Origin of the sequence: Agromyces sp. Leaf222, assembly GCF_001421565.1 — a bacterium.
GTDB lineage: Bacteria > Actinomycetota > Actinomycetes > Actinomycetales > Microbacteriaceae > Agromyces.
This window is the reverse complement of the sequence record NZ_LMKQ01000002.1, coordinates 455692-512111: the sequence shown is the minus strand read 5'-3', so window position 1 is coordinate 512111 and position 56420 is coordinate 455692. Positions and strand designations below refer to the sequence as shown.

The window sequence follows — 56420 nt, the reverse complement described above, 5'->3', positions numbered from 1 at the left end:
GCACGTCGATCGTCCACCGGTTCTGCGGGGTCGGAAGCACGCACACGTAGTGGTCCGAGAACGCGCAGGGCGGCAGGTACGCGCGGTTCAGGTCGACGACGAGGGTTGCGTCGGCGGCCGGCGCCGGCATTCGGAGGAATCGGAACGGGTAGCCCTCCTGACGGCCGGTGCCGTCGCTGAACGCGGCGAAGAGCCCCTCCTCGATGCGGCCGTCGGCGGCGCGGGTGTCGTCGGTGCGGGCCACGTCGAGCGCGAGGGGCCTCCCGTCGAGCTCGAGGTGCACGCGGCCGGCGAACTCGGCGTCGGCGCGATGGTCGTCGACCGAGACCGTCTCGGACCTGAGCCCACCGTCTGCCTCGAACCGCCCGACCACCCTGAGACTCGGATCGTACGGATGGCGCTCGATCCCGGAGATCCCGCGTCGCGCGGGCGCCGCCCGGTCGTAGACGCGGAGCGCGAGCGACCCGTCGCGTTCGAATCCGCGCAGCAGCACGCCCTCGAGTCCGAACTCCTCGTCAGGGGCCAGAACGACACGGCCCTCGCCCGAGATGTCCGTGCCGATGACGCGGCCGCCTTCGGCATGCCAGCGACCCGGCAGCCCGTCGACTTCGCCGGGCTCGGCGCCGAGCCAGTTCGTGGCGGCGAGGGTCGCGAGCCCGAAGCCCGACCACACGGCGTGGTCGCGTGCGTCGTTCCAGGCGTCGTGGTTCGTGGTCGCACCAGCTGCTCCGGTCATTCCGGCTCCTCCGTCGTGATCTTGTTGACATATTGTTACTTGATGGAAATCGGAGAATCTATAGCATCTCCCTATGGATGAAGTCGAATTCGCCGCAGTCGATTCCCTGACCCGCGCACTCGACCTGCATTCGCTGCGAATCCTCGTGGCCATCGACCGCACCGGCTCCATCAGCGCCGCGGCCCGGATGCTCGGGTACACGCAGCCCACCATCACCCAGCACGTGCAGCGCCTCGAGTCGAGACTCGGCGCCTCGCTCGTCGCCCGCACCGCGAGATCGGCCAGGCTCACGCCCGTCGGCGCGCTGCTCGCGGAGCACGCGCCGCGCATCGACGCGAGCCTCACGGCGGCCGCCTCCGACCTCGCGCGCATGCTCGGCCGTCGCGCGGGCGCGGTGCGCATCGTCGCCGACGCGGAGGCGATCGCCTCGACCGTCGCCCCCGCCCTCCGCACGCTCGCGGCCTCCACGCCCGGCGTCGAGGTCTCGCTCATCGAGGCCGAAGACGCTGCGGCCCTCGACATGGTCCGCGACGGTCGGGCAGACATCGCCGTCACCACGCGACTCGCCTCCCCGGTGCCGAGCATCGCGAAGGCCCGTCGCGACGGACTGCGCACCACGTTCCTCTTCAGCGAGGAGGTGCTCGCGATCCTCGGCCCATCCGACGTGGAGCCCTCGCCCCGCATCGCGCCCGGGTCGCTCGCCGACCTCCCGTGGATCCGCGGGGCCGGCACCTGCGCCGACGCCGTCGCCGCCCGCATCGGCCGCGACGCGAACCGGGCCGACCTCGCCGTATCGCGAGCCGACGCCGCCATCGCCCTCGTCATGAGCGGGTTCGGTGCGACCTTCGTCGCCGAGAGCGCATTCGCCGCCGTCCCGCAGCCCGGCGGCGTCCGTGCGGCCGGCCTGTCACCCGCGATGAGCCGCAGCACGATCGCGACCACGCTCGTCGAGGCCGCCGGGATCCCCGCCGTCGCCGCCGCGCTGCGTGCGCTCACCGCCCATCGGCCGCCGACGACCGGCGTCGACGCCGTCGACGAGGCCCGCCGACGCAGCCACGGGCACCGCGCGCGGTTCGTCCTGACTCCCGGATCCACGATCCGGTACACCCCATCCACAGAGGAGGCATCCCCCATGTCCAGTACAACGCTGACCCGCACCGCGCGGGCGAGCGCGGCGGCCGCAGGTGTGCTGCTGCTCGCCGCATGCGCGGCGGGCGCACCCGACACCTCGGTCGGCGCCGACACCGGCGAGGAGATCGCCGAGATCACCGTCGCCCTGCCCGGTTCGCTCTCGAGCCTGTACATCGGACAGGAGGCCGGCATCCTCAACTACTACATCGCCTCCATCGCGCAGGAGGGCCTCGTCTCCATCGACGCCGAGGGCAAGATCCAGCCCGGACTCGCCGAATCCTGGGAGCAGACCGACGACGTCACGTACGTCTACGAACTGCGGGACGACGCGAAGTTCCAGGACGGCACGCCCGTGACCGCCGACGACGTCGTGTTCAGCCTCGAGCAGGCGCGCGACGAGACGGCCTCTCCCGGGCTGGCGTACTACCTCGGCGGCGTCGACACCATCGAGAAGACCGGGGAGCACGAGGTCACCGTCACCCTCACCGCACCCGACGCCGCATTCGCGGCGAACATGTCCACCGGCGGCGCCGCGTTCATCACCTCGCAGGCGTTCTGGGAGGAGCACGACGGCAAGATCGGCACCGCCTCGTCGCTGCTGCTCGGCTCCGGGCCCTACCAGGTCACCGAGTTCGTGCCCGACTCGCACGTGACCCTCGAACGCGTCGACACCTGGTGGGGCGAGACGCCCAAGGTGAAGAGCATCCAGGTCGAGTTCATCCCCGACGAATCGACCAGGCTGCTCGCCGCGCAGTCGGGCGATGTCGACGTCGCGTTCAACGTGCCCCTCGCGCAGTCCACGCAGTGGGAGCAGCTCGACACCATGCGGGTCGAGTACGTCAACGATCTCTCCTACGTCGGCCTGTACTTCAACACCGGGCTCGCACCCTTCGACGACCCGAAGGTGCGCGAGGCGTTCGCCCACTCGATCGACCGCGAAGCGGTCGTCGAGAAGCTGCTCCGCGGCCACGGTGAGGCGGCAACGGCCATGATGACGCCCGAGTCGCTCGGCAAGGCGTACTCCGCTGAGGAGGCCCGCGAGCGGCTCTCCGGCATCCCGCAATGGGGCTTCGACCTCGACGCCGCGAAGGCGGCCCTCGCCGCATCCGACCACCCCGACGGGTTCGAGACCGAGATCCTCACGCCCTCAACCGGGCCGCAGCTCGGCAGCGCCGCGCAGTCGCTCGCCGAGAACCTCTCGAAGATCGGCATCACCCTGAACGTGCGCGAGGTGCCGATCGAGGAATGGCTCGCGAGCCTCGACGCCTCGTCCAGCTACGGCGTCGGCCTCATGTGGTACTTCTCGACGCTCGGAGACCCGGCCGAGGTGCCGAGCTACCTCCTCGGCGCGGGAAACCCGGCGGCCTACTCCAACCCCGAGATCGACGACCTCATCGCCCAGGCGGGCGCCGAGTCCGACCCGGCGGCCCGCATCGACCTGCTCATCCAGGCCGAGACCCTGCAAGCCGAGGACGCCGTGAACGTGCCGCTGTGGTGGGGCCAGTCGGCCACCGCCTTCGCCAAGGACCTCGGCATCCGCGACTACAGCTCCTTCGCGTTCATCTCCGCCTGGCCGACCCAGCTCTATCGCGCCGAGCAGTGACGAACGATTCCCCGAACCGAGTGCGCGCATCGCGAGCGCGGCCCATGGGCCGCATGCTCGCGGTGCGCGTGCTCGGCACGCTCACCATCCTCTTCGTGTTGTCGATCGTGGTCTTCTCGATGGTGCACCTCGCCCCGGGCGACCTCGTCAAGACGTTGCTCGGAAACCGGCCGGTCTCGCCCGAGGCGGTCGCCGCGATCCGGGCGCAGTACCACCTCGACGATCCACTGCCGGTGCAGTACTTCCGTTGGCTGGGCGGCGTGCTGACGGGAGACCTCGGGGAATCCATCCGCCTGCAGACCTCCGTGGCCGATGCGATCGGATCGCGCCTCGGCCTCACCCTCGCGCTCTGCGGGCTCGCCTTCGCGATCGCGCTCGCCGTCGCGATCCCCCTCGGCATGCGCAGCGCCGTGCACGCGGGCGGCTGGGTCGACCGCACGGCATCGGCGCTCGGCGTCGTCGGCCTCTCCGCCCCGACGTTCGCCGTCGGCCTCCTGCTGCTGTACGTGTTCGCGTACTACCTTCCGATCTTCCCGGTCTACGGCGCCGGGCGCGGCCCGCTCGACACCCTCCACCACCTCGTGCTGCCGGCGGTGACCCTGGCGCTCGGCCTCGGCGCGATCATCCTGAAGCTCACCCGCACCGCCATGCTGCGCGAACTCGACGCCGACTACGTGACCTCGGCGCGGGCGAGGGGCATCCCGGAGCGCCGCGTTCGCACGATCGCGCTCCGCAACGCGGCCATCCCGATCGTGACCGGCGCGAGCCTCGTGCTCACCTTCCTCGTCGGCGGCACCGTGCTCGCCGAGACGACGTACGCGCTGCCCGGCCTCGGCACCCTGCTGCAGGACTCCGTGCTCTTCAAGGACCTCGCCGTCGTGCAGGCGCTGACACTGCTCGTCGCGGCCGCGATCGCCGTCATCGCGCTGCTCGCCGACCTGGCCTACCTGCTGCTCGACCCGCGCGTGCGGGCGAAAGGGGCGACCGCATGAGCGCGTCGATCGGCGCCGTCGGCATCGCCTTCCGCTCCCGCCACCGTGTCCCCGTCACGATCTGGGCGTCCTTCGCCGTGCTCGGGCTCGCCCTCATCGCGGTCGTCTCCGGTCCGCTCCTGTTCCCGGAGGCCACGACGCAGGACATCCTCTCGAGCCTGATGCCGCCCGGGAGCCCCGGGCATCCGCTCGGCACCGACGAGCTCGGCCGGGACATCCTCGCCCTCACCATCGCCGGCGCCGCCTCGGCACTCGTCGGGCCGGTGTGCGTCGCCCTCGGCTCGATGCTCCTCGGCATCCTGCTCGGCACGCTCGCCGGGTACGAGCGCGGCTGGCTCGACTTCGCGATCAGCCGCTGGACCGACCTGCTGCTCGCCCTGCCCGTGCTGCTCGCGGCGATCGTCGTCTCCGGGGTGTTCGGCGGCGGCTACTGGACCACCGTGCTGTTGCTCATCGTGCTCTTCTCCCCCTCCGACATCCGGATCGTGCGCGCCGGCGTGCTCGAACAGGCCGCGCGCCCATACATCGAGGCAGCCCAGATGCTCTCGCTCTCCCGCTGGCGGGTCATGTTCCGGCACATCCTGCCGAACGTGTCTCCGCTCGTCATCACGAACGCGATGCTGAACGTCGCCTTCGCGCTCGTGGCCTTCTCATCCCTCTCGTTCCTCGGCGTCGGCGTGCCGCCGGGCACCGCCGACTGGGGACGCCAGCTCACCGACGCCAGGGCGATCATGTTCGACAACCCTGCGGCCGTCCTCGTGCCGGCGGTACTCATCATCGCGGTCGCCTGCTCGGCGAACCTCGTCGGCGACTGGCTCGGTCAGCGCCTTACGCGGGCGGGAGAGCGGGCATGAACGGGGTCCGCGCGACCGACGTGCAGGTGACCGGCCCCGCCGGGGTGATGGTGCAGCCACTCTCGTTCGAGATCGCCGAAGGGCGCACCCTCGCGCTCATCGGCGAGTCGGGCTCGGGCAAGACGCTCACCGCGAAGAGCCTGATCGGCCTCCTGCCCCCGGGTTTCCGGGCGTCCGGCGATCTCGAGCTTGGCGATCGTTCCCAGTCGCTCGCGGCACCGGATGCCTCGTGGCGGCCGCTTCGAGGCCGGTCGGTGTCACTGCTGCTGCAGGATCCGTTCACGAGCCTCTCACCCGTGCACCGCTGCGGGGTGCAGATCGCCTGGACCGTCGAGGCGGCCGCCGCGGCGACGGGCCGCCGTCTCGGCCGCCGCCAGCTCGACGACGCCGTCACCGCCCGCCTCGCCGAGGTGAAGCTGCCCGAGCGGGCAGCGCGCGCCTTCCCGCACGAGCTCTCGGGCGGCATGCGCCAGCGAGTCGCGATCGCGGCGGCGCTCGCGAACGATCCCGTGCTGCTCATCGCCGACGAGCCGACCACCGCGCTCGACGCCTCGAACCAGGCCGAGATCCTCGACCTGCTGCGCGCGCTCCAGACGGCGCGCGGCATGGCGATGCTCCTGATCTCGCACGACCTCGGACTCGTTCGCGGTCGCACCGACGAGGTCCTCGTGATGCGGCACGGCGAAGTCGTCGAGCGCGGCGCGACCGGGCACGTGCTCAGTGCACCGGAGCATCCGTACACGCGGGCGCTCATCGCAGCCGATCCCGCGTTCACCGCCGAACGGCTCGAACGACTCGAACGGCAGGACGCGAGCGCCACCGACGGCGGGCCGTCGACGGAGACGGCCTCGCGACCGGCACCGCTCCTCGCGGCCTCCGGCCTCGTGAAGCGGTTCGGCGAACGCACCGTGCTCGAAGGCGTCGGACTCGAGATCCGCCCGGGCGAGATCGCCGGGGTCGTCGGTGAATCGGGGTCGGGCAAGTCGACGCTCGCCCGCTGCATCGCCGGCCTCGAACGCGAGGACGGCGGCACGATCGCCTTCGACGGCGTGCCACTCGCACCGGGTCGGGCCTCGCGAACGCCGGGCCAGATGCAGATCGTCTTCCAGGACCCGTACTCGTCCCTCAACCCGATGATGTCGGTCGGATCGATCCTTCGGGAGGCGCTGAACGTCGGCCGGCGGCCCGCGTCGGAGGTCGCGGCGCTGCTCGAGCTCGTCGACCTCCCCGTGGAGTTCGCCGTCAAGCGTCCCGCCGAACTCTCGGGCGGGCAACGTCAGCGGGTCGCCATCGCACGAGCGCTCGCCCCGCGACCAGAGCTGCTCATCTGCGACGAGTCGGTTTCGGCCCTCGACGTCTCGGTGCAGGCCCAGATCCTCGAGCTGATCGGCTCGCTGCGTCGGGACCTCGGCGTCGCGGTGCTCTTCATCTCGCACGACCTCGCCGTCGTCCGGCAGATCGCCGACACGGTCACCGTGCTCTGGGACGGACGCATCGTCGAGCAGGGCCCCAGTGCGCGAGTGCTCGACGACCCCGAGCACGAGTACACGAAGCTCCTCGTCGCCGCGAGCCATCGCGAGAACCCGCGCGGCTGACGCGCACGAAAGGACCTGATCATGACCGGAACCGTCACCTCCGCCGCCCGAGGCGCCGTCATCGACGACACGCTGCGCGCCGCCCTCGGCGGCACGCGCGCCACGGCATGGGAACGCTCGCGCCATCCGTACGAGCCGACCGTGCTCGACCGTCGCGCCGGCGACGTTCCGCTCGCGGCGGTGCTCACCACCCGGCGGCCGTCGACCGCGGCGACCAAGATCGTCGAGCTCTGGACGTCGTCGGATGCCGGCAGCGCCGCCGGTGCCGGCCCCTCCGCGGCCGACCGGGCCGCCGCCGACCTCCTCGACGACGTGATCGCCGCGAGCGAGGGCCGGGGCGATGCCGCCCTCAAGTGGGAACTGCCGGCAGGCGCACCCGTTCCCGAGATCGCGGTGGCACGCGGCTTCGTGCCGCTGCGCGCTCCGCACTCCTCGGCGCCGGGCACGCTCGGCACCGACGGACTGGTGCGCTGGCACCGGCCGCTCGCCCATGCGGAGCCGCCGTACTACGCGCAGACGACGCTCTTCACCTGCGGCGCCGTCGCAGGGCTGCTCGCCGTCGAGGTGAGCGGCGCGGCAGGCCTCGGCGCCGACCGCGAGTCCGATCGGGACCTCGAGCTCGCCTTCTGGCGCCGCGCGAGCAACTTCCCTGCGGTCGAGCCGATCGGGCTCGCGGTCGTGATGCGCGAGAGCCTGACCGACACCGACGCCGTCGAGGTCTGGCTCGACGCCGAAGGCCCCGTGCTCGTCGAGTCGTACTCGGCATTCGAGCACGACTTCAGGACCGAACTGCAGGCGGAATCCCTCCGCAGGGCCGCCGAGCTCGCCGTTCCCGTGCATCGCGAACGCGTGTCTGCCGACGAGATCGCCGCACGGGTCGCGGCCGGCGATCTCGCACTCCTACTCGTCGACGAGGCACCGATGCACGGCGAGACCGGTCCGCACTGGGTGCTCGCGCACGCCGCTGGCGACGGCGTCGTCGTGATCCAGGACCCGTGGATCAGCTCCGACGAGGGCGAGACGTGGGTCGACGCCCATGAGCTGCCGATCGCGACCCCCGACCTGGACCGAATGGTCGCGTGGGGCCCGACCGGCTACCGCGGCGTCGTGTTCGTCAGCCGGCGGTGATGATGCCCCAGATGCCCGACCCGAGCAGGTAGGCGCCGACCGCGCCGACGATGATCCAGATCGCGACGCGGGCGTTCGACGGCCGCTTGGGGTCGGGGTCGGGCTCGAGCTCGCTCTTGGGGAGGTAGTCGTTCATCTGCGGCATCCGCTCGTCGAGGTCATTGCCGGCACGCTCACTTGACCAGCGGGAAGAGGATGGTCTCGCGGATGCCGAGACCGGTGAGCGCCATGAGGAGGCGATCGATGCCCATGCCCATGCCGCCCGAGGGCGGCATGCCGAACTCGAGCGCACGCAGGAACTCCTCGTCGAGGCGCATGGCCTCGGGGTCGCCGTCGGCGGCGAGCTTGGCCTGCTCGACGAAGCGCTCGCGCTGCACGACCGGGTCGACGAGCTCGGAGTAGCCGGTGGCCAGCTCGAAGCCGCGCACGTAGAGGTCCCACTTCTCGACCACGCCTGCGGTGCTGCGGTGCGCGCGCACGAGCGGCGAGGTGTCGAGCGGGAAGTCCATGACGAACGTCGGGCGCACGAGCCCGCCCTTGATGTGGTGCTCCCAGAGCTCTTCGACGTACTTGCCGGGCAGGGGGTGCTCGATCTCGATGCCGGCCTCGTCGGCGAGCTGGCGCAGCCGCTCGATCGGGGTCTCGGCCGTGATCTGCTCGCCGACCGCCTCGGAGAGGGTGCCGTACATCGAGATGCGGTCCCACTCGCCGCCGAGGTCGAACTCGGTGCCGTCGGCCCAGGTGACGACGTGCGAGCCGCTCGTCGCGAGCGCGGCATCTTGGATGAGGCGCTGCGTGAGGTCGGCCATGGTGGTGTAGTCGCCGTAGGCCTCGTAGGCCTCGAGCATCGCGAACTCGGGGCTGTGCGTCGAATCGGCGCCCTCGTTGCGGAAGTTGCGGTTGATCTCGAACACCCGCTCGATGCCGCCGACGACGGCGCGCTTGAGGTAGAGCTCGGGGGCGATGCGCAGGTAGAGCTCGGTGTCGAACGCGTTCGAGTGCGTCACGAACGGACGAGCGGATGCCCCGCCGTGCATGACCTGCAGCATCGGCGTCTCGACCTCGACGAAACCGAGGCCCTCGAAGGTGTGCCGCAGGCTCGCATTCGTCTTCGCCCGGTCGAGCACGTTCTTGCGCGCCTGCTCGCGCGCGATGAGGTCGAGGTACCGGCTGCGCACGCGGGTCTCCTCGTTGAGGTCGTTGTGCAGGTTCGGCAGCGGCAGGATCGCCTTCGCCGCGATCTGCCACGAGCTCACCATGATCGACAGCTCGCCGCGGCGGCTCGTGATGACCTCGCCGGCCACGAACACGTGATCGCCCAGGTCGACGAGCTCCTTCCACGCGGCGAGCGACTCCTCGCCGACCTCGGCGAGCGAGACCATGGCCTGGATACGGCTGCCGTCGCCCGACTGCAGGGTCGCGAAGCACAGCTTGCCCGTGTTGCGCGAGAACACGATGCGGCCTGCGAGGCCGACCTGCTCGCCCGTCGAGACGTCGGCCTCGAGATCGGTGAACTGCGCCCGCACCTGCGGGATCGTCGTGGTGATCGGCAGGCGCACCGGGTAGGCGCCGCCACCGAGGTCGTCGGATGCCGCGATCAGGCGCTCGCGCTTGGCGAGGCGTACCGCCTTCTGCTCGGAGATCTCGGCCGCGGTGGGCTCATCGGCGGGCAGGGCGGAATCCGTCTGGGTCTCGGCCATCGTTCTCTCTCATCGCGGGGCACGTGCCCGTCAAGACTACTCAGCAGATCTGGGCGGATGCTCCGCGCTACCGCCCGGAGGCGCCGACGTCGACGAAGTCGTTGTCGATGAGCCGGGTGGCGCCGACCCGAGCGGCGACGAGCACGAGCGCCCGCCCCCGGTACTCCTCGTCGACGGGGAGGAAGGTGCCGGGGTCGACGACCACGAAGTAGTCGAGGTCGACGCCGTCGTGGTCGCCGAAGGCGGCGACGCCCTCGGCGAGCAGTTCGGAGGCCCCGTCGGCGGCCGACGTGCGGGCGGCGTCGAGCGATTCCGCGAGCACCAGCGCCGCGACGCGGTCGTGCCCGTCGAGGAAGCGGTTGCGGCTCGAGAGCGCGAGCCCGTCGGTCTCGCGCACCGTCGGCACGACCTCGACACGCACGCGCAGGTCGAGGTCGGCGACCATGCGCTCCACGAGGAACACCTGCTGGGCGTCCTTCTGGCCGAACACGGCGACGTCGGGCTGGGCGATCGAGAACAGCTTGGCGACGACCGTGAGCATGCCGTCGAAGTGCCCGGGGCGGTGCGCGCCCTCGTAGCGGGATCCGACGGGTCCGGCGCTCACCGTCGTGCCCTCGGCCGAGCCGTTCGGGTACATCTCGGTCACGTCGGGCGCGAAGACGACGTCGACGCCGAGACCGGCGAGCGCCGCGACATCCGCTTCGAGGGTGCGCGGGTAGCGGTCGAGGTCTTCGGTCGGGCCGAACTGCAAGGGGTTCACGAAGATCGACACGACGACGACGTCGGCGAGTTCGCGGGCGCGGCGCACGAGCGCGAGATGGCCGTCGTGCAGGGCGCCCATCGTGGGCACGAGGGCGACGGATGCCCCGGCACGGCGTCGTTCGTCGAGCAGGCCGCGTACTTCGGCGATGCTGTTCGCCGTGCGGGTGCTCGCCGCGCTGGTGCTCGCCGCGCTGCTCGCCACCGCAGCGCTCGTCGTCACCGTGTTCGGGGCCGTGCTGCTCGCCGCCACCGTGCTCGCCACGTCGGTCACGCGGCACCTCCAAACGGACGCTCGTCTGCGGCCCCGTCGATCGTACTCGCACCGTCGGGCCACGGCCCGGGGTCGTTGCGGGCCAGCGCGTTCTCGACGGCGCTGCGCACCAGCGGAGCGAGCACGGCGCCGGGTCTCGGCATGCCGATGCCCGCGAGGATGCCGCTGGCCTGCTCGACGATCGCGCTCGAGAACGAGACGGCGGTGTCGATGGCCTCGCCGTACGCGGCACGGTCGGCCTCGGCGACGATGAACGGCTCGCCGCCCATCTCGACGACGAGCGCCTGCCCGATCGGCAGCACCGGGGCCGGGGCGGTCACGGCGAACCACGTTCCGGGCAGCCGGGCGAGGTCGATGCTCGTGCCCGTGAACGTCATCGCCGGGTGCACGGCGAGTGGGATCGCTCCGGCGCGCCTGGCCGGATCGAGCACCGCGGTGCCGAGTCGCGCGTTGGTGTGCAGCACGAGCTGCCCCGGCTGCCAGACGCCCGCATCGGCGAGGCCGGCGACGAGCGGCCCGAGCTCGGCCTCCGGCACGGCGAGCAGCACGAGTTCGCTGCGCTCGATGATCTCGGGCACGGTGAGCACCGGAACGTGCGGCAGCATCGCGGCGGCGCGGTCGCGACTCGACTCGGACACCGCCGAGATGCCGGTGAGCGCGTGTCCGACCCCGGCGAGTGCCGACGCGAGCACCGCGCCGACGCGCCCGGCGCCGATCGTGCCGACGCCGAGGCGCCCTGCGCGGTCGCTCATGAGACGGCCTCCGGGATCTGGCCGGTCTCGGCGTCTTCGCGGGCGGCGTGCTCGCGCGCGACGGCCTGCTCGCCCGCGACGGCCTGCTCGCCGGTGGCGCCATGTTCGCGCGCGGCGCCCCAGTGGTGGGACTCATCGGCTCCGGCCCACACCACGGCGTCTGCAGCGAGGTTCTCGAACAGGTCTGCGGCCTCACCGGCGTCGGCGACGGGGAGCTCGACGGTCACCGGCCCGGCGAGCGTGTGCACGCGGACGGACGCGAGCCGTAGCATCCGCCGCACCGGACCCCACCCGAGCGCGACGGACTGCATGCGCGCGAGCGGCATGACGGCGAGCGAGCGCGTGAGCGCCCCACGCCGGAAGAGCACGACACCGCCGAGCGCTACCCAGCCGATGCGCCGCCACGAGAAGGGGCGCAGCCAGGCTGCACGCCGGGGCGTCGTCGAGAATCCGGCGATGGCTCCGCGCCCGGTGAGCCCCGGGCCGAGCACCGGCTCGAGCGCCGGCTCGGCGTCGGGCAGCAGCAGCGCCAGCACGCGCCGCACGTCGTCGGCGCGCCCCACCGGCAGCACCAACGTGCGCTGCTGGGCCTCGCTCGACGCGCTCGCCGACTGGCCCGCGAGGTTCACGCGCACAGACCACCAGCCGAACGGCCGCCAGAGGATCCACTGCGTCGCCTCGACCGCGTGCACGCGCCCCGGCGGGATCGTCTGGTTCGCCGTCGAGAGCAGCCCGTGGCCGATGCGCACGCCGTCGGGCGTGCCGGCGATCGAGTAGCGCAGCGACTTCGTGATGCGCGACCACAGGTAGCCGACGAGGCCGATCACCGCGGGGATGAACGAGAGGATCACCCATTCCTGCCCCGCCGCGACGCCCGCGACGATGATCGCCACGAACACGAGGATCGCGATGGTCGTGCCGCCGAGCAGGGTCGAACCCACGACGCGGGCCACCGACAGGTGCACGACCGACTCGGGCGGCGCGAGGTTCGGATCCAGCTCGGGCGCGAGGAACTCGTCGACCCGGCGTCCGACGACGGCCGACACGCGGGCGGATGCCGGTGGCTGGCCGCCCGCCCCACCCGGCGCCTGCTCGACGAACGCGGCGCCCGCGGCATCCGGAACCGATGGCGCCGCGGGCGCCGCCGCCCGCGACCTCTCGGCACGCGCACCGGACGCGAGGCGCAGGATGTCGGCGCGCAGGCCGTCGGCGAGGGCCGAGCCGAGGTAGGCGAGCTGCACGTTGCCCGACTCGCCCGCGACCGAGACGTCGAGCTTGGCGGTGCCGAACAGGCGGGCGAACACGGGGCGGTTGATGTTGACGCCCTGCACGCGGTCGAGCCTGGCCGATCGGTGCGAGCGGAACAGGATGCCGCTGCGCACCTCGACCGACTCCGGCGTGATGCGGAACGTGTGCATGCGCCACGACAGCCAGAAGCCGACGATGACCCCGATGACGACGACCGCCACGGCGAGCAGCGCCCAGCCGACCTGTCCGTTCGTGACGATCGCGCCGACCGGGTCGTTCGCCCAGTCGTTCTGCCATCCGTCGTAGCGCTCGTCGATCTCGTCGCCCGTCTCGGGCACGAACACGATGACGAACATGTCGAGCAGTCGCTCGCGCATGTTCGCGAGCACGAAGCCGAGCACCGCGATGAACACGAGTCCGCCGCGCAGCAGCGGGCTCGCCGGGTGCAGCCGATGCCACTCGCCGTCGGCGAGTGCCGTGACCGGTGCGACCGGAGCGGTCACAGCCCCGCCCGTCGGGTCTCGGCGAGGGCGACGAGCTCGTCGCGCAGGCGTTCGGCGTCGTCGAGGGGCAGCCCGGGCACGGTGACCGCGGTGGCGGCCGCCGCCGTGACGAACTTCAGGTCGGCGAGGCCGAGCGCGCGCGCGACCGGGCCCCGCGTCACGTCGACCAACTGCATGCGCCCGTATGGCACGGCGACCTGCCGCTGGTACATGATGCCTCGGCGGAAGAGGAGGTCGTCGGCGCGCAGGCGGTACCCGATCGAGCGCACCCGACGCGGCTCGAACGCGATGGTGATGATCGAGACGACACCGATCGCGACGGCCGCCCACACCGCCCACCACCAGTCGAACCAGAAGTACGCGACGAGCAACGCGGCCACGAAGATCACCGTGCCGACCAGGGATCCGACGACCTCGACGACCACGTACTTGGGTGAGACGCGACGCCAGTCCTCGTCGATCGGCACGGGGTGCTCTGGCGCAGCGTGCTCTGGCACGCGGTGCTCTGGCGCGTCGTCCGAAGGTGCAGCCTCGTCGGGAGCCGGCGGCGTGACTGAGCCTGCGGTCGCCGCGGGCTCGGCTCCGGCCGCCGGGTCTGGAGCCGCGCCCTCCTCGGACCTCGCCTCGGGAACCGCCGCAGCCTCGGGTCGTTCAGGCATGTGCGCGCTCCTCGTGCTCGGCGTCGGTGTCGTCGGGGGGCAGGGTGCAGAAGTGCTCGGCGACGAGGCCGCCGACGAGCAGCACCGCCCCGCCGATGGCCGTTGCGAACCCCGGCCAGACCGTGCCGAACGGCGGCATCACGCTGCGGGTGAGCAGGAAGGTCGCGACGCCGAGGCCGAAACCGAGCAGGAGCGCGCCGCTCACGCTGCTCGCCTTGGCCAGGACGGCCGTTCGCATCGCCCGGAACGGGTCGAGGTGCTTGGTCGCACGCGCTTTCACCGCCTTGCGGATCGGCCACGCCAGCACGACGACGATCGCGGCGATGCCGACGAGCGTGATCGCGAGTGAGATGGGCGGCACGATCGCCTTGCCGCCGGCGGAGACGATGAGCAGGTCGATGAGGTAGCCGATCACGACACCGGCCAGCACGGCACCGACGATCGCACTCGGGTGCGTGCGCTTCATCGCCTGGTCACCTCGTCGTGGGCATCGGCGCGCAGGGCGGCGATGCGTCCGCGACCGGGGATGACGGCGTCGGGCTCGAGGTCGAGCCACGGCTGCAGCACGAACGCGCGCTGCCAGGCCCTCGGGTGCGGGAGTTGCAGACCCGTGTCGTCGATGAGGAGCCCGTCGACGTCGATGAGGTCGAGGTCGAGCGTGCGATCGCCCCAGTGCTTCAGCCGCTGACGGCCGTGCGACGCCTCGATCTCGTGCAGCGCGGCGAGCAGGGCGTGCGGCGTGATCGCGGTCTCGACGATGACCACGCCGTTGAGGTAGCCGGGGGCGTCACGATCGACGCCGGTGTCGGTGATCGCCGGGGTCTCGTACACCGGGGAGACTGCCCTGAGCTCGACGCCCGGGACCTCGGCCAGCTCGCGGACGGCGCCCGCGATCGTGGCCTCGCGATCTCCGAGGTTCGCGCCGAACGCGATGACCGCGCGGCTCATGGGCGCACCCGCACGATCGACACCGAGACATCTCCGAAGGGAACGGTGATGGGCGCCTGCGGCTTGTGCACCGTGACCTCGGCCTGCTCGACGCCGGCGAACGACAGCGCGATCGACGCGACGCGTTCGGCGAGGGTCTCGATGAGGTCGACCGGGTCGCGCTCCACCGCGGCCACGACGGCCTCGGCGAGTTCGCCGTAGTGCACGGTGCGCGCGAGGTCGTCGCCGGATGCCGCAGCGCGCAGGTCGACCACGACCGAGACGTCGATGACGAACTCCTGGCCCTGCTCGCGCTCGAACTCGAAGACTCCGTGATGCGCCATGACCCGCAGGCCGGTCAGGGTGATGCGATCGCGAGTGTCAGCCACGTGTTCCACTCTGCCACGCCGCGACGACGTCGAGGGCGCGACGCGTGGCGCGCACGTCGTGCACTCGAACCCCCCAGGCGCCAGCCTGGGCCGAGAGCGCGCTCACGACCGCCGTCGGCAGGTCGCGTTCGGCCATCGCCGCGTCGTCGGGCAGCAGCGAGCCGATGAAGCGCTTGCGCGAGGCGCCGATGAGCACGGGCAGGCCGAGCCCTGCGAGCACGTCGAGCCGGCCGAGCACCTCCCAGTTCTGCGCGCCCGTCTTGGAGAACCCGAGGCCCGGGTCGAGGATGATGCGGTCATCGGCGACGCCCGCGGCGTGCAGCGCCTCGACGCGTTGCGCGAGCTCGTCGCGCACCTCGACGGCGATGTCGTCGTAGGAGTTCAGCACGTCCATGCGGTCGGAGTGGCCGCGCCAGTGCATCGCCACGTAGAGCGCACCGGTGTCGGCCACGGTCGGCACCATCGCGGCGTCGGCGAGGCCGGCCGAGACGTCGTTGATGATCTCGGCACCCGCCTCGACCGCAGCGGCCGCAGTGGCCGCGCGCATCGTGTCGACGCTCACCCGGATGCCCCGACGCGCGAACTCGCGTACGACGGGCACCACCCGGCGCAGCTCCTCGTCGGGTTCGACCCGCGCAGCGCCCGGCCTGGTCGACTCGCCTCCCACGTCGAGGATGTCGGCGCCGTCGGCGACGAGGTCGAGGCCGTGGGCGATCGCGCGATCGGCATCGAACCATTCGCCGCCGTCGCTGAACGAGTCGGGCGTCACGTTGACGACGCCCATGACGAGCGTGCCGTCGCCGTTCACGCTGTGCCGGCCCCGATGAGTGCGATGATCTCGGCGCGAGCTGCGGGCTCGGAGAGCGCACCGCGTGCCGCGATCGTGATGGTCGAGCTGCGCTCCTGCCTGGAGCCGCGGGTGGTCACGCAGCGGTGCTGCGCGTCGAGCACGACGAGCACGCCCCTCGGCCGGAGGCCGGCTTCGAGGGTGTCGGCGATCTCCTCGGCGAGCCGCTCCTGCAGCTGCGGGCGAGCGGCGAGCGTGTCGACGACGGCAGGGATGCGGCCGAGGCCGACGACCGTGTCGCCGGGCAGGTAGGCGACGTGGGCGGTGCCGACGAAGGGCAGCAGGTGGTGCTCGCACACCGACCTGAACGCGAGGTCGCGCAGCACGACGGCATCGGATGTCGCGGGCGCGCCCGACTCGGACGTGCCGACGGGCACGGCGTCGGCCAGGTGGGTCAGCGGGTCGACCGCGAGGCCCCCGAAGAAGTCCGCGTACGCTTCGGCGACCCTCGCCGGGGTGCGGCGAAGCCCGGCGCGCTCGGGGTCCTCGCCGATCGCGAGGAGGATCTCGAGCACGGCGCGTTCGATGCGCTCGGTGTCGACACCGGCCATGTCCACCCTCTCTGGTCGGCGGTGGGCGCCGCGGCGGCTAGGCCGTCGCGGGGCGCGGGTTCTGTCGAGGCGAGCGCTTGGGAGCGGGCTCCTCGAGAGGCGTGTCGCTCGAGTCGATGCCGCCGTCGACGGCACCCGGGTCGATCGGCGCCTTGTCGGTCGGGAACTCGATCGGCGGCACGTCGGAGACGGGTCGCTTGTCGCTCGAGAGCCAGAGCGGTCGCTCGGGCAGCTTTCGCACGTCCTTGAAGATCTCGGCGATCTGGTTGTGGTCGAGCGTCTCGTTCTCGAGCAGCTCGGCCGCGAGCTTGTCGAGGATGTCGCGGTTGTCGTTGAGCACCTGCCAGGCCTCGTCGTGCGCCTGCTCGATCAGAGCGCGCACCTCGGCGTCGACGCGCATGGCGATCTCTTCGGAGTAGTCGCGCTGGTGACCCATGTCGCGGCCGAGGAACACCTCGCCCTGCGCCTGTCCGAGCTTGACCGCTCCGACGGTGGCGCTCATGCCGTACTCGGTGACCATCTTGCGAGCCGTCGACGTGGCCTTCTCGATGTCGTTCGAGGCTCCGGTCGAGGGGTCGTGGAACACGATCTCCTCGGCGACGCGGCCGCCCATGGCGTAGGCGAGCTGGTCGAGCAGCTCGTTGCGGCTGATGGAGTACTTGTCTTCGAGCGGCAGGACCATGGTGTAGCCGAGCGCGCGACCACGCGGCAGGATCGTGATCTTCGTCACGGGGTCGGTGTAGTTCATCGCCGCCGCTGCGAGGGCGTGGCCGCCCTCGTGGTAGGCCGTGATGAGCTTCTCCTTGTCCTTCATGACGCGCGAGCGGCGCTGCGGACCGGCGATCACGCGGTCGACAGCCTCGTCGAGGGCGCGGTTGTCGATGAGCTGCGCGTTGGAGCGCGCCGTGAGCAGTGCGGCCTCGTTGAGCACGTTCGCGAGGTCGGCTCCGGTGAAGCCGGGGGTCTTGCGGGCGAGCACCTCGAGGTCGACGCCCTTGGCGAGCGGCTTGCCCTTCGAGTGCACCTCGAGGATGCGGTGGCGGCCCTTGAGGTCTGGCGCGTCGACGCCGATCTGACGGTCGAAGCGGCCGGGGCGCAGCAGTGCGGGGTCGAGGATGTCGGGGCGGTTCGTCGCCGCGATGAGGATGACGTTCGTCTTGGGGTCGAAGCCGTCCATCTCGACCAGCAGCTGGTTGAGGGTCTGCTCGCGCTCGTCGTGGCCGCCGCCCATGCCGGCGCCGCGGTGACGGCCGACGGCGTCGATCTCGTCGACGAAGATGATGGCCGGCGCGTTCTGCTTGGCCTGGTCGAAGAGGTCGCGCACGCGGCTCGCGCCGACGCCGACGAACATCTCGACGAAGTCGGAGCCCGAGATCGAGTAGAAGGGCACGCCCGCCTCACCAGCGACCGCGCGGGCGAGCAGGGTCTTGCCGGTGCCGGGAGGGCCGTAGAGCAGCACGCCCTTGGGGATGCGGGCGCCGACGGCCTGGAACTTCGCGGGCTCCTTCAGGAAGTCCTTGATCTCCTCGAGCTCCTCGATCGCCTCGTCGCTGCCGGCGACGTCGTCGAAGGTGACCTTCGGGCTCTCCTTCGAGACGAGCTTCGCCTTCGACTTGCCGAACTGCATGACCTTGTTGCCGCCGCCCTGCATGCCCGAGAGCATGATCCAGAAGAAGAGGCCGATGAGCACGAGCGGCAGGAGGATGCCGAGCATCGAGAGGAACCAGTTCGGCTGGGGGACCTCGTCGTTGAAGCCGTCCTTCGGGTTCGCCTCGTCGATCGCGGCGACCACGTCGGCACCGCGGGGCGTGACGTAGTAGAACTGCACCTGCTTGCCGAACTCGTCGTCGGCCTTCGTGAGCGTGAGATCGACGCGGTTCTCGCCGTCGACCATCTTGGCCGACGCGACCTTGCCGTCCTGCAGGAACTCGAGGCCCTGCTGCGTGGACACCTCTTTGAAACCGGAGGCGCTGATCAGGCTCGTCCCGATCCAGACGGCCACGATCGCCAGCAGGATGTAGATGATCGGCCCGCGCAGGATCTTCTTGATGTTCATGGTCTTGCAAGGCTACATCGGCGTTGCCGAGCGTCGGCCGAATGTTCGCTGTGGGCTGGATCAGGCCGCCGGGACGACGTGCTGGGGCTTCCGCGCGCCCACCATGTACGGCAGGCCGCGGCCGACGGCCGAGAAGGTCCGGCCGAGCCGCCCACGCCAGGTCGGCGACCGCATCGCCTCCACCGGATAGTCGAGATCGCCGACGTCGACGAAGAAGGCGCGCACCCGCCCGAACCCCTCGAGGTCGGGTGAGACCTCGCGCACGGAGCCCGGCACCGACCGCTCGCCTGCTCGGTAGAGGTCCTCGGAGAGCAGCACGTACTCGGGGATGTCGACCGGGTTCTTCAGCACGCGGTGAACGAGGATCACGTCGATGCCGACGAGCTTGGTGCGATCGCGGATCTTCTGGGTCGCCACGTCGCCGATGTGCGCGACGAACTTGAGCTTCAGCCCGTCGGGTCCCTTGCAGCCGGTGCACGGGCAGAGGTTGGCCGCGACGTACCGCCGTTCGAGGTGGAACGCCCGGTGCATCGCGGCGGCGGCGCGCAGGATGTCGGCCGTCTCGGCGTCTCCGGCGTCGGCCGCCCCGGCGGGCCGCGAGAGGAAGGCCGCATCGCCCTCGATCTCGATGAGGTCGAATCCGGGTGCGGCGTCGATCATCCGCTCGAGCATGCGCGCGGTGTTGACCTCGGCGTGCGCGAGGCTCATGCGGTGGGAGCTCATGTAGTCGGTGTAGCCACCGATGTCGGCGATCAGCAGGACGGCGCGGCCGGAGGTCATGCCTCACCATCCCACCATGTCGAGATCTCCTCAATACTCCGTTCGGGGGCGCCCGGCCGTGGGGCCACTCGGTCGGCTCGCCCGCGGCTCTGCTGTCACTCGGTCGACTCGTCGGGGGCGTACCGTCCGAGCCGGTCGTCGACGGCCTCGCCGGCCTCCCGGGCGCTGGCCGTGTATCCGAGCACCACGGCCAGGAACCGCTCTGGGCGGAGTGCGCGCAGCTCGAGCGCCGTCCTCGCCGCGACCGTGGCCGTCCGGCGGGTGCGGCGCAGCAGCGCGATCTCGCCGAATCCCTCCCCCGCACCCAGCGTGGCCACGACCCGTCCGTCGCCCAGCACGTCGGCCTCACCGGACTCGACCACGTAGTAGCGGTCTCCGGCATCCCCCTGCCTGAACACCACCGCGCCGGCGACGACCGCGACCGGCTCGAGGCCGCGCGCCAACTGCTCGATCGACGGCAGCGGCAGGGCGCGGAACATCGGCACCTGCCGCAGCAGCGCGACATCCGCATCGAGCGCGTCGACCGTGCCGTCCAAGCTGCGCAGTCGCCGCCAGCAGACGACCGCGAGCACCGGGCACACCAGCCCGATGGCCACGAGCGCCCCCTGCACGCCGAGCCAGGCGATCACGACCGCCGCGACGACCGCCCCGACGCCGATGAACACGGCGACCAGGCTCTCGAGCACCCCGAAGACGCGTGCGAGCACCTCGTCGGGCGCCAGACGCGCGATGAGCGTGAACCCGGCGAGGTCGATCAGGGCGTTGCCGACGCCCACGAAGGCGAGGAACCCGAGGGCCGCCGACTGCTGCGGCACCAGGCCGACGAGCGTGAGCGGCAGCCCCCAGAGGCCCACCCCGACGGCGAACCAGGCGCCGAGCCGCGCCGTGCCGACGAGGAACGAGGCCGCGAGGGATCCGAGCACCGCGCCCACGCCGACCGCGGACATCAGGGCGCCGACGCCGGGTTCGCCGGTGCCGAGCAGCTCGATCGCGACCACGACCGAGAGCACCGTCAGCGCGCCGCGCGTGAGCGCCTGCGCCGCTGCGAGCCCGAGGATGAGGAGCAGGTCGCGGTCGGCCGCCACCGCGCGCACGCCGTCGACGGCCTCGGCGAGGAGACTCGTGCGCCGCTCCGCGGCCGGGCGCGGGGGTGCGTCGTACCGCATGCCGACGAGGAGCGCGGCCGCCACGAACGAGGCGCCCGCTGCGACGGCGAACACGACGTCGACGCCCGTGAACCCGAGCAGCACGGCCGCGAGCAACGGGCCGATCAGGGTGGCCGCCGAGTCGAGCAGTCCGCGCACCATGTTCGCGCTCGCGAGCTCGTGCCCCGTGCTGCAGAGCGACGGCAGCAGGGCCGAGTGCGCCGGCCGGTAGAGGGTCGCGGCGATCGTGGACAGCACGGCCAGCGCGTACACGACGGCCGTCGGCCCGGCCGCGAAGACGACGACGGCGGCGGCGGCGGTCGCGACCCCGCGCACGATCGACACCAGGATGAGCACTCGCTCGCGGCGCCCGCGGTCGGCGATCGGGCTCAGCAGCGGGGCGAGGATCGCCGACGGCACCATGCGCAGCAGTCCGACGAGGCCGACCGCCGCCGCCCCGCCGTCGCGGTACGCGACGATGCCCAGCGCGACGGTGAACGCCCACTCGGCGGTCCACGCGCCGAGGAAGCTCAGCTGGGCGCGGCGCAGGTTCGGGTTGCGCCAATTGCTCGTGAACGCGGCGGCAGCGTCATGCAGTCTGCCGCGGCGCCGATCGCCCATGCGATGACTCTAGGGCCTGCGCGCCGCCGGCGGACGGGAGATCCGGGTGGGCACCGCAGGTCGAGGTCAGGAGTAGACGTGGGGCGCGAGGATCGCCACGTCGCGCAGGTTGCGGTAGCGCTCCGCGTAGTCGAGGCCGTAGCCGACGACGAACTGGTTCGGGATGTCGAAGCCGAGGTACTTGACGTCGATCTCGACCTTGGCCGCGTCGGGCTTGCGCAGCAGTGCGCAGATCTCGATCGAGGCCGCGCCGCGCGACTCCAGGTTCTCGAGCAGCCAGGAGAGCGTGAGGCCGGAGTCGATGATGTCCTCGGCGATGAGCACGTGGCGCCCGGTGAGGTCGGTGTCGAGGTCCTTCTGGATCTTCACGACGCCGGAGGACTTCGTGCCGGCGCCGTAGCTCGAGACCGCCATCCAGTCCATGCTGAGGTGCGTGCGCAGCTCGCGCGCGAGGTCGGCCATGACCATGACCGCGCCCTTCAGCACGCCGACGAGCAGCAGGTCCTCGCCCTCGTAGTCGGCCTCGATGCGACGGGCGAGCTCGGCGAGCTTGGCGTGGATCTCGGCTTCGGTGACGAGCACCTCGGTCAGGTCGGCTTCGATCTCGCTCGCGTACACGGCTGCTCCTTCTGTGCGGTGTGTTGCAGGATCACGTGCGTCAGGGGGTGATCGACGAACGGATGCCACGAGCCTAATCGCACGCACCCGGGAGGGGTCGCCCTGATCGGGGCCCACCTCCCAGTTCACTTCCCACCGACACGTCCGAGCGACCTTTTCAGGCCCACATCGCTCATACGTGCAATATGCAACCATGACCTATGTGGTCCTGAAAAGGTAGCGGCGGCGGCGGGGCCCCAGAGGTTCCAAGTGCATCAGTGATCGTGCGGCAGCACCTCGGTCGACCCGGTCGTCGAGAACACGACGTAGGCGCCGGCGCGGGTGGCGCGCACGCCGCCCGGAAGGTCGAGCGGGCCCTGCCCGTGCCAGTCGGTGACGAGCCTCGCGACCTCGAGCGTCTGCACGCGTGAGAGCGAGATGCCGAACTCGCTGCCGATCACGTGGCGGATGATGCGCTGGCGCAGCGCCGCCGGGTTCGCGGCGAGCACGCCGACCGACACGGCGATGCCGGCCTCGGCGGGCTCGCAGATCTCCTCGATGAGCTCCTCGATCTGGGCCTCGAAGGCTTCGTCGTCTTCGCGCAGCTGCTCGGCCGTGCGCACGAGCGCCTCGGCGATGCCCGGCCCCAGCTCGGCTTCGAGCACGGGCAGCACCCGGTCGCGCACGCGGACGCGCGCATAGGACGGGTCCACGTTGTGCGGGTCGATCCACGGCTCGAGTCCGGCGTCGAGGCAGGCCTCGCGGGTCGTCGCGCGGCGGATGCCGAGCAGCGGCCGAACGTAGCGCCCCGCGCGGGCGGGCATGCCGGCGAGGCTCGCCGCCCCTGATCCACGGGCGAGCCCGAGCAGCACGGTCTCGGCCTGGTCGTCGAGCGTGTGCCCGAGCAGCACGGACGCGGCATCCGTCGACGTCGCGGCCTCGTCGAGCGCGGCATACCGTGCACGGCGGGCGGATGCCTCGGGGCCGCCCTCGCCGCCGACCTCGACGCGGCGCACGAGCACCGGGTCGAGCCCCAGACTGCGGGCCTGCCCCGCAGCGCGCTCGGCGACCTCGGCCGAACCGGCCTGCAGCCCGTGGTCGACGATGACGGCACCCGCGCGAAGGCCCGCCCGCGGCGCCTCGAACGCGGCGGCCGCGGCGAGCGCGAGCGAGTCGGGTCCGCCGGAGAGGGCGACGAGCACGAGCGGCGAGGCGCCATCAGCGCTCGGCAGCACGGCGCGCACCGCCCGTCGGACGTCGGCGATCGACGGGGTCAGGCGCGGGCGACGGCTCGTCGCGGCATCCGTCGACTCATCCGGTTCGGTGGCAGGAGGCATCAAGTAACCTTATTCCGCCGATGGCGACCGGCCCCGGGGCCGGCCACGGCGCACGCTTCCAGACCGTGCTTCCACAATCAAGGAGAACCCACATGGGCGAGTACGCCGCCGTCATCGAGATCCCCAAGGGGAGCCGCAACAAGTTCGAGGTCGACCACGAGACCGGCCGGGTGTTCCTGGACCGCGTGCTCTACACGACCTTCGTGTACCCGACCGACTACGGCTACTTCGAGAACACGCTCGGCCTCGACGGCGACCCCGTCGACGTGCTCGTGCTGCTCGACTACCCGCTCTTCCCGGGCGTCGGCGTCAAGGTGCGCCCCGTCGGCGTGTTCAACATGACCGACGACGGCGGCAGCGACGCCAAGGTCATCGCGGTGCCCGCCGGCGACCCGCGCTGGAACCACATCCAGGACGTCGACTCGATTCCCGAGTTCACGCGCAAGGAGATCGAGCACTTCTTCGAGCACTACAAGGACCTCGAGCCCGGCAAATGGGTCAAGACCGAGGGTTGGGGCGACGCCGCTGAGGCCGAGGCCATCATCCAGGCCGGCATCACGGCGTTCCCGGGTCACTGAGACCGGGTCACTGCGACCTGGTCACTGAGACCGAGCGGATGCCGCGGCATCCGCACCGCCGAAGGGGCGGGCCGAACGGCTCGCCCCTTTCGCGTGCCCACGGCGAATCCGCTCGACCGGGCGGGACCGGCGGGGACGCCCGTTGCGGGTTCGACGCCCCGGAAGCCACCACGAGCGTCCCCGCTGCAGGGTCCGGCAGGGTGTTCGCGGCTCAGCCGGCCGGGCGGGCCGCCGCGGCGGGCGAGCCCCAGATGAAGTAGTCGCGCACGGGCACGCCCTCGCGGGGCGCCTCGAGGATGCGTCCGCCGCCGAGGTAGATCGCCACGTGGTAGTAGTCGCCGCCCCCGCCCCAGAACAGCAGGTCGCCGCGCTGGATGTCCCACAGCGGCACGGCCTGGCCGCGGGCGGCGAGCGTGTAGTACTGGTTCGTCGCCGAATGCGTGCCGATGCCGATGCCCGCAGCGCCGTACGCCGCTTGGGTGAGGCCCGAGCAGTCCCACACGTCGGGCCCCGCTCCGCCGAGCACGTAGGGCTCCCCCAACTGCTGGCTCGCGAACCAGATCGCCGTCTCGACGGCTCCTGCGTTCGGCGGGCCGGGCGCCGGGGCCGGGTCGACCGTTCCGCCCCCGCCGGTGCCACCGCCTCCGCCGCCGTCTCCCCCGCCATCGCCTCCGGAACCGCCGCCGTTCGCGGCCTCCTCGGCTGCCTCCGCCGCTGCCGCCGCTGCCGCCGCCTCCGCTGCGGCACGTGCCGCGGCCGCCGCCTCGGCCGCCTCGCGCGCCTGCCCCTCTGCCCGCTCGCGCTCAAGCTCGGCGGTCGTGCCCTGCAGGCTCGCGAGCTGCGCGTACAGCTCCTGCGACCGCTGCTGCTGCTCGGCGACGGCCGCGTTCGCGGCATCCGCTGCGGCTGCGGCCTCATCGGCCCTGGACTCCGCGAGGGCGGCGAGGCGCTGACGCTCGGCCGCGGCATCCGCTGCCTGGGCGCGGAGCGCATCGGCCGTGTTGCGGTCGGCGGTCGCCTGCTCGTAGAGGTCGTTCGCCTGCTCGCCGATCTTCGAGGCCATGCCCAGCTGCCGCAGGAGCTTGCTCGCATCGTCGCCGGACAGCACGAGCTCGGCCGAGAGGTCGCTGCCCGCGGACTTCGCGAGGTGCGCGGCGAGGAGGCCGGCGCGCATCTTCGAGATCTCGGCGACGGCATCGGCCTCGTCGGCCTGCACGGCGAGCTTCTGCTCGCGATCAGCGGCCCGATCGCGTTCGTCGACGGCGACCCGCCAGGCCTCGTCGGCGCGCATCGACGCCTCGGCCGCGGCATCCGCTGCCGTCTGCAGCCCCGCGAGCAGCGTGCCGACGCGGTCGATCTCGGCCTGCTTGGTGTGCTCGTTCGCCTTGGCCTGCTCGATCTCGCTCCACGACGGGTAGTCGGGGTCGGCGAAGGCCGGGCCTCCCGCTGCGGCGACGGATGCCGCGACCGCGCCGATCGCGACCGTCGAGAACACGGTCGCGGGCTTCACGCGCGACACGGGGCGGGTGCGGTTCTCAACCAAGGCCGACTCCTCGCGCCGCCATGAACGGGACCGGGTCGATGCGGTACCCGTCGGTGTAGACCTCGAAGTGCAGGTGACAGCCGGTCGACGCGCCCGTCGTTCCGCTGGCCGCGATGTTCTGACCCGCCTCGACCCACTGGCCGTAGCCGACGAAGGTGCCGCCGTCGCGGATGTGCGCGTAGCCGGTCCACACGCCGCCGCCGTGGTCGATCTGGATGTAGTTGCCGTACGTGCCCGACCAGCCGGCGAAGCGCACGACGCCGCTGTTCGCCGCGAAGATCGGGGCGTCGCATCCGGTGCCGAGGTCGGTCGCGTAGTGGAAGCTGTTCGAGCAGCCCCCCGAGGTGCAGATCGACGAGCGCGGCCCGTAACTGCCGGTGATGGAACCCCAGGCCGGCAGCGCCCAGCCGGAGCTCGCGATGGTACCGGGCGAGCCGTTGGCGAGCGCCTCCTGCCGTCGCTTCTCCTCGGCCTCGCGGCGCTTGCGCTCCTCCTCCTTGCGGATGCGCTCGCCCTCCTCGTAGGCCGCGGAGGTCTTCGCCTCGGTGTCCTTGAGGAACTTCAGCTGCTGCTCGAGCTCCACCTTCTTCGCCTCGGACTCGGCGAGGGCCGCCTCGGCCGCGGCCTGCGCCTCCTGCGCCGCCACGAGCGCCGCCTCGGCCGCGAGCCTGAGCTTCTCGCGCTCGCCCCTGGCGACCTCGGCCTGGCCGGCGAGCGAGGTCGCGGTGTTGGCCGCCTCGCTCGCTCCGTCGTAGATGGCCGAGGTGCGCTCGACCATCTTCTCCATGCTGCCGAGCTTGCCGAGCAGCGTCTCGGTCGCGACCGCGTCGCCCGCGTCGAGGAACAGGGTGACGCCGACATCCGTCGTGCCCGCCCGGTAGAGCTGCGCGGCGACCTGCCCGGCGTTCGCCTCGGCCTTCGCGGCCTCCTGCGCCGCGGCATCGGCCTGCGCCTGAATCTGGTCGGCCCGCAGCACCGCGTCGTCGTAGGCCTGCTGGGCGACGATGAGCTCGTCGGTGCGCCGCTCGGCCTCGGCGCGCGTTGCGGCCACGTTGTCCTCGAGCTGGGCGATGAGCCCCGTGATCTCGGTGACCGCCGCGGCGCCGGCCTTGGTGTCGGCCTTCGCCTGCTGCAGCTCGTCCCACGTGGGGTAGTCGGCGGCCCATGCGGCCTGGGGCGTCGAGATCGGCTGCACCGTTCCGATGAGCGCTGCGGCGACGACCGCGAGGCCCGCGACGAGGCGGCGGGTTCTGGCGGTCGATGTGCGTGAAGCGGTGCGTTCCATGGGGTGTCGTGCAGGCGTGCGGGGCCTGTCGCTCCTCGCTCTCGGTGCAGGGTGGCAGCCTCACCATAGGCACGCCTCACGCGTGATTCGGGCATTTCGCAGGCGTGTGGCGGATGCCGCGGCGGGGGTCGCGACACGGTCGCCGATGCATCCGCCGCGCTCGTTTTGCCATTCGGCGAATCGACCCGTATGCTTGCTTCTCGGCGGTCATGCCCCAGGCAAGACCTCCGGCCCCATCGTTTAGTGGCCTAGGACACCGCCCTTTCACGGCGGCAGCACGGGTTCGAATCCCGTTGGGGTCACTCACGAAGGTCACGTTCTGAAGGTCAAAAGCACTCAGAACATCACGTACAATTGAATAGCTTCACGTGCGAAAGCACATCGAGGCCCTGTAGCGCAGTTGGTTAGCGTGCCGCCCTGTCACGGCGGAGGTCGCGGGTTCAAGTCCCGTCAGGGTCGCTCAGGCGACAAGCCCTTTCCCTTACGAGAGAAGGGGCTTTTCTCCTTACTCGAGGCGATTCGTCCCTCGAGGCTCTGTAGCTCAGTTGGTAGAGCGCACGACTGAAAATCGTGAGGTCACGGGATCGACGCCCGTCGGAGCCACCACCAGCCCCGCCCGACTCCGGTCGCGCGGGGCTTTCGTGTTTCCGGCTCGACGGCCGCACGTCGTCGAGCGTCACCGCCGGTTCGATCCGAAAGGCGCCCCATGCTCGAGCTCATCCTCCGTGGCGGCGCAGCGGTCGGCGAACTCGTGCTCGGGCTCGTGCTCGACCGTCGGGCGTTGCGCGAACGCGGTCGCCGCGCAGCCGAGCGCGGCGAGACCGGCGAGCGCGGTGATGCGGCCGAGCGCCCCGAGCGCGGCGATACCGCCGACGAACCTCGAGACCAGGAGCGCCCGACCGCGTCGTGAACGCGGTCGCGGCCCGTACCCGCTCGTGCAGGTGCCGGGCCATGGAGCGCTCGCGTGCGCGACGGCCCGCAGCGCTCAAGCGCGCCGCGGGCCCCGCATGGCTCAGGCGGCGGACGGCTGGAGCACCGCGTCGCCGCCGCTGACGGCTTCGGCGAGTCCGCGCTCGATCGCTCGACGCGAGGCGAGCCACATGACGATGCCGACCACCAGCACGATGCCCTCGGAGATCGTCAGCGACCAGATGATGCCGGCCAGCCCGAACCAGAGGTTGCCGAGGATGACGATCGGAATGAAGAGCACGCCCTGAGCCAGGCCCATGACGATCGCCGCACTCGCCCGTCCGGTCGCCTGGAAGAACGACGTGATGAGGCCGGCGAAGCCGTTCGCGACCATCGCCACGAGCTGAGCCGTGAGGATCGTGGCGCCGATCGCGAGCACCGATCGGTCGGCGACGAACATCGAGAACACCTGCTCGCTGAACGCGATCAGCGTCGTCGCCGAGACGAGCACGATGCCGCCGACCGTGATCGCCGAGACCCGCAGCGCCGACCTGAGACGGGCGCGGTCGCCCTTGCCGTACGCGTAGGCGAGCAGCGGCAGCACGCCGAGCGTGACGCCCATGACGAGGAACTCCGGCACCTGCGCGATGCGCACGGCGACGCCCATGGCCGCGAGCGCGGTGTCGCCGTAGGCGACGGCGAGGTTGTTGAGCACGAGCGCGGTGACGATGAGGAAGCCGGACTGCAGCAGCTCGCCGACCCCGACCCCGAAGACCGGCTTCAGCACGGCAGGCGAGAGCGTGAACCACCGGGGCGCGAGGCTCAGGTGGGCGCTGCGGCGGCGCAGCCAGATGGCGAAGTAGGCGACGACGCCGAGGTTCGACAGCCCCATCGCGAGGGCGGCACCCGCCACGCCCCACGGCAGCACGAGGATGAACAGGATGTCGAACACGATGTTCGCGACCGTCGAGGCGATGAGCGCGATCATGACCTGGCGCGCGGCGCCCTCGGCCCTCACGAGCTGCTCGAGGCAGAAGGCCGCGGCGAGCACCGGGACGAACGCGAGCATGACCCCGACGAACGAGCTGGTCGCGGGCACCGCGGCGGCATCCGCACCGAGCAGTGAGACGAGCGGATGCAGGAGCAGCAGCCCGAGACCGCCGAGCACGGCGCCCGTGATGACGGAGCCCCACAGCGCGAACGACGAGACGTGCTTGATCTCGCCGGCCTTCGCGGGGTCGTGCTCCGCAGCGCCGAGCAGGCGGGAGATGAGCGCGCCACCGCCGACGCCGAACACGCCGCCGACGCCCATGACCAGGCCGAGCAGCGGGGCCGCGAACGTGATCGCGGCGAGCAGGGTGGCGTCGTGCAGCGAGCCGATGAAGCCCGCGTTGATGACGTTGTAGACGGCGCCGACGATCATCGCGGCGGCCATCGGCACGCAGAGGTGCACGAGGGCGCGCACGATGGGCGCCGAGGCGAGGTACCAGCGGTCGGTGCCGGCTTCGGGGGTTTCGACGTGGATTTCAGATGATTCGAGGTTCGTGGTGCTCATGGCTGCTCCCTTCCGGGCAGGCTGGAGCGCGCGCCGACGAGCGCCGGCACGGCGAGGAGAAGAGGGAGTGGGTGCGCGGGCGAGCCGGATCGACTCGGGCGCGCTCCCGGTCTAGGACCGGGTGGGTTGCGGCAGGTGCGCGGTGACTTTCTGGAGGAGGGCGATGAGTTCGCCCCGCTCGGTCGCGCTCAGCGGCGCGAGGATCGTGTCGTCGGCGGCGGCCATGGCCGTCTCGAACCCGGCGATGAGCTCGGCGCCGGCCTCGGTGGCGTAGACGCGCTTGCTGCGCTCGTTGCCGGCGTCGGTGCGCCGCTCGACGAGGCCGCGGCGCTCGAGGCCCTGCAGGAGACTCGTGACGCTCGCCGCACTCGTGCGGGTGATCTGCGCGATGTCGCGCTGGATCGCACCGGGGTTCTGCACGAGGTAGCCGAGCACGAAGCTCTGCGCGTGACTGAGTTCGCGCTCGCGGATCCAGTCTTCGCCGGCCTTCATCTGCGCCCAGCCGATCCAACGGACCAGCTCGAGCGCGCTGGCGGGTCGGTTCTCCTGTGCTTCCATATTCAGAACTCTAATCATTAGAACTCTAACTGTCAACTCTCGAACTGATTTCGAGCGGATGTCGCGGCCGTGACGTGACACCCGGATCGCTTGTCGCCCATCCGGGTGTCGGCGAGAATACGTCGATGACCAACGTCACGATCGGCCGCTCCTCCGAGCCAGCCCGCGCCACGGGGCGCCGGGGTCAGCGATCGCGGAGGTCGATCGCCGAGAAGGTCCGCGCGGTCGGGCAGAACCGCATCGGCGCGCTGCTCCTGCTGCTGGCCACGGTCGTTGCGATCGTCTGGGCCAACGTGTCGTTCGGCTCGTACGAGAGCTTCTGGGAGACGCACCTGTCGGTCGGCGTCGGCGACCTCACCCTCGACTTCACGTTGCACGCCGTCGTGAACGACGCGCTGATGGCGATCTTCTTCTTCACCGTGGGGCTCGAGGTGCGCCGCGAGTTCGCGATCGGCGAGCTCACGAGCTGGTCGCGCGCGATCGTGCCGGTGGTCGCGGCGATCGCCGGGCTCGTGGTTCCGGCGGTGCTGTTCGTGCTCATCGCCGCCGGCTCAGGCGAGGAGCACGCCTGGGGCGTCGTGATCTCGACCGACACCGCGTTCCTCGTGGGGGCGCTCGCCCTCATCGGCCCACGGGTACCGGGGCGATTGCGGGTGTTCCTCCTCGCCCTCGCGGTGGTCGACGATATCGGCGCCCTCAGCATCATCGCCCTCGTCTACACCGAGGACTTCAACCCGATGCCGCTCCTGATCGCCGCAGTCGGGCTGGCCGGCGTGTACTTCACGCGCTACCTGCGCGGCGGTCGCGGTCCCGTCTACGCGACGCTGTCGATCATCGTCTGGATGGCGTTCCTGGCGTCGGGCGTGCACCCGACGCTCGCGGGCGTCGCGATCGCCCTGCTCGTGCCCGTGTACCGGCCCAACCGCCGCGACGTCGAGCATGCGCTCGACCTGGCGCGCACGTTCCGGCAGTCGCCGAACACCGAGTACGCCCGGGCCGCGGCGAACAGCCTGCGCGAGTCCATCTCGATCAACGAACGACTCCAGTCCGCGTACGCGCCGTACGTCGCCTACGTGATCCTTCCGTTGTTCGCGCTCGCCAACGCCGGCGTGCAACTCTCCCCCGAGATCCTGGCGGATGCGCTCGGCTCCTCGATCACGTGGGGCATCGTCATCGGCCTGGTGCTCGGCAAGCTCATCGGCGTGTTCGGGTCGACCGCGCTGCTCCGAGTCCTCAAGCTCGGCGAGTTCGGCCCCGGCCTCACCCTCGACCGGATCCTCGGCGGCGCTGCGCTCTGCGGCATCGGATTCACGATCTCGCTCTTCATCGTCGACCTCGCGATCACCGACGAGGCCGCACAGAACGAGGCCAGGGTCGGCGTGCTGGCGGCATCCGTCATCGCCTTCGTGCTCGCGACCGTCATCTTCAGGATCTCGGATGCCGCGCGCCCCGACGAGGACAGCGGCCAGACCCTCGCGCGCCCCATCGACCCCGCCCGCGATCACGTGTTCGGCCTGGCCGACGCGCCCTACACGATCGTCGAGTACGGCGACTTCCAGTGCCCGTTCTGCCTCAAGGCGTCAGGGTCGATCCAGGAGGTCAAGTCCGAGCTCGGCGACCGGCTGCGCTACGTGTGGCGGCACGCACCGCTCGAGCAGGTGCATCCGAACGCACTCGCGGGCGCCGAGGCCTCGGAGGCCGCGTCGCTGCAGGGCAAGTTCTTCGAGTTCGAACGCGGACTCTTCGCCGACCAGGAGAACCAACGGCCCACCGACATCGTGCGACTGGCGGGCGAGCTCGGACTCGACGTCGAGAAGTTCGAGCGCGACCTCACCTCGTCGAAGGTCACCGGGCGGGTGCGCGACGACATGCTCGACGCCGAGGCGATGGGCATCACCTCGGTGCCGACGCTCTTCATCAACGGTCGCCGGCACACCGGGCCGTACGACGCCCAGTCGCTGATCCGCGCGCTCGCCGCCACGGATCAGGTCGAGGCGCCCGCGCCGTAGCGGTCCACGCGACGCGGGATCGCACGGGCCCGCTGCGCGCCCCGGTGCTCGTTGGATGGCGAACGCCGCCGCGTCCGAACCTCCGACGTGCACTCGAAGATCGTTAGGATCATCGGACGGCCGCCGCCGTCTCCGACCCACCCGGAATGGATCGATGCCCGACCTCGAACTCGACCGCGCGACACTCGAACAGCTCGCGCGTCTCATCCGAGACGCAGCAGACCTGCTCGATTCGGTCGACGGCGCGGCCTACCCGGGCGACATCGGCCTCGCCGCGGCATCCGTCGATGAATCGCTCGTGGATGCCGCGTTCCGTCAGGTGCGGCGCAGCGAGGCAATCTCGCGCTCATCAACCTCGACTTCGTCGACGAGGTCGTGTCCGACCGGCTCGTCATCGCTCCCGGCGCACCGACGTCCGCTCCGAACGAACGGCCCGTACTATGACCCGAGCACCTCATCCGCGGAGCTCCCGGCTCGCCAGGGCCGGGTGCGCCGCGGCTGCGACGATGCTCGTCGTCGCGCTCTGCGGCTGCACGACAGGAGAAGGATCGACGATGGACCCGCTGACCGCACGCGATGAGCTCTCGGCGCTCTTCGACCAGACCCAGGACCTCATCGACGGCGACTGGGCGAACGAGGATCAGGTCGTGCCGCTGAGCTGCACGACGCGCGAGGGCGTCGACGGGGTCCAGTTCGAGCTGCAACGCACCGGACCGGGTACCGACGACGCCGACGCCGACGCCGCCCGAGTCGCCGACCTCTGGAAGGCGAACGGCTACGAGATCCTGCGCACCGGCGAGGCCGGCGCCTTCGGATTCGAGGTCGCCGCCGAGAACGCACGCCGGTCGAGCATCGTCTTCACGACGACCGAGGACGCGAGCATCGTGACCGGCGGCTCGGGTTGCGAACCCGGCGACGTCGCGGATCCGACGTATTCGCCGTGGCTCACCGACTCACCGTCGGAGCCGAAGGACTGAACGGGTCACCTCTCGGTGCTCGCGGGGATGTCGGCCGCGGCGAACGTGCCCTCGGGCAGGCCGTAGGCGTCCTTCGTGACCCGGCCGCGGATGAAGAACACGAGCACGAGGCCGGTGAAGATCACCACGACGTTGCCGAACCCGCCGAACGTCGCGAGCGCGCCGCCGGTCGAGTACTCGGTCGAGAGGAAGATCGTGGGGTCGGTCGAGGCGTGCAGCAGGATCGGGGCGACCAGCGTGCCCGTGACCCGCAGCGCGAGGTACATGCAGATGCCGAAGAAGAACGTGTAACCCACCTGGAAGAGGGTGGCTGGCAGCCCCTGCGTCGTCGTGAAGACGTTGCCGAGGTGCATGAGCGCGAAGAGACCCGCCGAGGCCAGCGCCACGAGTATCTCGCGGTGGCCTGCACGACGCATGAGGTTCACGACGAACCCCCGTGTCACGACCTCCTCGGCGAAGCCGATGAACAGCCCGGCCAGCAGCCAGGTGGCGACGACCTCGAAGCCGGCCTTGCCGTAGTCGATCGTCAGCAGGTGCAGGACGTTGAACACCAGGACCACGGCGACGGCGATCCACATCCACCACGATCCGCGGATCGGCTGGCGGCCGAAGAGCTCCTTCAGCCACCCGATCGAGACGGCGAACACCACGAGCACGATGCACGCGAGGAGGATCGGCAGCGCCGTCGTGAAGAAGATGTAGGACGCCGTTCCCTCTTCGCCGAAGTAGTCGCTGAACAGCGGCGCGACGATGAAGTTGCCGAGCGCGAGGTAGACCCCGTAGTAGACGGCGACGAAGAGCAGCGCCTTCCACCAGCCGCCACGATCCCAGAACCGCTTCCATCCCGACTTCGCCACGGCTTCGCCCATGTCTCCGACCCCTCATCTGTGTTCTCGAACTGCACGGCCGCGACGATGCCGCCTCGTTTCGACCTTAGCTGTGGACGTCGGATCAGCGCACGTGCGCTGGGGGCGAACGCCCGCGAGCCGTCGGCGGTGCGCGTGTAGCTTCGAGAGGACCGGCGCCGAACGGCTTCCGGTGTGATCCGGCATCCGGGACCCGGGGCCGCGAGCGAGGGAGCACCGTGAGCGACGACCATCTTCCGCGTCGATTCCAGATCGACCTGCCGTCCGACCGCGCGCAGGGCGTGTTCGCCGACTTCGCGCGCGTCTGGCACACGCCGAACGTGTTCGTGATCGACTACGTCGCCCTCACCCAGCCGCCGTCGACCGTCGAGGACCCCGACGGCACGCGTGCGGTCGCCGTGCCGGGCCAGGTCGTGAGCCGCATCCGGATTCCACCCGAGCAGGTGTTCGAGCTCGCGAAGGCGCTCACCCAGCAGCTCGAGGCATGGGAACAGGAGACCGGGCGCAAGCCGCCCGAGCGGCCGCTCTTCGGCAGCGGGCACTCGGCGCCGTAGCCTCGCCGCCCGGTCGCCCGGCCTGCCATCCGGTCATCCGGTGCACCACGGGCGAGCGGATGCCTCGGCGATCCGCCCGCCGATCGCAAGCCCTTGTGCGCCGTCCGGCCGGGTGATGGACTGGCGCCTGTCGCGCCCGACGTCGGCCGCGGCATCCGTCACGAGAACCAGGGGGCCTCATGCCGTTCGTATCCGTCGGAACCGAGAACTCGGCACCGATCGAGCTCTACTACGAAGACCACGGAGCCGGCTCGCCGGTCGTGCTGATCCACGGGTATCCGCTCGATGGCGCGTCGTGGGAGAAACAGGCGAGGGCGCTGCTCGACGCCGGCCATCGCGTGATCACGTACGACCGCCGCGGGTTCGGGGCCTCGAGCAAGCCGACCACCGGATACGACTACGACACGTTCGCGGCCGACCTGAACACGCTGCTCGAGACGCTCGACCTGCAGGAGGTCACGCTCGTCGGGTTCTCGATGGGCACCGGCGAGGTCGGCCGCTACCTCGGCACCTACGGCAGCGGGCGCATCGCGAGGGCGGCGTTCCTCGGCAGCCTCGAACCGTACCTTCGGCAGACCCCCGACAACCCCGCCGGCGCGGCGCCCGACTTCGACGACCTGAAGGCCGCCGCGACCGGCGACCGGTTCGCCTGGTTCACGGGCTTCTTCGAGAACTTCTACAACCTCGACGAGAACCTCGGCACCCGCATCTCCGAGGACGCGGTGCGCGGCAGCTGGCAGGTCGCCGCCGGCGCGTCGTGGTACGCCGCCTCGGCCTGCGTCGACACGTGGCTCACCGACTTCCGTGGCGACGTCGAGAAGATCGACGTGCCCGCGCTCATCCTGCACGGCACGGCCGACCGGATCCTGCCGATCGACGCGACGGCCCGCGAGTTCGCCAAGCGGCTGCCCGACGCGACGGTCGTCGAGATCGAGGGCGCACCGCACGGCCTGCTGTGGACGCACGCCGACGAGGTCAACGCGGCGCTGCTGGAGTTCGTCGGCGGAGCGTGACGTCGGAGCCGGGCCCGGGCCGGACTGGGCGGTCCGGCCCCGGCCCGAGTTCGGCGTCGGGCCGCGGGTTAGGCGACCCGGCCGCATCCGTCAAGGGGTTGGCCGTCTCGCGCGCCCTTGCGAGCATCGAGTCATGAGCAACCACGAGAACGCCGAGCCGACGCCCGTGACGACGCCCGACACGCAGGACTCCCCCGTTCAGGACGGCAGCCTGACGGACGCCGACGGCGACGACCGCCTCGAGGGGATCATCGAGCAGGTGCGCGGCGACACGCTGCTCGGCCATGTCGACGACCTCCGGCAGATGGTGCGCGACCGGCTCGAGCAGGCGGGACTCGGCGCCACGCCGAACGACGTCGATGCGGTGATCTCGGCGGTGCAGTCGACGCCGTAGCCGCCGAGCCTCCCTGCGCCGAAGCCGCTGAGCCTCCTGCGCCGAACCGGCGACCTCCGGCCGAACAGGGCCGAACAGGGGGGCCGACGCACCCGCCCGCCGCGCTCTACACTCGCATCAGGACCGCGGCAGTGAGGAGTCGACGTTGGCGGAGCACATCGGCATCGTCGGCGGTGGCATCGTCGGCATCGCCCTCGCCCGCGCGCTCTCGGGCCGCGGGCACGAGGTGACCGTGCTCGAGAAGGAGCCGCGGCTCGCCCAGCACCAGACCGGCCACAACTCGGGCGTGGTGCACGCCGGGCTCTACTACAAGCCGGGCTCGCTGAAGGCCCGCCTCTGCGCGAGCGGCCGCGTGCTCACGCGCGACTTCTGCGCCGAGAAGGGGTTGCCGTACCGCGAGGTCGGCAAGCTCGTCGTGGCGGTCGACGAGTCGGAGCTCGCCGCACTCGCCGACATCGAGCGCCGGTCGATCGAGAACGGCGTGCCCGACCTCGCCCGCATCGACGACCCGGGTCGCCTTCGCGAGATCGAGCCGCACGTCGCCGGCATCGCCGCCGTGCACTCGCCGCACACCGCCGTGGTCGACTACGCGAGCATCACCGAGGCGATGGCGCAGGACGTGCGCGCCGCAGGCGGCGGCATCCGCCTCGGGCACGAGGTCACCGGCATCCGCCTCGAGCGCGGCAGGGTGCGCGTGACGACACCCGTCTCCGACGACGTGTTCGACCGGCTCATCGTGTGCGCCGGGCTGCAGTCCGACGTCGTCGCGAGGCTCGTGGGCGCCGACCCCTCGCCGAGGATCCTGCCGTTCCGCGGCGAGTACTGGGAGCTCGCGCCCGAGCGCGCCGACCTCGTGAAGGGCATGGTCTACCCGGTGCCCGACCCCCGGTTCCCGTTCCTCGGGGTGCATTTCACGCGCGGCGTCTACGACACCGTGCACGTCGGCCCGAACGCCGTTCCCGCGCTCGCGCGGGAGGGCTACGGCTGGCTCGCCATCTCGCCCAAGGACACCTGGGGCTCGCTGACCTGGCCCGGCGCCGGAGCGCTCGCGAAGCAGCATTGGCGCATGGGCGTCGACGAGATCAGCGCGTCGCTCATCAAGTCGAGGTACTTCGGCAAGGCCCGTCGGTTCATTCCAGAGCTCAAGATGTCCGACCTGGCGCACAAGGGCGCTGCCGGCGTTCGGGCGCAGGCGTGGGGTCGCGGCGGCGAGCTGCTCGACGACTTCGCGGTCGACCAGGTCGGGCCCGTGACGCTCGTGCGCAACGCGCCGTCGCCGGCGGCGACGAGCTCGATGGCGATCGCGGAGTACCTGCTCGAACACCATCTCACCGCGTCGAGCGCGTGAGCCGATGAGCCGACCGGAGGTCGGGACGGCGAGCGTGCTCTGGCGTTTCGCGCCCATGATCTACGGGCCGACCCTGCTGTTCGGGCTCGCCGAGGGCGCGCTGCTGCCGGTGCTCCCCGTGATCGCCACGCGGCTCGGTGCGACCGTGCCGCAGGCCGCCCTGATCGCCGCGGCGATCGTCGTCGCACGCATGATCGGCAACATCCCCGCCGGATGGCTCGTCGACCGCATCGGCGAGCGCTCGACGATGGCCGTCGCGGCGGGTGCGGCCATGGTGGGCGCCGCCGGCATCCTGCTCGCGCCGAACCTCGTGGTGCTCGGCGTCTCGGTGTTCGGCGTCGGCTTCTGCGCGGCGGCCTTCGGCCTCGCCAGGCACGCGTTCATGACGACACGGGCACCGCTGGCCTACCGCGCACGCGCACTGTCGCTGCTCGGCGGGTCGTTCCGCCTGGGCATGTTCGCCGGCCCGTTCGTCGCGGCGGGCCTGCTGACCCTCTTCGACGATCCGCTGGCGACCGCATGGTTCTTCATCGGATGCCTCGTGGCGCTCGTGCTGCTCGTGCTGCTCGGTCGCGACCCCGAGTCCGAGCTCGACGCGCTCGGCATGCTCCCGCATGCGCAGCCGCACACCGCATCCACCCCCGTGTCGGCCACGACGACGCCCGCCGCGGAACGTGAGGGGGTCTTCGCCACGATGTGGCGGTTCCGCGGCATGCTCGCCCGGCTCGGCCTCGCGGCGGCGACGCTCTCGGGCATCCGTCAGGCGCGGATCTACCTGCTCCCGATCTGGGGCGTGTCGATCGCGCTCGATGCCGAGGCGATCTCGCTCGTGGTGGGGGTGACCGGCGCGCTCGAGTTCGCGCTCTTCTACTCGAGCGGCCAGATCATGGACCGGTGGGGGCGCCTCTGGGCGTCGATGCCGTCGATGCTGCTCATGGGCGCCTCGTTCCTCGCGCTCGCGTTCACCCACGACCTGCCCGACGCGGTGACCTGGTTCCTCGTGGCCGCGATCGGCGTCGGCATCGGCAACGGCCTCTCGAGCGGCGTGCTCATGACGCTCGGTGCGGATGTCGCACCGCGGGCGGATCCGGCCGCGTTCCTCGGCTCGTGGCGGCTGCTGACCGACGCCGGCGCCGCGGCGGCCCCGCTGCTCATCGCCGGGGTCTCGGCGGTCGCGTCGCTCTCGATCGCGACCGGGCTGATCGGCGTCATCGGCCTGCTCGGAGCCGTCGGGTTCCAGCGTTCGGTGCCCCGCTACGTGCCGCATCGCCCACGGCACCGGCCCGCCGGAACCACACCGGCCGATCCCGGACGTCCCGACGAGAACGTGGCCTGATCGAGCGCCTGGTCGAGCGCCGGGACGGGCGGCTGTGCAGAACGCACAACCTGCGATCCCGGTTACCGTATGATGCACTTCGCGGGTAGGGCCTGCGAACGCACCCGGGGGTGGGGTTCGAGAACAGGGCGAACGCCTTCGGCCCTCCCCGATCCCGATGTCGTCCGACGTCGTGATCACCCCTGAACCCACCGGAGGCCCCGTGGGCACGCTCGTCTACAACGGCAATGGCAGCATCCCCATCGACGATCGCCTGCTCGCTCACCTGCAGGTCGTGATCATCGACAAGCTGCGCCGTCAGGAGTCCTTCCCCTTCACGTGGCAGCTGGGCGGTCGCGAGACGACCGTCTGGTTCGGCCCCTCGATCGCGCTCGAGTTCGTCTACTCGGGCGGCCGCGCGCCGTCGCTCAACCGCGCATGGCTGCACCAGCTCGCCGAGGCTGCAGCGTCGAACGCCGGGTTGTCGGCGATTCCCGAACCGCTGACGCCATCGGCCCCGGTGCCGACGCCCGACCTCCCGGTGCCCGCGATGGCCCGCTCGCTCGCCTCCGAAGCGCGTACCCGCACGCCCGCCTGACCGCAGGCGCGACCGAGGCCGTTCCGTCGAGCGGATGCCTCAGCGCACCCGATCTCTCAGCGCGCCGCCGCCCAGTCGAGCAGCTGCTCGGCCGGCCAGGTGTTCACGATCCGCTCGGCCGGCACGCCGTTGGCCTCGGCACGGGCGGCTCCGAGCTCGAGGAACGCGAAGTGGCCCGGGGCATGCGCGTCGCTGTCGATCGAGAAGCGGCATCCGGCCTCGAGCGCGAGCGCGATCAGGTCGTCGGGCGGGTCCTGGCGTTCGGGTCGCGAGTTGATCTCGACGGCGACGTCGTGTTCGGCGCAGGCGTCGAACACGGCGTTCGCGTCGAAGGTGGACTGCGGGCGCGTGCCGCGCGAACCCTCGACGAGCCGGCCCGTGCAGTGCCCGAGCACGTTCGTGCGCGGGTTGCGCACCGCGCGCAGCATCCGCTCGGTCAGTTCCCTCGACTCGGTGCGGAGCTTGGAGTGGATGCTCGCGACGACCACGTCGAGCCGGCCGAGCAGCTCTGGCGACTGGTCGAGCGACCCGTCGAGCAGGATGTCGACCTCGATGCCGGACAGCAGGCGGATGTCGCTGTCGGCGTTCAGCCGGTCGAGCACGTCGAGCTGGTCGAGCAGGCGCTCGGCGCTGAGCCCGTTGGCGATGGTGAGGTTCGGCGAGTGGTCGCTGACGACGAGGTACTCGAGCCCGACGAGCTCGGCCGCGCGCGCCATGGTCGAGATCGGCGTCGTGCCGTCGGACCAGTCGGTGTGGCTGTGCAGGTCGCCCTTCAGCTTCGCGCGGAGGCCCGTGGGCGCCGCGCCGGCGGCGGGCCCGCTCTTCTCGCGGAGCGCGATGAGGTAGGCGGGCACCCGGCCATCGACGGCGTCGGCGATGACGGCGAACGTCGTGTCGCCGATGCCCGGGGTGCGCTTCAGGCGTCCGTCGCGCACCCGTTCGGCGAGCTCGGCGGCCGGGAGGTCGCCGATGATGCCGGCGGCCTTGCGGAACGCCTTCGACTTGAACGCCGAGGCCCGGTCGCGTTCCAGCAGGAACGCGATCTCCTCGAGGGCTGCGATCGGATCCATCCGCCCATTCTGGCGCGGGCGGGGCAGCCGGGCTAGAGCTCGACGACCGTCATGCCCGATCCGGCGGCGCCGGCCGTGCCCATCGCGGCGAGCGCGTCGGGCACCTCGTCGAGGCTGATGCGGCGGCCGACGAGCTCGATCGGGCGGAAGAACTCCTCGGCGACGGCGCCGAGCATCGACGGGTACTCGTGCGCGGCCATGCCGTGGCTGCCGAGGATCTCGAGCTCGCCGGCGATCACCGCGTCCATGGGCATCGCGGCGAGCGCGCTCGAGCCGACCATGAGCCCGATCTGCACGTGCCGTCCCCGCTTCTTCAGGCTCTGCACCGAGGCGAACGCCGTCTCGCTGCTGCCGAACGCGTCGACGGAGACGTCGACGCCGCCTCCGGATGCCGCGAGGATGCGCTCTGCGGCACCCTCGCCGCCGCGCACCGGCACGGCGCCGAGCTTCTCGGCCGCGTCGAGTGCGGCATCCGACACGTCGATGCCGTAGACCGTGACGCCCGCGGCGACGGCGATCATGATGGCCGAGAGGCCGACCCCGCCGCATCCGTGCACCGCGATCTGCTCTCCGGGCGCAAGCCTGCTGCGCGAGATGATCGCGCGGTAGGCGGTCGCGAACCGGCAGCCGAGCGACGCCGCCTCGACGAAGCCGAGGGCGTCGGGCAGGCGGATCAGGTTGAGCTCGGCCTCGTCGACGACGACGTACTCGGCGAAGGAGCCCCACCTCGTGAAGCCGGGCTGGGACTGCGCGTCGCAGACCTGCTCGTTGCCGCCGAGGCATTCGGCGCAGCGGCCGCAGGCGCAGATGAAGGGCGCCGTGACGCGGTCGCCGACGCTCCAGCCCGAGTCGGGGTCGATCTCGCTGCCGAGCTCGGCGATCTCGCCGGCGAACTCGTGGCCCGGCACGTGCGGCAGGGCGATGGTGTCGTCGTGGCCCATCCACCCGTGCCAGTCGCTGCGGCAGACGCCGGTGGCGCGCACCCGGATCACCGCGCCGCGGGGCGGGCATTCGGGTTCGGGCACGTCGGCGAGCTCTGGTCGCTCGCCGAACGCGGTGAAGAGCACGGCACGCACGGGGTCCTCCGTTGGGTCGACGGATGTCGCAGCTCGAGTGGGCCGGCCGCGTCGGGTCGGCGGCGCGCAGGGGGACGCATCCGCCGCGCGGCATCGCTGGCGACAGGATGCGAGCCTACCGGGCTGCGCCGCCTCACCGACGCCGGGACTCGCACGGCACGCCTGCGACGACCGGGAACGGACGGGATTCGGCGGTGCGGCCGCCCGGCGCACAGCCCCGTGTCGTCCTCTCGTATCCGCCCGCCGGGAATTGTGGAACAATCACCGCATGCCCTTCGTCGTCGCCGTGCTCCTCGCGTCCGTGTGCTTCGGCACCACGGGCGCCGCGCAGGCGCTGGGCCCCGACGCCGATCCCGTCTCGATCGGCGCGGCGCGCATCCTCATCGGCGGCGGGGCGCTCGCGCTCGTCGCGGCCGTCATGGCCCTGGTCCGGCGCCGGCGGCGTGCGGATGCCGCGGCGCAGGCGACCCCGGCGGCCAGGACGGGCACGCGTTCGACGCACGCGGCCGCGCCGCGGCATCCGCTCGCCGTCGCCCTCGTCGTCGCCGTCGGAGCCCTCGGCGTGCTCGCCTACCAGCCCGCCTTCTTCGCGGGCACCGCGGCCAACGGGGTGGCCGTCGGCACCGTCGTCGCCCTGGGATCGGCGCCCGTGCTCACCGGCGGGCTCGACTGGGTGCTCCGCCGTCGCTTCCCTGGCCGGCGCTGGCTCGTGGCGACCGCGATCGCGACGATCGGCGTCGCCGTGCTCGCCGCGGCCTCCGATCCCTCGCACGCCACGGCGAGCCCGCTCGGCCTGCTCGCCTCGCTCGGGGCGGGTGCGTCGTACGCGGTCTATACGCTCGCCGCCAAGTGGCTGCTCGACCGGGGGTTCACGCCGACCGGCAGCATGGGGGCGCTCTTCGGCACCGCGGCGGTCGTGAGCCTGCCCGTGCTGCTGATGACGGATGCCTCGTGGCTCGCGACCGGGCCCGGGCTCGCGATGGCGCTGTGGCTCGGGCTCGTCGCGACGACGCTCGCCTACGTGCTCTTCGGCGCCGGACTCGCCGGACTCGCCCCTGCGGTGGTCTCGACGCTGACGCTCGCGGAGCCCCTGACCGCCGGGGTCCTCGGCGTCGTCGTGCTCGGCGAGACGCTGGCCCCCGGATCGGTGCTCGGGCTCGCGATCCTCGCCCTCGGCATCGTCGTGCTCGCGTCGGGCGGGTGTCGGAGGGCGGCCGTAGCGTCGAAGCCATGGACATCATCCTCATCCCCGGCTTCTGGCTCGACGCCTCATCGTGGAACGACGTCGTCCCCCTCATCGAAGAGCAGGGGCACCGCACCCACCCGGTGACGCTGCCCGGGCTCGACTCGGTCGACGCCGACCGCTCGGGCATCGGCCTGCGCGAGCACATCGACGCCGTCGTGCGGTTGGTCGACACCTTCGACGGGCCCGTCGTGCTCGTCGGCCACTCGGGCGGCGGTCCGATCGCGCACGGCGTCGCCGACCGGCGGCCCGACCGCATCGCACGCGTGGTCTACGTCGATGCCGGCCCCCTCGCCGACGGGCAGGCCATCAACGACGCGCTCCCCGTCGTCGACGGCGAGATCCCGCTGCCCGCGTGGGACGAGTTCGACGACGCCGACCTCGTCGACCTCGACGAGGACCTGCGCACGATGTTCCGCTCGCGCGCCGTGCCGCAGCCGGCCCGCGTCGCCGCCGACCCGATCGTCCTCGTCGACGAGCGCCGCTACGAGGTGCCCGTCACGATCATCGCGTCGGAGTTCCCCAGCGCCGCACTGCGCGAGTACTTGGCCGCCGACGCGCCGTTCACGCGCGAGCTCGCCCGGGTGCGCGACGTCGACTACCTCGACGTGCCCACCGGTCACTGGCCTCAGTTCACGAAGCCCGTGCAGCTGGGGCAGGCGATCGCCTCGGCGATCCGCTGAGAACGCGGGCCGGGGCGACGTGCTCGATCGGGCCGCCGGGGCGCGAGTACCAGTGGTCCGCTCCGCGGGTGCACGTGCACGCGAGTTCGACGGTCTCCTGAAGACCTGCTGCCTGGAAGAGTTCGCGGTGCGGCACGGTAGGGGTGCTCTGGTGATGCATTCGGGTGTCCCGTCGCTCACGGCACGCCCGCTGCGTGCCCTCACCTGAGAGACGCGCGAGCCGCACGATCATGACGCGGGTGCTGCGACGAATTCGCAACGACACCGTGACCGAGAACGCCGTGCTCGGCGACGCCCGTGCCCAGCGCGGATGCTCGGAGTCGTGCGACGGGCGCCGAACGGCTCAGAGCTGCGAGCCGTCGATGCCGAACGTGTCGCAGGCGGCCGCGCCCTGCTCGTAGCCGGTCGTGAACCAGCTCTGGCGCTGCTCGCTCGTGCCGTGCGTGAAGGTGTGCGGCGTGACCTGCCCCTGCGCGGCCTCCTGGATGCGGTCGTCGCCCACGGCGGCCGCCGCGCTCAGCGCATCCGCGACCTCGGCCGCGGTCGGCGGCACGAGGAACGAGACGCCCTGGTCGTCGGTCGTGTTCGCCGCGTTCGCGACCCACGCCCCCGCGAAGCAGTCGGCCTGCAGCTCGGTGCGCACGCTGTTCGACGTCGGCCCCGTCTGGCCGTCCTGTGCCGCCTCGAGGGTGCCGGCCAGGTTCTGCACGTGGTGCCCCCACTCGTGCGCCACGACGTACATCTGGGCGAGCGGGCCGCCGCTCGAACCGAAGCGGTTCTCGAGCTCGTCGAAGAACGTGACGTCGACGTAGATCGTCTGGTCGGGCGGGCAGTAGAACGGGCCGGTCGCGCTCGTCGCCGAACCGCAGCCGGTGCTCGTGGCCTGGTCGAACTGCACGAAGTCGTTCGGGGCGGTGTACGAGAGGCCGAGCTCCTGCGGCGCCGCCTGCTCCCAGTACGCCTCGAGCGACGCCGACGCCCCCTTCATGCGGCAGTCCACCCGCTCATTGGCCTGCTGGCCGGTGAGGCACTCCTCGATGCTCGAGTCGGGTGCCGTCTCCTCGCCCCCGCCGCCGAGCAGGCCAGTGAGGTCGACGCCGAGCAGCTGCGAGACGACGACGAGCGCGATCACGCCCAAGCCGCCGGCGACCGCGATGCCGGTGTTGCGACCTCGCTTGGAGGCCTTCCCGCCGCTGATGTCGGCGTTCGGGTTGAAGGTCATCCTTCGAAGCTACTCCACGCGGCGACCGGATCCGTCGCCGTCGGCCTCGTCGTCCGCGTCGGTGTCCTCCGGCGCATCCGTGTCGTCTGCGTCTGCGTCGGCCGCATCGCCGAACGCGTCCTCGTCGACGTCGTCGATGAGATCGTCGTCGGCGAGCTCGCCCCGGTACCGCTCCCCGGCGAACCGGTCGGTCGCGTCGATGAGGGCGTCGAGGATGCCCGGCTCGTCGAACGCATGCCCCGCATCACCGATGATGCGCAATTCCGCCTCGGGCAGCGCCCGGTGCAGGTCCCACGCCGTCATCACGGGCGTGCACATGTCGTACCGCCCCTGCACGATCACCGTCGGGATGCCGGCCAGCCGATGCGCGTCACGGATCAGCTGCCCGTCTTCCCACCATCCGCCGTGCCGGAAGTAGTGGTTCTCGATGCGCGCGAACGCGGTCGCGTACTCGGGCGAGACGAACTTCGAGATCGTCTCGATCTGCGGCAGGAGGGTGATCGTGGTGCCCTCCCAGCGCGACCACGCGATCGCGGCGGACTGGTGCACCTCGGGGTTCGGGTCGGCGAGCAGGCGGCCGTACGCCTCGATCAGGTGCGTGCGCTCGAGCACCGGGATGGGCGCGACGAAGTCCTCCCACAGGTCGGGGAAGATCGCCGAGGCGCCGCCCTCGTAGAACCAGTCGAGCTCCTGGCGGCGCAGGGTGAAGATGCCGCGGAGCACGAGCTCGGTGACGCGTTCGGGGTGGGTCTCGGCGTAGGCGAGTGCGAGGGCGCTCCCCCACGAGCCGCCGAACACCTGCCACCGGTCGACCCCGAGGTGCGCGCGCAGCCGTTCGATGTCGGCCACGAGGTGCCAGGTGGTGTTCGCCGAGAGGTCGGCGGAAGGCTCGCTCGCGTGCGGGATCGACAGGCCGCATCCGCGCTGGTCGAAGAGCACGATCCGGTAGCGCTCGGGGTCGAACATGCGACGATGCGCCGGACTCGTGCCACCCCCGGGTCCGCCGTGCAGGAACACGACGGGCTTGCCCTCCCGGTTGCCCGAGATCTCCCAGTAGATGTGCTGTCCGTCCCCCACGTCGAGCATGCCCGTCTCGAGCGGCTCGATCTCCGGATACAGGTCTCTCATGGCCTCACGGTAGCGGCGCGAGCGACCTCCGGGCCGCTGGCGCACCGTGGTCGCGCGAGACCGGGGGCGGGGTCGGGCGGCGCCGGTCGCACCCCTTCGGCACCCGTCGAAGACGACGGCGGACGGCCCGCCGGACGGACACCCGACGGCCCGCATGATGGCACACGCACACCGTCACCCGTTCGAGGGTAACCCGCATTGGGGGCCGCTGGAATCCACCCGGAAGGGGTAGCTTCACGACCAGTCTCGAGGATCTTTCGGAGGTCGAAACCCAAAGTGATGCGTCACAGCATCGCCTGCGACATCCGCTCGATCCGAGGGTGAACCCGAACATCCGATCTCCGCTGCCCAGGAGTATCCGTGACCACCCATGCCCATTCGCACAGCGCGCCTCCGATTCCCGTCGGCTCGCCGCTCGAGCCGAGGCGCACCCGGGCCGCAGTGCACGGCACGGCACTCGGCACGGTCGGCGGCACCGCGATCCAGCCCCGTCCGCAGAGCGGTGCTCCCTGGGTGAAGCGGCATCGTGTCGGCCTCGTCGTCTCCGACGCGGCCGTCATCATCGGCGCCGTCACCGTCGGGCTGGTCGTTCCCCTCCCGTCCGCGACGGGCGTGCGCGGCCCAGTGCTGTTCGCCGGCGTGACGCTCGCCTCGCTCGTCGCGGCGATCATCCTCATCGGCGGATGGTTCGCGCTGCTCTCGATCCTCCGCTCCCGTGAGAGCCGCGTGCTCGGGATCGGCGCCACCGAGTACAAGCGGGTCGCGAACGCGACCTTCCTCGCCCTCGGCTGGGTGGCCGTCGTGTGCGCACTCGTCAGCATCCCCGCCGCCCGCGGCCTGCTGCTGATCGCGCTGCCGCTCGGACTCGGCGGACTCCTCGCCGAGCGCTGGCTCTGGCGCAAGCGTCTCGGCGCAGCGCAGTCGAACGGGCACTACCTCGCTCGCGCGATCGTCATCGGCAAGCTCGAGGACGTGCAGTACGTCGTCGAGCGCATCAGCGAGTCCGCCGGGCCGCTGTTCTCCATCGAGGGGGCGGTGATCGAAGGCCGCGCGGCCGGCGACTCCTCCATCAGGATCGGCGGACGGATCGTCCCGATCATCGGCGGCCTCGACGACGCGGCGAGCGCGGCAGCGCATGCCGGAGCCGAGGCGGTCATCGTCGCCGGACACCCGGCGGGCGGCAGCGCCTACATCCGCTCGCTCGCGTGGGCGCTCGAGCCGCTCGGCGCCGAGCTGGTGCTCTCGAGCCGGCTCGCCGACGTGGCCGGCCCCCGCATCCACTTCCGGCCCATCGAGGGCCTCCCCCTCATCCATGTCGAGACCCCGCGATTCGAGGGCGGCAAGCACGTGCTCAAGCGCGGCTTCGACGTGACCGCCGCACTCTGCGGGCTGATCATCATCACGCCGCTGCTGATGCTCATCGCGGCGGCCATCAAGATCGACAGCCCCGGCCCCGTGTTCTTCCGGCAGCGCCGGATCGGCCGCAACGGCGAGACGTTCGAGATGCTGAAGTTCCGGTCGATGGTCCCCGACGCGGAGGCCAGGCTCGCCGAGCTCCGCGGCCGGAACGAGGGCGAGGGCCTGCTGTTCAAGCTGAAGGACGACCCCCGGGTCACCCGCCTCGGGCGGTACCTGCGGGCGCACTCCATCGATGAACTCCCCCAGCTCTGGAACGTCGTCCGCGGCGAGATGAGCATGGTCGGACCGCGGCCGCCGCTGCCGACGGAGGTGGCCGCGTACACCTCCGACGTGCACCGCCGGCTCTTCATCAAGCCCGGGCTCACCGGCCTCTGGCAGGTGAGCGGGCGGTCGGACCTCAGCTGGGAGGAGAGCGTGCGCCTCGACCTGTACTACGTCGAGAACTGGTCGCTCGCCGGCGACCTCATGCTCATCTGGCGCACGGCCAAGGTCGTCGCCCGACCGGCGGGCGCCTACTAGCTGCAGGTCACCGCCACCACCGGCCCGCCGGACCCGGCCGCCCGACCCGCACACGCCCCACCCGCCAGACCCCGCACCGATCCCGCACCGATCCCGAGGAAGTCCCGCTCAGATGCGAACTCCGCCGACCCGGACCAGCCCCACCATGATGGAGGCCGTGCCTCCGCCCTCCCCCGACGGGTCGGTCGTCACCCACGAACCCGCGCCGCGGCCCGCGGTCGACATCCCCGCCGATCGGGTCGGTGCCGTGATCGTCCCCGCCCACGACGAGGCGGCCGTGATCGGCCGAACGCTTCGCGCGCTCGCGCCGCTCGCTGCGGTGCCGGGGTTCGAGGTCGTCGTGGTGTGCAACGGATGCTCCGACGACACCGCCGCGCTCGCGCGCGCGTTCGTGGGCGTCCGCGTGGTGGAGATCACCGAGGCGTCGAAACCCGCCGCGCTGAACGCCGGCGACCGGGCCGCATCCGCCTGGCCGCGCCTGTACCTCGACGCCGACATCGAGATCGCGCCCGAGGCCGTGCTCGCGGTCTTCGACGCACTCGAGGAGCCGGGGGTGCTCGCGGCCCGGGCCTTCCACGTCTACGACACGACCGGTGCGACCGCGGGCGTGCGGGCCTACTACCGCGCGCGCAGCCGCATCCCCGCGCCGCCGCTCCGGCTCTGGGGGGCTGGCGGCTACGCCGCCAACGAGGCCGGCCACCACCGCATCCCCGAGTTCCCGAGCGTCACCGCCGACGACTCGTGGTTCGACGCGCGCTTCGAGGACCACGAGAAGCGCGTGGTCGAGACCGAGCCCATGCGCGTGCGAACCCCTCGCGATACCGCAGGCCTGCTCGCGGTGCTCACCAGGCAACGCCGGGGGTACGTCGAACTCGGCATCCCGTCATCCGCCGGATCGCGCGGCGCAGCCCTCATCGGTTCGGTGCGCGGACCGCGGAGCCTCGTCGACCTCGCGTACTACGTCGTGCTCACGACGATCTCGCGGCGACGATCCGACGCGATCCTGCGCCGGGCGAGCGCTCGAACGTGGGAACGCGACGCGTCGAGCCGGGTGCGGGCGGGAGCCGCATCATGAACCGGCCCTCGGCCGAGACCGTCCTCGAGGGCTACGACGTCGCCGTGGTCGGCGCCGGGCCCGTCGGCCTCGCCTTCGCGATGGAATCGGCCAGGCTGGGTCGGCGGGTGCTCCTCGTCGACGCAGGCGACGCACGCTCCGCCAAGCGCGACATCGAGCCGAAATCGGCGGGCCGCTCGCGCATCGTCGACCCCGCGCGGCACGCACCGCTCTCGCAGACCACGCGACGCGGCATCGGCGGCACGTCGTGGCTCTGGGGTGGGCGCTGCGTGCCCTACGAGCCGATCGACTTCGAGGCGCGCGCGTACGTGCCGGACAGCGAGTGGCCGATCGGCGTCGACGAGGTCCGGCCCTGGCAGGCCGCCGCAGCAGAGCACCTCGACTGCGGGACCGACGCGTTCCGCTCTCCGCTGCCCGACTGGGACGGCCTCGGCGAATTCGAGATGTCGAACCTCGAGCGCTGGGCGCGCCGACCCAAGCTCGCCCCTCGACTCGGCGAACGCGTGACGAGCCATCCGCTGGTGACCGTGCTCGAGGGAAGCCCGCTCGTCGACCTCGACCGCGCCGACGACGGGTCCGTGACCGCACTCGTCGTGCAGCGCGGGGGCGAGGCGGTTCGGGTGCGTGCCCACGACTACGTGCTCGCCATGGGCGGCCTCGAGATCACCCGGTTCCTCCTCGGCGTCCAGGCCGGGCAGCCCGGATCGTTCGGCGGCGTCGACGGCCCGCTCGGGCGCTATTACATGGGGCATCTCACGGGGGCCGTGGCGGAGATCGTCTTCGACGACCCGGCACGCGCCGCGGACCTCGACTTCGTGCTCGACGAGCACTCCACCTACCTCCGGCGCCGGTTCACGCTCCAGGAGGCCGCACAGCGGCGCCACGGCGTGCTCAACACGAGCTTCTACCTCGACAACCCGCCCTTCTACGAAGCCGAGCACCGCAACGCGACGCTCTCGGCCGTCTTCCTCGGCCTGACCATTCCGCCCGTCGGGCGCCGGATCCTCGCCGAGGGCATCCGCCTTCGGCACATCGGACCGAAGCCGTACCGGATCGCTCCCCACATCGGCAACATCCTCCGCCGCCCGTGGCGGGCTGCCGGCGACGTGCTCGACATCCTGCGCCGACGCTACCTCTCCCCCGTTCGCAAGCCCGGATTCATCCTCCGCAACGAGGGCGGCCGCTACGCGCTGCACTACCACTCGGAGCAGGTTCCCGATCCCGACAGCCGCCTGACGATGGAGATCGACGAGGCCGGCCGCCCGGAGCTCCGCATCGACTACCGCTACCGGGAGCAGGACGTCGACTCCCTGCTGCGATGCCACGAGCTCCTCGACGAGCAGCTGCGGTCTTCGGGCATCGGCAGGCTCGAGTACCCGGCACCCGACGAGGCAGCAGTGCGCGCGCTCATCTGGGAGCAGGCGACGGACGGATTCCACAGCATCGGCACCACCCGGATGAGCGTCGACCCGGCCGACGGCGTCGTCGACGGCGACTGCCGGGTGCACGGCACGAGCAACCTGCACATCGCCTCGAGCAGCGTGTTCCGCACCGCCGGCGAGGCCAACCCGACGTTCCTGGCGGCCACGCTGGCGGTGCGCCTGGCGCACCATCTCGCGGCGGCGGCCGAACCGGCATCCGACCTCGCGATCGAACCGGCGTCCGCCGTCGCACCGGCCACCGTGGTCGGGGTCGCCCGACCGAGCGAAGAGTCCCCTGAGCAGGGCTCCCCCTCACTGGGGGAGGAGAAGGAGGTGGTGCATCAGTAGCGTTCACACCGAGGCTCAGAACGCGACCGTTCGGCCGGCGAATCCGACGCAGTCGTCGGAACCGAGCCGATCGAGGCGATCGGCATCACCGCGACACGAACGCCGAAGCATCATCACCCGGTCCCCGAAGACCGGACCCTGCGCCATCCGGATGTCCCGACTCCCCAACAGGCCCGCCAACCCGGCAACCCCGCAACCCACCAACCCGACCAACCCGCCACCCGAGCAGTTCGACTCCCCGACACGCCCGCCCCGCCTCCCACCCACCCGAACACCCCGAAGCACCGCCCGGCCGACAGCCCCGGCCGCAGCACGACGAATCCCGACCGGCCCCGACCCCATGGGCCTCCCCGAACCATCCGACTCCCGATGACCACGGCGGTCATCCTGCCCGATCCGGAGTACGCACGAGATGCTCGAACGCCCGTCGACCCGAACTCCCGCCACCGCACGCCTCGAATGCCGACCCGTCTCGCGACGCGAGGAGGTCGGGCCACGATGACGACCGCCCTGGTGCCCGACGAGGCCATCGAACCCGTCGTCCGCGTGGCGACGAGCGCCTCGATCGACCCATCGGCGGCCATCGGCGACGGCACGTCGATCTGGCATCTGAGCCAGGTGCGCGACCACGTGGTCATCGGCGAGGAATGCGTCATCGGCCGCAACGTGTACCTCGGCCCCGGCGTCGTGCTCGGCGACCGCTGCAAGGTGCAGAACAACGCGCTCGTGTACGAGCCGGCCCGACTCGAGGACGGCGTCTTCATCGGCCCGGGCGTGGTGCTCACGAACGACGAGTTCCCACGAGCGGTGAACCCCGACGGCACGATCAAGTCCGCTGAGGACTGGACCGCGGTCGGCGTCACGGTGCGTCGCGGCGCATCCGTCGGCGCGCGCGCGGTGTGCGTGGCCCCCGTCGAGATCGGCGAGTGGTCGCTCATCGCCGCCGGAGCCGTCGTGACGCGGAACGTGCCGGCGTACGCGCTCGTCGTCGGGGTTCCCGCCCGCCGCATCGGCTGGGTCGGCCGCGCCGGTGTGCCCCTCGTCGAGGGACCGCCGGGCGTCTGGGTGTGCCCGAGCACCGGGCAACGCCACCACGAGGTCGACGGGGTCCTGGCCGAGGAGACGGCGTCATGACGCTCATCCGCCGCGACCGTGCGTCGAGCACCCGCCTCGATGCGACGGACGCGATCACCGGAGCAGCCCAGGGCGACCCGACCGCCGCGACGACACCTGCCCCATCTCAGACCGGCACCGGCTCGATCGTCGCCGTCGAGCATGGCACCGCGCCGGTGCGCGTTCGCCTCGGCGGCGTGCCCGTCGACCTCCACGGGCGCGCCGACGCGGTCGAGCAGATCCGACGCCGATCGCTCACCACCGGAGAGCGGCCGCTCGGCGTGGTCTCCGTCAACCTCGACCACCTGCACTACTTCGGCGATCGACGCGTGCTGACCGGGGCCTTCGGCATCCGCGACGGCGCACGCAGCGACATCCGCTGGCTGCACCTCATCGACGGCGCACCCATCGCCGCACAGGCGCGCCGCGCGACGGGCCAGGCGTGGCCGCGGCTCTCGGGGAGCGACCTGATCGGCCCCATCCTCGAGCACGCCGAGGCCGACGGCGTCTCGGTCGGGTTCATCGGCGGAGCCCCCGACATCCGCAATCGACTGCTCGAAGCCCTGCGCGAGCGCTCGCCGAACCTCCGGGTGGCCGGCGTCTGGTCGCCCGCGCGCGCCGAACTGCTCGACATGGACTCGTCGTCGGACCTCGCCGCGGAGATCGCGGCGGCGGGCGTCGACATCCTCGTCGTCTGCCTCGGCAAGCCCCGTCAGGAGCTGTGGATCGACCACTTCGGCGTGATGACCGGGGCGAAGGTGCTGCTCGCGTTCGGCGCGGTGGTCGACTTCCTCGCCGGGCGAGTCTCGCGGGCGCCCGAATGGGTCTCGTCGCACGGCATGGAATGGGCGTGGCGACTCGTGCTCGAGCCCAAGCGCCTCGCCAAGCGATACCTGCTCTACGGGCCCGGCGCCTACCGCATCCTGCGGCGCAGCGGGGCGGGGTCGGCGTAGCCATGGCCTCCCCCGATGCGAGCCCGGCGGTCGCGATCGGCGACGACCCCGCGTCGTCGCGGTCCGGCCGGTTCGCGGGTCCGGATGCCACGGCCGACGTCGCGGTCGTCGTGGTCACCTACGAGAGCGCGAACGACCTCGAGGCCCTGATCGCGTCGCTCCGGGTCGAGGCAGCGGGCCAGCGACTGCGCGTGGTCGTCGCCGACAACGGCTCCTCGGACGGCACCCTCGCCGTCGCCCGCAGCCACTCGGACATCGTCGCCATCGAGACGGGCGGCAACCTCGGCTACGCGGGCGGGATCAACGCCGCGATGCGCGCCGTCGGTGATGCCGGCACCATCCTCATCCTCAATCCCGACCTCGTCGTCGTGCCCGGCGCCATCGCCGCGCTCCGCGAACGCCTGCGGCACTCGGATGTCGGGGTCGTCGTGCCGAGGATCCTCGACGCCGACGGCTCGCCGTTCACCTCGCTCAGGCGAGAGCCGTCGTTGCTCCGCGCGGTCGGCGATGCGGCCTTCGGGAGCCGGTTCGCCTCCCGCCCCGGCGCGTTCGCCGAGGTCGTCCACGACGCCTCGGCATACGAGCACCCGCACCCGGCCGACTGGGCCACGGGCGCCGCGCTGCTGATCGACGCACGGGTCGCACGCGCCGTCGGCCCGTGGGACGAGCGCTTCTTCCTCTACTCGGAGGAGACCGACTTCCTGCGCCGCGTGCGCGACCTGGGTCGCACGGTCTGGTTCGAGCCTGGGGCCGTCGTGCGCCACGCACAGGGCGGCTCGGGCGCCTCGGTCGACCTCGAGCGCCTCATGGCCGTCAACCGCATCCGCTACATGCGCAAGCACCACGGCCCGATCACCGCGGCCGCCTACCGCGGCGCGGTCGTGATGCACGAGGCGGCGCGCGCGTGGATGCCGGCCCATCGCGCGGCACTGCGCACCGTGCTCTCAGAACGCACCTGGGCGGACCTGCCGCGGGCGAGCCGTCACGACGAAACAGGGAGCGCCGCATGAGCCTCGCGATCGTGACGCCGAGCTACGCGCCGGACTACGAGAACTTCGCCCGCCTGCACGAGTCGGTGCTGCGCCATGCCCCCGAGGACGTGACGCACCACGTGCTCGTGCCTCCGCCCGACCTGCGCCTGTTCTCGCAGCTCGCGTCCGATCGTCTGCAGGTGCACTCGCAGTTCGACGTACTGCCGCGCTCCTTCGTCTCGACGAGCCGGCTGAGCAGGCTGGCCAGGCTGCCGCGTCGATTCGACGTCGCGGCGGTGAACCTCGCCCGGCCGTGGCCGCCGGTGCGCGGGTGGATCCTCCAGCAACTCGTGAAGCTCGCCTTCGTCGCGAGCCGCGAGGAGGACGTCGCGCTGATCATCGATTCGGACGTGCTCATCGTGCGCGACCTCGACGAGTCGATGTTCCGCGACGGCGATCGAGTGCGCCTCTACCGCAGTCCCGGCGCCGTCCACGCGGGCATGCCCCAGCACATCCGGTGGCGCACGAATGCGGCCCGGCTCATCGGCACGCCCACCCCGGATCCCGATGCGGCGGACTACATCGCGAGCTTCCTGACCTGGTCGCCCGCAACCGTGCGAGCACTGCTCGGGCGGGTCGAGACCGTGACCGGGCGGCCGTGGGCCGGAGTCCTCGCATCGGAACTCGCCCTGTCGGAGTGCCTGCTGTACGGCGAGTACGTGGCGGCCTTCGGCACGGATTCGGAGCAATCGTTCACCTCCGCCGAGACGCGCTGCCTCAGCCACTGGGACCCCGCCCCACTTGATCGGGCCGGCGCCGACGCCTTCGTGCATCGTCTCGCCGCAGAGCACCTCGCCATCCACGTCCAGTCGACCTCGGCGACGGACCGGGCAGTCCTCGATCGCCTGGCCGACGCTGCGGAGACAGCGGCCGGAAGGACCTGACCGAGACGCATGTCCGTTCCGCGGCGTTCGATCGAGAGGCTTGCCAACCGAGCGATCCTCAATGTTAGGCTTTGCGCGGGTGCGGGACCCTACGCGCGACACTCGATCGATATCGACTCGACCGAGCATGGGATGTAGAACGTGGCAACGAGCTCTCAGCGTCAACGAACCGAGCGAGCAGTCCATCGGGGGCCGCGTCGGCGACGACGTCTCTTCACGCTTGCCGCGCTCGCGCTCACGGCGGTGCTCGCCACGACGACGGCCGTCGTCGGGTCGACGCTCGGCGCCGCGCCTGCCAGCGCCGCCACCGGCGTCTTCGACAACTCGGTGCGCCCCCGCGTCGCCGCCGACCCCGACACGGCCTCGGTCGAACTCGGCGTGCGCTTCACGGTGGCGAAAGCCGGCACGATCACGGGCATCGAGTTCTACCGGACACCCGCGAACCGCGGCCCGCATGTCGGATCGCTGTGGAGCCCGACCGGCAAGCGACTCGCAACGGTGCGCTTCCCCGCCGGCAAGACCTCCGGATGGGTCGGCGCGAACTTCAGCAAGCCGGTGCGCGTCGAGGTCGGCAAGACGTACGTCGCGTCGTACCTGGCGCCGAAGGGCCGATACGCGGCCGACACGCAGTACTTCACCCGCGCCAAGACGAAGGGTGGCGTGACCTTCCCGAAGGGCGCCGGCGTGTACCGGTACGGCAAGGGCGGGTACCCCACCTCGAACTACCGCAACTCCAACTACTACGTCGACGTGCGGTACGTCGCGGGCGGTCGAGTTCCCGTCGTGACGCCGACGGCGACGCCCAAGCCGACGGCGACGGCGACGCCCAAGCCGACCGTCACGCCGACGCCGACCGTCACGCCGAAGCCGACCACCCCACCCACGACGAACCCGCCAACCAGTCCGCCGCTGGGCAGTTCGCAGCTCACCCTGCCGAAGGAGGCATGGTACGGAGGCCCCTCGTATTACGCCCAGTTCCCCAAGGCGAAGGCATCGGGATGGGCCGACGCCGCGTTCTTCCCGATCTCGGTGTTCCTCGGCAAGCCGGAGCACGCTGCCGCGCTGAAGGCCGCCGGGGTCAACACCTACATGGGCGCAGAGCACGACGGCTCAAGCGTCTCGACGATGACCGGTCAGGGTATCTCGGTGCTCGCCCAGCGCGACGAGTGGACTCGGTCCGAAGTGGGCGACGACCCCGGTGTCGTCGGCTGGCTGGTCAGCGACGAGTGCGACATGGGTCTCGGCGGCTGCCAGGGCGATGAGCAAGCCTGGCTCGCACAGCAGCGCGCGTGGTCGGAGGAACTGCGTTCACGCAAGGACGGCCGGTTCCTGCAGGCCAACTTCGGCAACGGCGTGCTCGGCACGTGGTGGTCGCCGGCGACGATGGACGACCATGTCGCCCTGCTGGACGTCACGAGTGTCGACAAGTACGCGTACACGAGCCCGCACGTGCAAGGGCTTCTCGCCACGAACCCCGCCTGGCCCATCGGAAAGAGCCCGGCGAGCTCGAGCGCCTATGGCTGGCTGCAGGACCGCATGGAGACGTTCGCGAACCCGAAGGACCTCACGCCGAACTGGGTGTTCGTCGAGACCGCCATGCCGTACCTGACCGACAACGATGCGACCACGATCACCGGCGAACAGATCGAGGGTGCGGTGTGGAACGCGATCATCAACGGCGCGTCGGGCATCGCGTATTTCCAGCACAACAACAACGGCGAGTGCGGCAACTACTCGATCCTCGAGTGCGGCGCAGACCGCAAGGCGAAGATCACCGCCGTGAATGCGCAGGTGCGCTCGCTCGCCCCGGTGCTCAACACGCCGACGTACACCTGGCGATTCGGCACCGGCCTCGACACGAGCCTCAAGGCCGCCGGCGGTGACGCCTACGTCTTCGCGATGACGGACGGCGGCACCGGGTCCCGGACGTTCGTGCTTCCGCCCGAGCTCGCCTCCGCGGCATCCGTCGTGGTCGTCGGCGAGGGTCGCACGATCAAGGTCTCGAATGGCACGTTCAGCGACTCGTTCGCCGCTGAACACACGCATCACATCTACCGGATCGCCCTCGCCGATTGAACCGTGGGCCGCGCGTCCCACCGACGCCCCCACGGGGCGTCCGTCAAGGGCTCGCCCGTCACGACCTGATTTCGTGGTCCTCTGCGAGGTCGCCCACCGGCCCGCCTGCCTTGGCTGCGGCGTCGAAGGCCGCGACCGAGCGCACCGCTGCGCAGAGGCCGACGCAGACGAAGAACAGGCCGCTCGAAATCGGGAACGAGAACCCGTCGAATCCAGCGAAGATCACGGCAGCGGTGAGCACGGACACGCCCGCCGCCTGCCCGAGCAGGCGGATCTCGGGGTCGTCGGTCACGGTGCGGGCATGGAACGCCGACCACATCGCGCAGCAGACGAGTGACAGGAGCCCGACCAGTCCGAGGATGCCCAGCTCGATGGTCCAGAGCGCCCACGCGTTGTCGAAGATGTAGTACCGCGAGAGGAACGTGCCGAAGCCGGTGCCGACGAACGGCGAGGCGGCGATGAAATCCGGCAAC

Annotated in this window: 50 protein-coding genes, 3 tRNA genes and 2 pseudogenes (2 of these 55 only partly in view); 28 read left to right on the top strand and 27 right to left on the bottom strand. The window is 71.5% G+C overall.

Annotated features, from left to right (window positions below; genetic code table 11):
* A protein-coding gene (locus ASE68_RS17185; RefSeq protein ID WP_055862434.1) for a DUF1684 domain-containing protein crosses the window boundary here: on the bottom strand, positions 1–736 show its 5' portion. The gene continues 26 nt to the left of window position 1, outside the view; the window shows 736 of its 762 coding nt (coding positions 1–736); the start codon lies at positions 734–736; the stop codon falls past the left edge of the window.
* Between the two features lie 73 nt (positions 737–809).
* On the opposite strand from ASE68_RS17185, the gene ASE68_RS17180 reads away from it, so the two are divergent.
* From ASE68_RS17180 to ASE68_RS17160, 5 genes are read left to right on the top strand one after another with little or no spacing between them, the layout of a single operon-like run.
* Positions 810–3470: an ABC transporter substrate-binding protein gene (locus tag ASE68_RS17180; protein WP_055862431.1), complete on the top strand. Its 2661-nt coding sequence runs from the start codon at positions 810–812 to the stop codon at positions 3468–3470.
* A 44-nt stretch (positions 3471–3514) separates the two neighbouring features.
* Positions 3515–4462 (top strand): ABC transporter permease, encoded by a 948-nt coding sequence (locus ASE68_RS17175; protein ID WP_055862430.1) that lies wholly within the window; start codon positions 3515–3517, stop codon positions 4460–4462.
* Positions 4459–5316, top strand: coding sequence for an ABC transporter permease (locus tag ASE68_RS17170; protein WP_055862428.1), 858 nt, complete (start codon positions 4459–4461; stop codon positions 5314–5316). Before ASE68_RS17175 ends, ASE68_RS17170 begins: the two co-directional genes overlap by 4 nt.
* On the top strand, positions 5313–6911 hold the full coding sequence (locus tag ASE68_RS17165; protein WP_055862426.1) for an ABC transporter ATP-binding protein: 1599 nt from the start codon (positions 5313–5315) through the stop codon (positions 6909–6911). The genes ASE68_RS17170 and ASE68_RS17165 overlap by 4 nt, the downstream gene beginning before the upstream one ends.
* Positions 6912–6932: 21 nt before the next feature.
* Positions 6933–8039 (top strand): peptidase C39 family protein, encoded by a 1107-nt coding sequence (locus ASE68_RS17160; RefSeq protein ID WP_055862424.1) that lies wholly within the window; start codon positions 6933–6935, stop codon positions 8037–8039.
* Here ASE68_RS17160 and ASE68_RS20360 read toward each other — a convergent pair.
* The 16 genes from ASE68_RS20360 to tilS form a co-directional block, all read right to left on the bottom strand.
* Complete coding sequence (locus ASE68_RS20360; protein WP_157421737.1) at positions 8026–8175, bottom strand: hypothetical protein; 150 nt, start codon at positions 8173–8175, stop codon at positions 8026–8028. The two genes, ASE68_RS17160 and ASE68_RS20360, sit on opposite strands and share 14 nt — an antisense overlap.
* Before the next feature lie 37 nt (positions 8176–8212).
* Complete coding sequence (lysS, locus tag ASE68_RS17155; protein ID WP_055862421.1) at positions 8213–9739, bottom strand: lysine--tRNA ligase; 1527 nt, start codon at positions 9737–9739, stop codon at positions 8213–8215.
* A 67-nt stretch (positions 9740–9806) separates the two neighbouring features.
* Positions 9807–10703 (bottom strand): pantoate--beta-alanine ligase, encoded by an 897-nt coding sequence (gene panC / locus ASE68_RS17150; protein WP_055862652.1) that lies wholly within the window; start codon positions 10701–10703, stop codon positions 9807–9809.
* 65 nt (positions 10704–10768) lie between these two features.
* The gene (locus ASE68_RS17145; protein ID WP_055862419.1) at positions 10769–11524 is read right to left on the bottom strand and encodes a Rossmann-like and DUF2520 domain-containing protein; all 756 of its coding nucleotides are present in this window, start codon (positions 11522–11524) and stop codon (positions 10769–10771) included.
* Positions 11521–13275: a PH domain-containing protein gene (locus tag ASE68_RS17140; protein WP_055862417.1), complete on the bottom strand. Its 1755-nt coding sequence runs from the start codon at positions 13273–13275 to the stop codon at positions 11521–11523. The genes ASE68_RS17145 and ASE68_RS17140 overlap by 4 nt, the downstream gene beginning before the upstream one ends.
* The gene (locus tag ASE68_RS17135) at positions 13272–13772 is read right to left on the bottom strand and encodes a PH domain-containing protein (RefSeq protein ID WP_369800095.1); all 501 of its coding nucleotides are present in this window, start codon (positions 13770–13772) and stop codon (positions 13272–13274) included. Before ASE68_RS17135 ends, ASE68_RS17140 begins: the two co-directional genes overlap by 4 nt.
* 154 nt (positions 13773–13926) lie before the next feature.
* Positions 13927–14400 (bottom strand): DUF3180 domain-containing protein, encoded by a 474-nt coding sequence (locus ASE68_RS17130; protein ID WP_055862414.1) that lies wholly within the window; start codon positions 14398–14400, stop codon positions 13927–13929.
* Positions 14397–14882, bottom strand: a complete 486-nt coding sequence (gene folK / locus ASE68_RS17125; protein ID WP_055862412.1) for a 2-amino-4-hydroxy-6-hydroxymethyldihydropteridine diphosphokinase — start codon at positions 14880–14882, stop codon at positions 14397–14399. Before folK ends, ASE68_RS17130 begins: the two co-directional genes overlap by 4 nt.
* Positions 14879–15250 carry a dihydroneopterin aldolase gene (gene folB / locus ASE68_RS17120; protein ID WP_235481084.1) on the bottom strand — a complete coding sequence of 124 codons (372 nt, stop codon included), beginning with the start codon at positions 15248–15250 and terminating at the stop codon, positions 14879–14881. The genes folK and folB overlap by 4 nt, the downstream gene beginning before the upstream one ends.
* Positions 15243–16034, bottom strand: a complete 792-nt coding sequence (gene folP, locus ASE68_RS17115; protein ID WP_055862648.1) for a dihydropteroate synthase — start codon at positions 16032–16034, stop codon at positions 15243–15245. Before folP ends, folB begins: the two co-directional genes overlap by 8 nt.
* A gap of 20 nt (positions 16035–16054) precedes the next feature.
* Positions 16055–16648 carry a GTP cyclohydrolase I gene (folE, locus tag ASE68_RS17110; RefSeq protein WP_055862409.1) on the bottom strand — a complete coding sequence of 198 codons (594 nt, stop codon included), beginning with the start codon at positions 16646–16648 and terminating at the stop codon, positions 16055–16057.
* A 37-nt stretch (positions 16649–16685) separates the two neighbouring features.
* Positions 16686–18704, bottom strand: a complete 2019-nt coding sequence (gene ftsH, locus ASE68_RS17105; protein WP_055862406.1) for an ATP-dependent zinc metalloprotease FtsH — start codon at positions 18702–18704, stop codon at positions 16686–16688.
* A 60-nt stretch (positions 18705–18764) separates the two neighbouring features.
* The gene (locus tag ASE68_RS17100; RefSeq protein WP_055862404.1) at positions 18765–19484 is read right to left on the bottom strand and encodes a DUF2652 domain-containing protein; all 720 of its coding nucleotides are present in this window, start codon (positions 19482–19484) and stop codon (positions 18765–18767) included.
* 95 nt (positions 19485–19579) lie between these two features.
* Positions 19580–21250: an MFS transporter gene (locus ASE68_RS17095; RefSeq protein WP_055862402.1), complete on the bottom strand. Its 1671-nt coding sequence runs from the start codon at positions 21248–21250 to the stop codon at positions 19580–19582.
* A 66-nt stretch (positions 21251–21316) separates the two neighbouring features.
* Complete coding sequence (gene hpt, locus ASE68_RS17090; RefSeq protein ID WP_055862400.1) at positions 21317–21868, bottom strand: hypoxanthine phosphoribosyltransferase; 552 nt, start codon at positions 21866–21868, stop codon at positions 21317–21319.
* 254 nt (positions 21869–22122) lie between these two features.
* A complete protein-coding gene (gene tilS, locus ASE68_RS17085) occupies positions 22123–23184 on the bottom strand; it encodes a tRNA lysidine(34) synthetase TilS (protein ID WP_055862398.1) in 1062 nt (353 codons plus the stop codon).
* Between the two features lie 92 nt (positions 23185–23276).
* Between tilS and ASE68_RS17080 the strand changes: the two genes are divergently transcribed.
* The gene (locus ASE68_RS17080) at positions 23277–23762 is read left to right on the top strand and encodes an inorganic diphosphatase (RefSeq protein WP_055862396.1); all 486 of its coding nucleotides are present in this window, start codon (positions 23277–23279) and stop codon (positions 23760–23762) included.
* A 211-nt stretch (positions 23763–23973) separates the two neighbouring features.
* On the opposite strand, the gene ASE68_RS17075 is transcribed toward ASE68_RS17080, so the two are convergent.
* Together ASE68_RS17075 and ASE68_RS17070 are read right to left on the bottom strand one after the other, a co-directional pair.
* Positions 23974–25305 (bottom strand): C40 family peptidase, encoded by a 1332-nt coding sequence (locus ASE68_RS17075; protein ID WP_235481083.1) that lies wholly within the window; start codon positions 25303–25305, stop codon positions 23974–23976.
* Entirely contained in the window at positions 25298–26590 is a 1293-nt protein-coding gene (locus ASE68_RS17070) for a M23 family metallopeptidase (protein ID WP_055862392.1), read from the bottom strand. The genes ASE68_RS17075 and ASE68_RS17070 overlap by 8 nt, the downstream gene beginning before the upstream one ends.
* 229 nt (positions 26591–26819) lie before the next feature.
* Here ASE68_RS17070 and ASE68_RS17065 point away from each other — a divergent pair.
* From ASE68_RS17065 to ASE68_RS17050, 4 genes are all read left to right on the top strand, one after another.
* A tRNA-Glu gene (locus ASE68_RS17065) sits at positions 26820–26892 on the top strand.
* An 83-nt stretch (positions 26893–26975) separates the two neighbouring features.
* Positions 26976–27049, top strand: a tRNA-Asp gene (locus tag ASE68_RS17060).
* 71 nt (positions 27050–27120) lie between these two features.
* Positions 27121–27196, top strand: a tRNA-Phe gene (locus ASE68_RS17055).
* A gap of 100 nt (positions 27197–27296) precedes the next feature.
* Positions 27297–27500 (top strand): hypothetical protein, encoded by a 204-nt coding sequence (locus ASE68_RS17050; protein WP_055862390.1) that lies wholly within the window; start codon positions 27297–27299, stop codon positions 27498–27500.
* 102 nt (positions 27501–27602) lie between these two features.
* Here ASE68_RS17050 and ASE68_RS17045 read toward each other — a convergent pair whose 3' ends face one another.
* Together ASE68_RS17045 and ASE68_RS17040 are read right to left on the bottom strand one after the other, a co-directional pair.
* Positions 27603–29054, bottom strand: coding sequence for an MATE family efflux transporter (locus tag ASE68_RS17045; protein WP_055862388.1), 1452 nt, complete (start codon positions 29052–29054; stop codon positions 27603–27605).
* A 111-nt stretch (positions 29055–29165) separates the two neighbouring features.
* Entirely contained in the window at positions 29166–29612 is a 447-nt protein-coding gene (locus tag ASE68_RS17040) for a MarR family winged helix-turn-helix transcriptional regulator (protein ID WP_055862386.1), read from the bottom strand.
* Between the two features lie 125 nt (positions 29613–29737).
* Here ASE68_RS17040 and nhaA point away from each other — a divergent pair, with 125 nt between their 5' ends.
* The gene (nhaA, locus tag ASE68_RS17035; RefSeq protein ID WP_055862383.1) at positions 29738–31621 is read left to right on the top strand and encodes a Na+/H+ antiporter NhaA; all 1884 of its coding nucleotides are present in this window, start codon (positions 29738–29740) and stop codon (positions 31619–31621) included.
* Between the two features lie 554 nt (positions 31622–32175).
* Entirely contained in the window at positions 32176–32598 is a 423-nt protein-coding gene (locus ASE68_RS17025) for a hypothetical protein (protein ID WP_055862378.1), read from the top strand.
* Between the two features lie 5 nt (positions 32599–32603).
* On the opposite strand, the gene ASE68_RS17020 is transcribed toward ASE68_RS17025, so the two are convergent.
* Complete coding sequence (locus ASE68_RS17020; RefSeq protein WP_055862376.1) at positions 32604–33467, bottom strand: CPBP family intramembrane glutamic endopeptidase; 864 nt, start codon at positions 33465–33467, stop codon at positions 32604–32606.
* A gap of 215 nt (positions 33468–33682) precedes the next feature.
* Between ASE68_RS17020 and ASE68_RS17015 the strand changes: the two genes are divergently transcribed.
* The 6 genes and pseudogenes from ASE68_RS17015 (at position 33683) to ASE68_RS16990 (ending at position 38686) form a co-directional block, all read left to right on the top strand.
* The gene (locus tag ASE68_RS17015) at positions 33683–34018 is read left to right on the top strand and encodes a DUF3467 domain-containing protein (RefSeq protein ID WP_055862374.1); all 336 of its coding nucleotides are present in this window, start codon (positions 33683–33685) and stop codon (positions 34016–34018) included.
* Between the two features lie 179 nt (positions 34019–34197).
* Positions 34198–35031, top strand: a complete 834-nt coding sequence (locus tag ASE68_RS17010; RefSeq protein WP_055862372.1) for an alpha/beta fold hydrolase — start codon at positions 34198–34200, stop codon at positions 35029–35031.
* Between the two features lie 133 nt (positions 35032–35164).
* Positions 35165–35425, top strand: a complete 261-nt coding sequence (locus ASE68_RS17005) for a hypothetical protein (protein WP_055862370.1) — start codon at positions 35165–35167, stop codon at positions 35423–35425.
* Positions 35426–35555: 130 nt separating this feature from the next.
* Positions 35556–36773 (top strand): annotated as a pseudogene (gene lhgO / locus ASE68_RS17000) (L-2-hydroxyglutarate oxidase); the annotation flags it as partial.
* Positions 36774–36777: 4 nt separating this feature from the next.
* Complete coding sequence (locus ASE68_RS16995) at positions 36778–38109, top strand: MFS transporter (RefSeq protein ID WP_055862366.1); 1332 nt, start codon at positions 36778–36780, stop codon at positions 38107–38109.
* A 157-nt stretch (positions 38110–38266) separates the two neighbouring features.
* A complete protein-coding gene (locus tag ASE68_RS16990) occupies positions 38267–38686 on the top strand; it encodes an ATP-dependent DNA ligase (RefSeq protein WP_369800094.1) in 420 nt (139 codons plus the stop codon).
* A 56-nt stretch (positions 38687–38742) separates the two neighbouring features.
* Here ASE68_RS16990 and ASE68_RS16985 read toward each other — a convergent pair whose 3' ends face one another.
* On the bottom strand, positions 38743–39756 hold the full coding sequence (locus tag ASE68_RS16985; RefSeq protein ID WP_055862365.1) for a PHP domain-containing protein: 1014 nt from the start codon (positions 39754–39756) through the stop codon (positions 38743–38745).
* Between the two features lie 32 nt (positions 39757–39788).
* On the bottom strand, positions 39789–40832 hold the full coding sequence (locus ASE68_RS16980) for a zinc-dependent alcohol dehydrogenase family protein (protein ID WP_055862363.1): 1044 nt from the start codon (positions 40830–40832) through the stop codon (positions 39789–39791).
* Positions 40833–41100: 268 nt separating this feature from the next.
* On the opposite strand from ASE68_RS16980, the gene ASE68_RS16975 reads away from it, so the two are divergent.
* Positions 41101–42162, top strand: a complete 1062-nt coding sequence (locus ASE68_RS16975) for an EamA family transporter (RefSeq protein WP_082462445.1) — start codon at positions 41101–41103, stop codon at positions 42160–42162.
* Entirely contained in the window at positions 42063–42758 is a 696-nt protein-coding gene (locus ASE68_RS16970; RefSeq protein ID WP_055862361.1) for an alpha/beta fold hydrolase, read from the top strand. Before ASE68_RS16975 ends, ASE68_RS16970 begins: the two co-directional genes overlap by 100 nt.
* A 343-nt stretch (positions 42759–43101) precedes the next feature.
* On the opposite strand, the gene ASE68_RS16965 is transcribed toward ASE68_RS16970, so the two are convergent.
* Positions 43102–43980: a neutral zinc metallopeptidase gene (locus tag ASE68_RS16965; protein ID WP_055862359.1), complete on the bottom strand. Its 879-nt coding sequence runs from the start codon at positions 43978–43980 to the stop codon at positions 43102–43104.
* A gap of 177 nt (positions 43981–44157) precedes the next feature.
* Positions 44158–45108, bottom strand: a pseudogene (gene pip / locus ASE68_RS16960) (prolyl aminopeptidase); the annotation flags it as partial.
* Positions 45109–45468: 360 nt separating this feature from the next.
* Here pip and ASE68_RS16955 point away from each other — a divergent pair.
* From ASE68_RS16955 to ASE68_RS19965, 8 genes are all read left to right on the top strand, one after another.
* Positions 45469–47046, top strand: coding sequence for a sugar transferase (locus ASE68_RS16955; protein ID WP_082462443.1), 1578 nt, complete (start codon positions 45469–45471; stop codon positions 47044–47046).
* A 157-nt stretch (positions 47047–47203) separates the two neighbouring features.
* Positions 47204–48121, top strand: coding sequence for a glycosyltransferase (locus ASE68_RS16950; protein WP_235481080.1), 918 nt, complete (start codon positions 47204–47206; stop codon positions 48119–48121).
* Positions 48118–49890 (top strand): GMC oxidoreductase, encoded by a 1773-nt coding sequence (locus ASE68_RS16945; protein ID WP_082462466.1) that lies wholly within the window; start codon positions 48118–48120, stop codon positions 49888–49890. The genes ASE68_RS16950 and ASE68_RS16945 overlap by 4 nt, the downstream gene beginning before the upstream one ends.
* A 498-nt stretch (positions 49891–50388) precedes the next feature.
* A complete protein-coding gene (locus ASE68_RS16940; protein ID WP_055862643.1) occupies positions 50389–51024 on the top strand; it encodes an acyltransferase in 636 nt (211 codons plus the stop codon).
* Positions 51021–51956 carry a WecB/TagA/CpsF family glycosyltransferase gene (locus tag ASE68_RS16935; protein WP_055862355.1) on the top strand — a complete coding sequence of 312 codons (936 nt, stop codon included), beginning with the start codon at positions 51021–51023 and terminating at the stop codon, positions 51954–51956. The genes ASE68_RS16940 and ASE68_RS16935 overlap by 4 nt, the downstream gene beginning before the upstream one ends.
* Positions 51957–51958: 2 nt before the next feature.
* The gene (locus tag ASE68_RS16930; RefSeq protein ID WP_055862353.1) at positions 51959–52966 is read left to right on the top strand and encodes a glycosyltransferase; all 1008 of its coding nucleotides are present in this window, start codon (positions 51959–51961) and stop codon (positions 52964–52966) included.
* Positions 52963–53871, top strand: a complete 909-nt coding sequence (locus tag ASE68_RS16925) for a DUF6492 family protein (RefSeq protein WP_055862351.1) — start codon at positions 52963–52965, stop codon at positions 53869–53871. The genes ASE68_RS16930 and ASE68_RS16925 overlap by 4 nt, the downstream gene beginning before the upstream one ends.
* 141 nt (positions 53872–54012) lie before the next feature.
* Positions 54013–55947: a DUF4082 domain-containing protein gene (locus ASE68_RS19965; protein ID WP_082462440.1), complete on the top strand. Its 1935-nt coding sequence runs from the start codon at positions 54013–54015 to the stop codon at positions 55945–55947.
* A 58-nt stretch (positions 55948–56005) separates the two neighbouring features.
* Here ASE68_RS19965 and ASE68_RS16915 read toward each other — a convergent pair whose 3' ends face one another.
* Positions 56006–56420, bottom strand: the end of a protein-coding gene (locus tag ASE68_RS16915) for an O-antigen ligase (RefSeq protein WP_055862350.1). Its footprint extends 890 nt past the window's final position; 415 of the gene's 1305 nt are visible here — the last part of the coding sequence; the start codon falls outside the window, past its right edge — the gene reads right to left on this strand; it ends in the stop codon at positions 56006–56008.

What these genes read in the sequence shown, in the direction of transcription:
- ASE68_RS17165 (WP_055862426.1), top strand. Translation starts at nt 5,313, where the DNA reads ATGAACGGGGTCCGCGCGACCGACGTGCAGGTGACCGGCCCCGCCGGG.
- ASE68_RS17025 (WP_055862378.1), top strand. Translation starts at nt 32,176, where the DNA reads ATGGACCCGCTGACCGCACGCGATGAGCTCTCGGCGCTCTTCGACCAG.
- ASE68_RS17130 (WP_055862414.1), bottom strand. Translation starts at nt 14,400, where the DNA reads ATGAAGCGCACGCACCCGAGTGCGATCGTCGGTGCCGTGCTGGCCGGT.
- ASE68_RS17045 (WP_055862388.1), bottom strand. Translation starts at nt 29,054, where the DNA reads ATGAGCACCACGAACCTCGAATCATCTGAAATCCACGTCGAAACCCCC.
- ASE68_RS16945 (WP_082462466.1), top strand. Translation starts at nt 48,118, where the DNA reads ATGAACCGGCCCTCGGCCGAGACCGTCCTCGAGGGCTACGACGTCGCC.
- ASE68_RS16970 (WP_055862361.1), top strand. Translation starts at nt 42,063, where the DNA reads ATGGACATCATCCTCATCCCCGGCTTCTGGCTCGACGCCTCATCGTGG.
- folP (WP_055862648.1), bottom strand. Translation starts at nt 16,034, where the DNA reads ATGGGCGTCGTCAACGTGACGCCCGACTCGTTCAGCGACGGCGGCGAA.
- ASE68_RS17005 (WP_055862370.1), top strand. Translation starts at nt 35,165, where the DNA reads ATGAGCAACCACGAGAACGCCGAGCCGACGCCCGTGACGACGCCCGAC.
- ASE68_RS17160 (WP_055862424.1), top strand. Translation starts at nt 6,933, where the DNA reads ATGACCGGAACCGTCACCTCCGCCGCCCGAGGCGCCGTCATCGACGAC.
- ASE68_RS17175 (WP_055862430.1), top strand. Translation starts at nt 3,515, where the DNA reads ATGGGCCGCATGCTCGCGGTGCGCGTGCTCGGCACGCTCACCATCCTC.
- ASE68_RS16975 (WP_082462445.1), top strand. Translation starts at nt 41,101, where the DNA reads ATGCCCTTCGTCGTCGCCGTGCTCCTCGCGTCCGTGTGCTTCGGCACC.
- ASE68_RS16930 (WP_055862353.1), top strand. Translation starts at nt 51,959, where the DNA reads ATGGCCTCCCCCGATGCGAGCCCGGCGGTCGCGATCGGCGACGACCCC.
- ASE68_RS16925 (WP_055862351.1), top strand. Translation starts at nt 52,963, where the DNA reads ATGAGCCTCGCGATCGTGACGCCGAGCTACGCGCCGGACTACGAGAAC.
- ASE68_RS16965 (WP_055862359.1), bottom strand. Translation starts at nt 43,980, where the DNA reads ATGACCTTCAACCCGAACGCCGACATCAGCGGCGGGAAGGCCTCCAAG.
- folE (WP_055862409.1), bottom strand. Translation starts at nt 16,648, where the DNA reads ATGGCCGGTGTCGACACCGAGCGCATCGAACGCGCCGTGCTCGAGATC.
- tilS (WP_055862398.1), bottom strand. Translation starts at nt 23,184, where the DNA reads ATGCCTCCTGCCACCGAACCGGATGAGTCGACGGATGCCGCGACGAGC.
- ASE68_RS20360 (WP_157421737.1), bottom strand. Translation starts at nt 8,175, where the DNA reads ATGAACGACTACCTCCCCAAGAGCGAGCTCGAGCCCGACCCCGACCCC.
- ASE68_RS16990 (WP_369800094.1), top strand. Translation starts at nt 38,267, where the DNA reads ATGTCGTCCGACGTCGTGATCACCCCTGAACCCACCGGAGGCCCCGTG.
- ASE68_RS16940 (WP_055862643.1), top strand. Translation starts at nt 50,389, where the DNA reads ATGACGACCGCCCTGGTGCCCGACGAGGCCATCGAACCCGTCGTCCGC.
- folK (WP_055862412.1), bottom strand. Translation starts at nt 14,882, where the DNA reads ATGAGCCGCGCGGTCATCGCGTTCGGCGCGAACCTCGGAGATCGCGAG.
- ASE68_RS17145 (WP_055862419.1), bottom strand. Translation starts at nt 11,524, where the DNA reads ATGAGCGACCGCGCAGGGCGCCTCGGCGTCGGCACGATCGGCGCCGGG.
- ASE68_RS17070 (WP_055862392.1), bottom strand. Translation starts at nt 26,590, where the DNA reads ATGGAACGCACCGCTTCACGCACATCGACCGCCAGAACCCGCCGCCTC.
- ASE68_RS17080 (WP_055862396.1), top strand. Translation starts at nt 23,277, where the DNA reads ATGGGCGAGTACGCCGCCGTCATCGAGATCCCCAAGGGGAGCCGCAAC.
- ASE68_RS17180 (WP_055862431.1), top strand. Translation starts at nt 810, where the DNA reads ATGGATGAAGTCGAATTCGCCGCAGTCGATTCCCTGACCCGCGCACTC.
- ASE68_RS16985 (WP_055862365.1), bottom strand. Translation starts at nt 39,756, where the DNA reads ATGGATCCGATCGCAGCCCTCGAGGAGATCGCGTTCCTGCTGGAACGC.
- ASE68_RS17170 (WP_055862428.1), top strand. Translation starts at nt 4,459, where the DNA reads ATGAGCGCGTCGATCGGCGCCGTCGGCATCGCCTTCCGCTCCCGCCAC.
- ftsH (WP_055862406.1), bottom strand. Translation starts at nt 18,704, where the DNA reads ATGAACATCAAGAAGATCCTGCGCGGGCCGATCATCTACATCCTGCTG.
- nhaA (WP_055862383.1), top strand. Translation starts at nt 29,738, where the DNA reads ATGACCAACGTCACGATCGGCCGCTCCTCCGAGCCAGCCCGCGCCACG.
- ASE68_RS17020 (WP_055862376.1), bottom strand. Translation starts at nt 33,467, where the DNA reads ATGGGCGAAGCCGTGGCGAAGTCGGGATGGAAGCGGTTCTGGGATCGT.
- ASE68_RS17100 (WP_055862404.1), bottom strand. Translation starts at nt 19,484, where the DNA reads ATGACCTCCGGCCGCGCCGTCCTGCTGATCGCCGACATCGGTGGCTAC.
- ASE68_RS16935 (WP_055862355.1), top strand. Translation starts at nt 51,021, where the DNA reads ATGACGCTCATCCGCCGCGACCGTGCGTCGAGCACCCGCCTCGATGCG.
- lysS (WP_055862421.1), bottom strand. Translation starts at nt 9,739, where the DNA reads ATGGCCGAGACCCAGACGGATTCCGCCCTGCCCGCCGATGAGCCCACC.
- ASE68_RS17040 (WP_055862386.1), bottom strand. Translation starts at nt 29,612, where the DNA reads ATGGAAGCACAGGAGAACCGACCCGCCAGCGCGCTCGAGCTGGTCCGT.
- ASE68_RS17050 (WP_055862390.1), top strand. Translation starts at nt 27,297, where the DNA reads ATGCTCGAGCTCATCCTCCGTGGCGGCGCAGCGGTCGGCGAACTCGTG.
- ASE68_RS16995 (WP_055862366.1), top strand. Translation starts at nt 36,778, where the DNA reads ATGAGCCGACCGGAGGTCGGGACGGCGAGCGTGCTCTGGCGTTTCGCG.
- ASE68_RS17095 (WP_055862402.1), bottom strand. Translation starts at nt 21,250, where the DNA reads ATGGGCGATCGGCGCCGCGGCAGACTGCATGACGCTGCCGCCGCGTTC.
- ASE68_RS17010 (WP_055862372.1), top strand. Translation starts at nt 34,198, where the DNA reads ATGCCGTTCGTATCCGTCGGAACCGAGAACTCGGCACCGATCGAGCTC.